This window comes from Flavobacterium adiutor (assembly GCF_048282555.1).
Classification (GTDB): Bacteria; Bacteroidota; Bacteroidia; order Flavobacteriales; family Flavobacteriaceae; genus Flavobacterium.
In genome coordinates this window covers 5,070,100-5,127,770 of sequence record NZ_CP182487.1, presented here as the reverse complement: position 1 = coordinate 5,127,770, position 57,671 = coordinate 5,070,100, and the positions used below count along the sequence as shown (strand labels likewise).

General features: G+C 31.6%; 56 protein-coding genes (2 of these 56 only partly in view). 33 read left to right on the top strand and 23 right to left on the bottom strand.

What is annotated here, in order from left to right:
- Positions 1–257 carry the final stretch of a Tex family protein gene (locus ACNC7R_RS21845; protein ID WP_417943109.1) on the top strand. It extends 1,867 nt beyond the left edge of the window, so only the last 257 of its 2,124 coding nucleotides appear in the window; the start codon falls outside the window, past its left edge; it ends in the stop codon at positions 255–257.
- A 79-nt stretch (positions 258–336) separates the two neighbouring features.
- On the opposite strand, the gene ACNC7R_RS21840 is transcribed toward ACNC7R_RS21845, so the two are convergent.
- The 4 genes from ACNC7R_RS21840 to ACNC7R_RS21825 all read right to left on the bottom strand — a co-directional run bounded on the left by ACNC7R_RS21840 (position 337) and on the right by ACNC7R_RS21825 (position 5,941).
- Positions 337–1,056, bottom strand: a complete 720-nt coding sequence (locus ACNC7R_RS21840) for a hypothetical protein (protein ID WP_417943108.1) — start codon at positions 1,054–1,056, stop codon at positions 337–339.
- Positions 1,056–4,058, bottom strand: coding sequence for an HsdM family class I SAM-dependent methyltransferase (locus tag ACNC7R_RS21835; RefSeq protein WP_417943107.1), 3,003 nt, complete (start codon positions 4,056–4,058; stop codon positions 1,056–1,058). The genes ACNC7R_RS21840 and ACNC7R_RS21835 overlap by 1 nt, the downstream gene beginning before the upstream one ends.
- 112 nt (positions 4,059–4,170) lie before the next feature.
- The gene (locus ACNC7R_RS21830) at positions 4,171–5,568 is read right to left on the bottom strand and encodes a glycosyl hydrolase family 8 (protein WP_417943106.1); all 1,398 of its coding nucleotides are present in this window, start codon (positions 5,566–5,568) and stop codon (positions 4,171–4,173) included.
- A 196-nt stretch (positions 5,569–5,764) separates the two neighbouring features.
- Positions 5,765–5,941, bottom strand: coding sequence for a Sec-independent protein translocase subunit TatA/TatB (locus ACNC7R_RS21825; protein WP_163396186.1), 177 nt, complete (start codon positions 5,939–5,941; stop codon positions 5,765–5,767).
- Between the two features lie 207 nt (positions 5,942–6,148).
- Here ACNC7R_RS21825 and ACNC7R_RS21820 point away from each other — a divergent pair, with 207 nt between their 5' ends.
- From ACNC7R_RS21820 to ACNC7R_RS21785, 8 genes are all read left to right on the top strand, one after another.
- A complete protein-coding gene (locus ACNC7R_RS21820) occupies positions 6,149–6,634 on the top strand; it encodes a peptidase (protein ID WP_417943105.1) in 486 nt (161 codons plus the stop codon).
- A gap of 11 nt (positions 6,635–6,645) precedes the next feature.
- On the top strand, positions 6,646–8,130 hold the full coding sequence (locus ACNC7R_RS21815) for a GH3 auxin-responsive promoter family protein (protein WP_417943104.1): 1,485 nt from the start codon (positions 6,646–6,648) through the stop codon (positions 8,128–8,130).
- 92 nt (positions 8,131–8,222) lie between these two features.
- Entirely contained in the window at positions 8,223–9,425 is a 1,203-nt protein-coding gene (locus ACNC7R_RS21810) for an AAA family ATPase (protein ID WP_417943103.1), read from the top strand.
- Between the two features lie 3 nt (positions 9,426–9,428).
- Positions 9,429–10,010, top strand: coding sequence for a DUF4276 family protein (locus tag ACNC7R_RS21805; RefSeq protein ID WP_417943102.1), 582 nt, complete (start codon positions 9,429–9,431; stop codon positions 10,008–10,010).
- Positions 10,011–10,015: 5 nt separating this feature from the next.
- Positions 10,016–11,740 carry a DUF6909 family protein gene (locus tag ACNC7R_RS21800; protein ID WP_417943101.1) on the top strand — a complete coding sequence of 575 codons (1,725 nt, stop codon included), beginning with the start codon at positions 10,016–10,018 and terminating at the stop codon, positions 11,738–11,740.
- Positions 11,741–11,792: 52 nt separating this feature from the next.
- On the top strand, positions 11,793–12,776 hold the full coding sequence (locus ACNC7R_RS21795; RefSeq protein ID WP_417943100.1) for a UDP-glucuronic acid decarboxylase family protein: 984 nt from the start codon (positions 11,793–11,795) through the stop codon (positions 12,774–12,776).
- Positions 12,777–14,129 (top strand): exopolysaccharide biosynthesis polyprenyl glycosylphosphotransferase, encoded by a 1,353-nt coding sequence (locus ACNC7R_RS21790; RefSeq protein WP_417943099.1) that lies wholly within the window; start codon positions 12,777–12,779, stop codon positions 14,127–14,129.
- The gene (locus tag ACNC7R_RS21785; RefSeq protein WP_417943098.1) at positions 14,129–14,896 is read left to right on the top strand and encodes a glycosyltransferase family 2 protein; all 768 of its coding nucleotides are present in this window, start codon (positions 14,129–14,131) and stop codon (positions 14,894–14,896) included. Before ACNC7R_RS21790 ends, ACNC7R_RS21785 begins: the two co-directional genes overlap by 1 nt.
- A 30-nt stretch (positions 14,897–14,926) precedes the next feature.
- On the opposite strand, the gene ACNC7R_RS21780 is transcribed toward ACNC7R_RS21785, so the two are convergent.
- Both ACNC7R_RS21780 and ACNC7R_RS21775 read right to left on the bottom strand, forming a co-directional pair.
- The gene (locus ACNC7R_RS21780; protein WP_417943097.1) at positions 14,927–15,457 is read right to left on the bottom strand and encodes an ORF6N domain-containing protein; all 531 of its coding nucleotides are present in this window, start codon (positions 15,455–15,457) and stop codon (positions 14,927–14,929) included.
- A gap of 41 nt (positions 15,458–15,498) precedes the next feature.
- Positions 15,499–16,809, bottom strand: a complete 1,311-nt coding sequence (locus tag ACNC7R_RS21775) for a phenylacetate--CoA ligase family protein (protein ID WP_417943096.1) — start codon at positions 16,807–16,809, stop codon at positions 15,499–15,501.
- Between the two features lie 135 nt (positions 16,810–16,944).
- Here ACNC7R_RS21775 and purD point away from each other — a divergent pair, with 135 nt between their 5' ends.
- Positions 16,945–18,219 carry a phosphoribosylamine--glycine ligase gene (gene purD, locus ACNC7R_RS21770; protein ID WP_417943095.1) on the top strand — a complete coding sequence of 425 codons (1,275 nt, stop codon included), beginning with the start codon at positions 16,945–16,947 and terminating at the stop codon, positions 18,217–18,219.
- 39 nt (positions 18,220–18,258) lie between these two features.
- Here the strand turns inward: purD and ACNC7R_RS21765 are convergent, their stop codons facing one another.
- A complete protein-coding gene (locus ACNC7R_RS21765) occupies positions 18,259–18,489 on the bottom strand; it encodes a DUF6341 family protein (RefSeq protein WP_029271378.1) in 231 nt (76 codons plus the stop codon).
- Positions 18,490–18,630: 141 nt separating this feature from the next.
- Here ACNC7R_RS21765 and ACNC7R_RS21760 point away from each other — a divergent pair, with 141 nt between their 5' ends.
- Positions 18,631–19,560, top strand: a complete 930-nt coding sequence (locus ACNC7R_RS21760) for a DUF6427 family protein (protein ID WP_417943094.1) — start codon at positions 18,631–18,633, stop codon at positions 19,558–19,560.
- Here ACNC7R_RS21760 and upp read toward each other — a convergent pair.
- Positions 19,555–20,208, bottom strand: a complete 654-nt coding sequence (upp, locus tag ACNC7R_RS21755) for a uracil phosphoribosyltransferase (protein WP_417943093.1) — start codon at positions 20,206–20,208, stop codon at positions 19,555–19,557. The two genes, ACNC7R_RS21760 and upp, sit on opposite strands and share 6 nt — an antisense overlap.
- A 110-nt stretch (positions 20,209–20,318) precedes the next feature.
- Between upp and ACNC7R_RS21750 the strand changes: the two genes are divergently transcribed.
- The 3 genes from ACNC7R_RS21750 (at position 20,319) to ACNC7R_RS21740 (ending at position 23,905) form a co-directional block, all read left to right on the top strand.
- Positions 20,319–20,924, top strand: a complete 606-nt coding sequence (locus ACNC7R_RS21750) for a DUF4254 domain-containing protein (RefSeq protein WP_417943092.1) — start codon at positions 20,319–20,321, stop codon at positions 20,922–20,924.
- 24 nt (positions 20,925–20,948) lie between these two features.
- The gene (locus ACNC7R_RS21745; protein WP_417943091.1) at positions 20,949–22,724 is read left to right on the top strand and encodes an ATP-binding protein; all 1,776 of its coding nucleotides are present in this window, start codon (positions 20,949–20,951) and stop codon (positions 22,722–22,724) included.
- A 179-nt stretch (positions 22,725–22,903) separates the two neighbouring features.
- Entirely contained in the window at positions 22,904–23,905 is a 1,002-nt protein-coding gene (locus tag ACNC7R_RS21740) for a glycosyltransferase family 9 protein (RefSeq protein WP_417943090.1), read from the top strand.
- 52 nt (positions 23,906–23,957) lie between these two features.
- On the opposite strand, the gene ACNC7R_RS21735 is transcribed toward ACNC7R_RS21740, so the two are convergent.
- Positions 23,958–24,353 carry a hypothetical protein gene (locus ACNC7R_RS21735; protein ID WP_417943089.1) on the bottom strand — a complete coding sequence of 132 codons (396 nt, stop codon included), beginning with the start codon at positions 24,351–24,353 and terminating at the stop codon, positions 23,958–23,960.
- Between the two features lie 280 nt (positions 24,354–24,633).
- Complete coding sequence (locus ACNC7R_RS21730; protein WP_417943088.1) at positions 24,634–25,686, bottom strand: 2Fe-2S iron-sulfur cluster-binding protein; 1,053 nt, start codon at positions 25,684–25,686, stop codon at positions 24,634–24,636.
- A gap of 128 nt (positions 25,687–25,814) precedes the next feature.
- On the opposite strand from ACNC7R_RS21730, the gene ACNC7R_RS21725 reads away from it, so the two are divergent.
- From ACNC7R_RS21725 to atpG, 11 genes are all read left to right on the top strand, one after another.
- Positions 25,815–27,275: a DUF5687 family protein gene (locus ACNC7R_RS21725; protein ID WP_417943087.1), complete on the top strand. Its 1,461-nt coding sequence runs from the start codon at positions 25,815–25,817 to the stop codon at positions 27,273–27,275.
- A gap of 82 nt (positions 27,276–27,357) precedes the next feature.
- Entirely contained in the window at positions 27,358–28,053 is a 696-nt protein-coding gene (locus ACNC7R_RS21720; RefSeq protein WP_417943086.1) for an ABC transporter ATP-binding protein, read from the top strand.
- An 87-nt stretch (positions 28,054–28,140) separates the two neighbouring features.
- Positions 28,141–30,762, top strand: coding sequence for a tetratricopeptide repeat protein (locus tag ACNC7R_RS21715; RefSeq protein ID WP_417943085.1), 2,622 nt, complete (start codon positions 28,141–28,143; stop codon positions 30,760–30,762).
- A 2-nt stretch (positions 30,763–30,764) separates the two neighbouring features.
- Positions 30,765–31,160 carry a bactofilin family protein gene (locus ACNC7R_RS21710; RefSeq protein WP_417943084.1) on the top strand — a complete coding sequence of 132 codons (396 nt, stop codon included), beginning with the start codon at positions 30,765–30,767 and terminating at the stop codon, positions 31,158–31,160.
- Entirely contained in the window at positions 31,144–31,371 is a 228-nt protein-coding gene (locus tag ACNC7R_RS21705; RefSeq protein WP_417943083.1) for an AtpZ/AtpI family protein, read from the top strand. The genes ACNC7R_RS21710 and ACNC7R_RS21705 overlap by 17 nt, the downstream gene beginning before the upstream one ends.
- A gap of 555 nt (positions 31,372–31,926) precedes the next feature.
- Positions 31,927–33,078 (top strand): F0F1 ATP synthase subunit A, encoded by a 1,152-nt coding sequence (gene atpB / locus ACNC7R_RS21700; protein WP_417943082.1) that lies wholly within the window; start codon positions 31,927–31,929, stop codon positions 33,076–33,078.
- A 101-nt stretch (positions 33,079–33,179) separates the two neighbouring features.
- Entirely contained in the window at positions 33,180–33,371 is a 192-nt protein-coding gene (gene atpE / locus ACNC7R_RS21695; RefSeq protein WP_163396160.1) for an ATP synthase F0 subunit C, read from the top strand.
- A 121-nt stretch (positions 33,372–33,492) separates the two neighbouring features.
- Positions 33,493–33,993, top strand: a complete 501-nt coding sequence (locus ACNC7R_RS21690) for a F0F1 ATP synthase subunit B (protein WP_417943081.1) — start codon at positions 33,493–33,495, stop codon at positions 33,991–33,993.
- A 4-nt stretch (positions 33,994–33,997) separates the two neighbouring features.
- Complete coding sequence (atpH, locus tag ACNC7R_RS21685; RefSeq protein ID WP_417943080.1) at positions 33,998–34,531, top strand: ATP synthase F1 subunit delta; 534 nt, start codon at positions 33,998–34,000, stop codon at positions 34,529–34,531.
- A 37-nt stretch (positions 34,532–34,568) separates the two neighbouring features.
- Complete coding sequence (gene atpA / locus ACNC7R_RS21680; protein ID WP_269234122.1) at positions 34,569–36,146, top strand: F0F1 ATP synthase subunit alpha; 1,578 nt, start codon at positions 34,569–34,571, stop codon at positions 36,144–36,146.
- Between the two features lie 90 nt (positions 36,147–36,236).
- On the top strand, positions 36,237–37,097 hold the full coding sequence (atpG, locus tag ACNC7R_RS21675) for an ATP synthase F1 subunit gamma (RefSeq protein WP_417943079.1): 861 nt from the start codon (positions 36,237–36,239) through the stop codon (positions 37,095–37,097).
- Positions 37,098–38,253: 1,156 nt separating this feature from the next.
- Here atpG and ACNC7R_RS21670 read toward each other — a convergent pair.
- Entirely contained in the window at positions 38,254–39,105 is an 852-nt protein-coding gene (locus ACNC7R_RS21670) for an IS3 family transposase (protein ID WP_417943078.1), read from the bottom strand.
- 14 nt (positions 39,106–39,119) lie between these two features.
- Positions 39,120–39,548, bottom strand: a complete 429-nt coding sequence (locus ACNC7R_RS21665) for a transposase (protein WP_417939275.1) — start codon at positions 39,546–39,548, stop codon at positions 39,120–39,122.
- Between the two features lie 843 nt (positions 39,549–40,391).
- Between ACNC7R_RS21665 and ACNC7R_RS21660 the strand changes: the two genes are divergently transcribed.
- From ACNC7R_RS21660 to ACNC7R_RS21635, 6 genes are all read left to right on the top strand, one after another.
- Complete coding sequence (locus tag ACNC7R_RS21660; protein ID WP_417943077.1) at positions 40,392–41,852, top strand: lipopolysaccharide biosynthesis protein; 1,461 nt, start codon at positions 40,392–40,394, stop codon at positions 41,850–41,852.
- Positions 41,853–41,875: 23 nt separating this feature from the next.
- Positions 41,876–42,310 (top strand): dUTP diphosphatase, encoded by a 435-nt coding sequence (gene dut, locus ACNC7R_RS21655; protein ID WP_417943076.1) that lies wholly within the window; start codon positions 41,876–41,878, stop codon positions 42,308–42,310.
- 132 nt (positions 42,311–42,442) lie between these two features.
- Complete coding sequence (locus tag ACNC7R_RS21650; protein WP_417943075.1) at positions 42,443–43,459, top strand: sugar phosphate nucleotidyltransferase; 1,017 nt, start codon at positions 42,443–42,445, stop codon at positions 43,457–43,459.
- Between the two features lie 31 nt (positions 43,460–43,490).
- On the top strand, positions 43,491–44,840 hold the full coding sequence (locus ACNC7R_RS21645) for a tetratricopeptide repeat protein (RefSeq protein ID WP_417943074.1): 1,350 nt from the start codon (positions 43,491–43,493) through the stop codon (positions 44,838–44,840).
- A gap of 2 nt (positions 44,841–44,842) precedes the next feature.
- Complete coding sequence (locus tag ACNC7R_RS21640) at positions 44,843–45,619, top strand: DUF4292 domain-containing protein (RefSeq protein ID WP_417943073.1); 777 nt, start codon at positions 44,843–44,845, stop codon at positions 45,617–45,619.
- Between the two features lie 22 nt (positions 45,620–45,641).
- The gene (locus ACNC7R_RS21635; protein ID WP_417943072.1) at positions 45,642–46,895 is read left to right on the top strand and encodes a murein hydrolase activator EnvC family protein; all 1,254 of its coding nucleotides are present in this window, start codon (positions 45,642–45,644) and stop codon (positions 46,893–46,895) included.
- Positions 46,896–46,972: 77 nt separating this feature from the next.
- On the opposite strand, the gene ACNC7R_RS21630 is transcribed toward ACNC7R_RS21635, so the two are convergent.
- From ACNC7R_RS21630 to ACNC7R_RS21620, 3 genes are read right to left on the bottom strand one after another with little or no spacing between them, the layout of a single operon-like run.
- Positions 46,973–47,917 (bottom strand): transglutaminase family protein, encoded by a 945-nt coding sequence (locus tag ACNC7R_RS21630; protein ID WP_110307777.1) that lies wholly within the window; start codon positions 47,915–47,917, stop codon positions 46,973–46,975.
- Positions 47,918–47,921: 4 nt separating this feature from the next.
- Positions 47,922–48,863 carry an alpha-E domain-containing protein gene (locus ACNC7R_RS21625; RefSeq protein ID WP_417943071.1) on the bottom strand — a complete coding sequence of 314 codons (942 nt, stop codon included), beginning with the start codon at positions 48,861–48,863 and terminating at the stop codon, positions 47,922–47,924.
- Positions 48,864–48,886: 23 nt separating this feature from the next.
- A complete protein-coding gene (locus tag ACNC7R_RS21620) occupies positions 48,887–50,323 on the bottom strand; it encodes a circularly permuted type 2 ATP-grasp protein (RefSeq protein ID WP_417943070.1) in 1,437 nt (478 codons plus the stop codon).
- 356 nt (positions 50,324–50,679) lie between these two features.
- Between ACNC7R_RS21620 and rbfA the strand changes: the two genes are divergently transcribed.
- Entirely contained in the window at positions 50,680–51,072 is a 393-nt protein-coding gene (gene rbfA, locus ACNC7R_RS21615; RefSeq protein WP_417943069.1) for a 30S ribosome-binding factor RbfA, read from the top strand.
- Between the two features lies 1 nt (position 51,073).
- A complete protein-coding gene (locus ACNC7R_RS21610; protein ID WP_417943068.1) occupies positions 51,074–52,273 on the top strand; it encodes an ABC transporter permease in 1,200 nt (399 codons plus the stop codon).
- 7 nt (positions 52,274–52,280) lie between these two features.
- Here ACNC7R_RS21610 and ACNC7R_RS21605 read toward each other — a convergent pair whose 3' ends face one another.
- From ACNC7R_RS21605 to ACNC7R_RS21570, 8 genes are all read right to left on the bottom strand, one after another.
- Entirely contained in the window at positions 52,281–53,807 is a 1,527-nt protein-coding gene (locus ACNC7R_RS21605; protein ID WP_417943067.1) for a transglutaminase domain-containing protein, read from the bottom strand.
- Positions 53,808–53,881: 74 nt separating this feature from the next.
- Positions 53,882–54,367, bottom strand: a complete 486-nt coding sequence (locus tag ACNC7R_RS21600; RefSeq protein ID WP_278011690.1) for a hypothetical protein — start codon at positions 54,365–54,367, stop codon at positions 53,882–53,884.
- A gap of 120 nt (positions 54,368–54,487) precedes the next feature.
- Positions 54,488–55,189, bottom strand: a complete 702-nt coding sequence (locus tag ACNC7R_RS21595; protein ID WP_417943066.1) for a hypothetical protein — start codon at positions 55,187–55,189, stop codon at positions 54,488–54,490.
- 9 nt (positions 55,190–55,198) lie between these two features.
- Positions 55,199–55,621 (bottom strand): hypothetical protein, encoded by a 423-nt coding sequence (locus ACNC7R_RS21590; protein WP_180909553.1) that lies wholly within the window; start codon positions 55,619–55,621, stop codon positions 55,199–55,201.
- Between the two features lie 295 nt (positions 55,622–55,916).
- Complete coding sequence (locus ACNC7R_RS21585) at positions 55,917–56,351, bottom strand: hypothetical protein (RefSeq protein ID WP_180909552.1); 435 nt, start codon at positions 56,349–56,351, stop codon at positions 55,917–55,919.
- Positions 56,352–56,732 carry a hypothetical protein gene (locus ACNC7R_RS21580; RefSeq protein ID WP_417943065.1) on the bottom strand — a complete coding sequence of 127 codons (381 nt, stop codon included), beginning with the start codon at positions 56,730–56,732 and terminating at the stop codon, positions 56,352–56,354. It lies immediately after the preceding gene.
- Entirely contained in the window at positions 56,698–57,186 is a 489-nt protein-coding gene (locus ACNC7R_RS21575; RefSeq protein ID WP_417943064.1) for a hypothetical protein, read from the bottom strand. Before ACNC7R_RS21575 ends, ACNC7R_RS21580 begins: the two co-directional genes overlap by 35 nt.
- A gap of 80 nt (positions 57,187–57,266) precedes the next feature.
- A protein-coding gene (locus ACNC7R_RS21570) for a hypothetical protein (RefSeq protein ID WP_417943063.1) crosses the window boundary here: on the bottom strand, positions 57,267–57,671 show its 3' portion. Its footprint extends 249 nt past the window's final position; 405 of the gene's 654 nt are visible here — the last part of the coding sequence; the start codon falls outside the window, past its right edge; the stop codon is at positions 57,267–57,269.

Below are 57,671 nucleotides of genomic sequence, written 5' to 3'. Positions count from 1 at the left end.
AGTTTGATGCGAATGTAAAATCAATCAAAGATTTGAAAACCGGAATGATTTTACCGGGAATTGTAAACAACATTACCAATTTTGGCTGTTTTGTGGATATCGGAATCAAGGAAAGCGGACTGGTCCATATTTCGCAATTGAAAGCCGGATTTGTGAGCGATGTAAATGAAGTTGTAAAATTACATCAGCATGTTGATGTGAAGGTTACTGAGGTTGATGAGGATAGAAAGAGGATTCAGTTAACGATGGTTTTGTAAAAATTACAATATTAAAATTCCAAATTCCAAAACTGGAATAATAAAAAACTCCCAAGTTAAATATTTTAATTTGGGAGTTTTAGTTTAGAACTATCCAATAGTGATTTAATTTAATTTTTTCTAGTTTAATTCTGGAATGAACTGAATTGTACTTTGTAATAATTTCATTAGAAGTAAAATTTGAATCTATAGTTAATTGATCTTCTTCTAACCAAGAAATATTAGGATTTGAACTTTTTACAATTTGTTCATTGACCCATTCATTAACTTTTTTATACCAGTGACTTGGATTTTGTCCTTGAATATATCCAACCATTATTGCTAGATTACTTGGAATTTCTTGAGAATGAACTTCTTTTTTAAATCTTTCTATACCACCTAAATTTCCTTGAACATATTCTTTTTCTCTAATATTGCCTGGTGTTGGAAGTCTTTTAGCTTCTATTACTAATATCTTTCCTAAGCTTCCTCTAGTATTAGCTAAGATAATACCACAGTCATTTGATCTATGTCCTATTCCTCTTGATTGATTTCTAAATTGAAAAAAATAATTATCTTGTTTTTCGAATTGATAAGTATAATTTTTTTCATGTGCAGTAAAAAAATCACATAAGTTTTCAGTGATTAAATCTTCTCCTTCAATTGTTTGAGATAAGTTTTGTAGACTAGAAGAATTTTTTAAAAATTGTGGAAAATGAGAAATTCTATTTTCGATAAATAAGATTACTTCATTGACATATGTATTAGTGTCAATGTTATTAAAAAATGGTTTATTATAACTATTAGAAGGTTTTTGCATTAATATCCATTTTTTATCATATCATCGAAAATGTCATCCGCATCTCTCAATGCTATAGATTTTAACCAGTATCTAAGATTTTTTGGTTTTATCAAAAAGATAGAATTTGGTCGATAAATACGCATTACTCTTTTAGTAATTGAATTAGTTGAAAATTCATTAATTATTAAACTATTGATATCAACCTCATTTTCAAAAACACCTTCATATTCAATGTTTTCGCCATATTCGAACTCTAAAGCATAGAATGTTTTTCCATGACGGATTTTCTTTAAAACTTGTTCTTTAGATTTTTTTTTATAAATGGAATTAAATGATTGATTCAAAATGCCGGCAAAAGCTAGCAAGTCATTATGGGATGCTTCATTTTTATTTATTACCGCTTTTTCTCCTTTATACCATGAAGGATAGATATAATCTAAAACATCATCCATTATAATTTTTTCTGAGAAAGAAAGATTAATTTCATCTCCTTCTAATGGAATTGTCCAATTATTTATATCAGCTTTTTGAATTGCAGTTTTTCCTCTAAAATAAAATTGAGGACTGGTTGATATTGAAAGAAGAGAATAAATTTCTTCATTCTTTTTAAGAATATTGAAAAGTTTTTTAAGCTCATTTTCTTTAGACGAAGGTGCACTAATACCAATAATTCTTGAGTCAAAAGGAGTATTTTCAGTTCTCAAAAACATTGGTATTTTATTTTTATCAATCTCTTCTTTTATTACAATTAATGGAGCAGAAAAAAGCTTTTCATTTCGAATTCTATCGAATTGAGCATTTTCATCAATTCTAAGTAGATTTATTTCATTATAATTAATTGATTTTGCCTCAATCCCAAATTGATTATTTAGAAAAGTGGCTTTTTGTGGTTTTTCAGTTGATTTACAAATTCTTTTATAACCCTCTCCAAATCTTTCTTTTTCTATTTTAAGATGCTTTTCTAAATAATTTATTAGACTAACTTGAGAATAATTCTCTTGCGCTAATTTATTAACTAAATGAGTTAATCTATTTCCAAACAACAAATAGCATCTCCACAAATTATTTTTTAAATCCTCCAAAATTATTTTTTTAGGGATCTCATGAAAATCATAATAATCAAATTCAAAGGATAATCCTTCTTTTGTGTTTTTTAATAGTCTGGAAACTATGTATAGAGTATTATAATCATCTATTTGTTTTTTAGTATAAAAAACAGCACAAGTTTCCACCGTTGCATTTTCAAATAAACAGTCTTTTAAAAGAGTAAAATCAATAATTTGTGATACATGAAATGTGCTAAAAAAATTATTTTTAAACTCAATTGCTTTAAATTCTTTATTGTATAGAAAAGATGTAGATTTTTGAATAAAACATATTTTACCATTTTCATTTAGTAAAATAGGACTTGTTTTTAGAAACATCAATGCTACTTGTTTTCTAGGAATTTCTATGCCAAATTCAAAATCAATGCTTTTAAGTTTTTTAATATATTCTTTATATTTTTTTTCTCCAATTCCTTGAAAAGGAGGATTTCCAATTATTAAATCTAGGCTATTATGAAAAGATTTATTTTCGACGAGAAAATCAAAAAAATCTTTGTTATGAATATTAATATTTTGTAAATCTTTAAAGATCTTATCTTCATTCCAAGTCCATAATTCTTTATTAGGAACTAATTGACATAAAGCTAATTGAAGACTGAATTTAGTTAGTTTAACTGAAGTAGGATGTAAGTCAACACCAAAAATATTATCAGATAAAATTTTCTTAACGATTTTTAAGTTAGGAGTTGCTAATTCTCCTGTTTTTTTATTTCTGTTTTTTACTCTCCAGCGTTGTACTAATCGTTTGAAAGCTGTTGTAATAAATATTCCACTTCCACAACTTACATCAGCCAATCTTACATTATATATTAAATCTTCTTCTTTGTTAGATAAAGGTAAACATTCATCAATTAGCAAATTAACTAAATGACTTGGAGTATAGACAGTCCCTGAATTTTCTTTATCTTTAGGAATAAATTCTTCATAAAAATTACTGATTAGTTCAATAGGAATATGTTTGAAAGAATACATTTTCCATAGATAGAGGTTTGAATTACTTCCAAATTTTCCTTCTAAACAACTTGCAAGAGATGTTAAATCTAATTCATTTAAAAGATTTTTTCTTTCATTTTCGATAAAAAATACATTTCCATTAAAATGAAAATCGAGTTTATCTAAAAGGATACTTAATTTATTAGCCTCTAAGATTTCATTTAATGAGTTAGGAAGATCATTTTTTTTATAAAATTCTTGCGCTTCTTCTAATCCATTTTCTTCGAGATATTTAATTAAGATGCATTTAAATAATATTTCATCTGCAAAGTCATTTGCATCTTTTGGATTATTTTTGAAATTATCAAAACTTTGAAAAACTTCATGAAAGCTTTTTCTAATAAAAGACAAAGATTTGACAAGTTCTTCATAAGCAGAAGTATTATTTCTAAAATGTATTGAAGTTTCATTTGACTCCCAAAAATCACCACTATTTAATTTTTTTGCATTAAAATAATTTGATAAAATATTTAATTCATTTTCTAATGAATATGGTCTTTGAATTACACATTCATCGTTAGTTATGGTATTTTCATTTTCTACATGGACTGGTTTTCGAGTATCGAAAAGAGTTATGCTAATTTTATCAATTATAGCTATTAATGCTACTTGACTACTGCTATAAACATTCCTGTGAATTTCGGCAATTTTACTTTTATCATATTTAGAATTTTGATTATCATAAAAATAAACTTGAGCTACACAATCTCTATTATCATCATAATATTTGAAATAGACTGCATCTGCTTCTAAAACCGAAGCAAATTCAAGGGCAATAGTATGTTTTGGTCGAAGATTAGATGGGGGATTTTTAGTAAAAATAATTTCTGGAAAATCATTTTCAACGGATAAATCAGAACTAAAAAAATCTAGTTCCTTAAGTACATCGATTAAAAATTCATTTTTTTGAACTTTACCCATTTTACAAAAATAATTTTTTGAAATGAGAAAATCTAGACTTAAATGTTATAATTCTTAACAAAATAAAACTCCCAAATTAAAATCTATAATTTGGGAGTTTCTATGTTCAAGATTATTTTAAAATCACTTTTTTAGTAACACTTTTAAAATCATCATTGGATATTTTTACAAAATAAACGCCAGACGCTTGATTGGCTAAATTGATTTCGGTGTTTTCTGAAGTTGTTTTTTGTTGGTGAATAACACTTCCAGAAGGAGAAATTACTGAAATAGTCGATTGCTGAGGTGCACTAATTGTGATCCGATCAGCGCTCGGATTTGGGTAAAGCGAGACTGTAGATTTTTCAACATCAAAATCATTATTGGATAAAGTTGCACTCGGAGGCAGATAAAAATTACCTGTTAATAAAAAAGAGTATAATGTTTTTAAGGTATGATTAAAATAGCTGTTCGGCTCGTTGAGGTTTTTTAAATCGGTATAAGAAGCATCTAAATGTGCTTGATTTTCACCTGCCATTGCAGCGCAGGCAAAAGCGCCTACGAATGTAGCATTGTGCCATTGACCACTTACGGTTCCGTTTTGATTGTAACCGTCTTTAATATTCGCAGTTCCGCCAAGATTAACACGAACAAAATCGGATGATTTTTTAGCATACGTTTTGGCTTCGGCAGTTCCGTACCAAACATAATCTACAGCAATTCGCCAAGGTGTTCTGGCTGCATCGTAAGTGTACAATTTTCCTGCATTAGCATAACCTCCGGCTTGAGAAGAATATGCTCCGGAAGCTTCGCACCAATCAGAAACTAGTCCGCCAACAGCATTATTTTGCGTTAAATTATTATTAATGATGGTATAAGATTTAGCTGCAACTGAATTCCAAAAAGAAGTATCATTGGTAAAAACACCAAAAGCCCTATAATAAGCCGGAGAGAAGTAAGATGGGTTTGTAATCTGGCTTCCGCCAAAAGCATCGCCTGGTTTTAGAACAAAAGTATTGGTTTCAACTTCGTGGGTTTTAATAGCAGCAATCAAAGTATTAGCATCGTTTTTATAATTGATGGTTCCGGTACTTCCCCATTGGTAATCAGCAATAATCAGGGCAAAAGCAGCATCAAGTTCGGCGTCGGTTGCTCCATTTTGTCCTATGATTCCGGAGCAGCCGTTAATTTTCCAGTTCATAACTTTATTGCTGTTTACATTGTCTTTGTAATACAACCAGAGTCCGTCAAAAAGAGTTTTATCGGCTTTGTAAACACTTAGCAACATTCCATATGCAATTCCTTCCGAAACGGTCTCCCAGGAATTATCAAATTTTACTCTGTATCTGCCATTACTACAGGCTTCTGTAAAATTGGTTTTCCATGTATCATAATTATTGGAGGCATCCAGACTATTTTTGTTCGTTGCCATTAAGCCATTATTAAAAACAATATTGGCAGGGAAGGGTTTTGTTTGTGAATAATTTTCATAACATAGAAAAATAATCACCAATAGAAATAGGTTTTTCATATTTATATAAATTTAGGGACTATAAAAGTAAGATTTTTTATATAAATAAAAAAAGAATCATAATTCCTATTTAGTTAGTATTCTAAAAAATTGAAATTTATGTTACCAAAGCAGTTATAATTTAAACACAAAAAATCCCAACTAAAACCATAGTAGTTTCAGTTGGGATTCTAAAAAAAGAACACTTTGCAGCGTCTTATTTAACTTCTTCTTCCTGTTTTTTAACAGCAGACTGATCGTCTTTGGCAGCGTTTTTAAATTCTTTAATACCGCTTCCTAAACCTTTCATTAATTCTGGAATTTTTTTACCTCCAAAAAGTAACAACACAATACCTACTATAACAAGGATTTCTGTAAGACCTAATCTTCCCATGATTGTATATTTAATGCCGAAGCAAATTGTTCTAATATTTGAGCAAAGGTATAGAAATATACGGAGAACAATAGTTTTTGTGCTAAAATATTTGTTTTGAGCAGCGTTAAATATTTTATAAAATACTAAATTAAATAGTTTTATGCAAATTTCTTCAGCAGGATTTAAAACCATTAATTGTTATATTTGCGAGTATAAATCACTGTAATGTCAAGGAAAAAACATAATTTAAGGAAAAAATTATTCACCAAAAACCGATTGGTTATTTTGAATGAAGATACATTTGAAGAAATTTTTTCGTTTAAACTTAACCTCATGAATGTTTTTGTTGTTTTTTCTTTAGGCGGAATATTCTTAATACTGATCACTACTTATATAATTGCTTTTACACCTTTGCGTGAATTTATTCCGGGATATTCTTCTTCTGAGTTAAAAAAGAATGCTTTGCAACTGGCTATAAAATCAGATTCACTGACGAATTCTCTTAAGAAAAATGAGGCTTATATCAAATCCATTCAAAAGGTATTAAACGGTGAATTAGAATATTCCAAATTCAATAAAGATTCTATTTTGGCTGATTCTGAGGAAATTTCTAAAACCAATATGAATGCCTCAGAACAAGAAATCAAACTCCGCGAAGAGGTTGCCAGGATAGAGAAGGAGTCAGGTGGAAAACCAAACAAAAAGAAATAATACCGCACAAAATGTCAATTAAGTCAATAGCAGCAAAAATTTTTGCCAGAAAAATATACAAACAAACACTTTCCTGGTCTGATAAACCGGTTGAAACTCAACTGAAAGTTTTTAAAGATCTGATCGAAAGTGCCAAAGCAACTGAATTTGGGAAAGACCATCATTTTGATGAAATAAAAACAATTGCAGACTTTCAAAAGAATGTTCCAATTCGGGATTATGAAGATTTAAAATCGTATATAGAAAAAGTAAAATCAGGTCAGGAAAATATTCTTTGGAAAGGCAAACCCATTTATTTTGCCAAAACTTCAGGGACAACATCCGGAGCCAAATATATTCCGCTTACCAAAGAATCAATGCCATCTCATATTAATGCGGCGCGGAATGCTATTTTGCATTATATTAACGAAACCGGAAATGCGAATTTTGTAGATGGAAAAATGATCTTTTTGCAAGGAAGTCCGATTTTGACTGAAAAACACGGAATAAATTTTGGAAGACTTTCCGGAATTGTGGCGCACTTTGTTCCGAAATATCTGCAGAGAAACAGAATGCCATCCTGGGAAACGAACTGCATCGAAGACTGGGAAACCAAAGTAAATGCTATTGTTGATGAAACGATTAAAGAAGATATGTCTGTAATTTCAGGAATTCCGTCTTGGGTACAGATGTATTTTGAAAAATTGCAGGAGAAAAGCGGTGGAAAAAAAATTAGCGAAATCTTCAAAAACTTTAATCTGTTCATTTATGGAGGCGTTAATTATGAACCTTACCGTGCAAAATTTGAGCAGATGATAGGCAAGAAGGTAGACAGCATTGAGCTATTTCCGGCTTCGGAAGGTTTTTTTGCTTATCAGGATTCACAAAAAGAAAAAGGAATGCTTTTGTTGCTGAACTCAGGTATTTTTTATGAGTTTATAAAAGCTGATGAATTTTTTACCCAAAACCCAAAAAGATATACCATTGGCGAAGTTGAAACTGGTGTAAATTATGTATTAATAGTTTCTACAAATGCCGGACTTTGGGGCTATAACATTGGCGATACCGTTCAGTTTACTTCTTTAGCGCCTTATCGCGTTATTGTTTCCGGACGCATCAAACATTATATTTCGGCTTTTGGAGAACACGTAATTGCCAATGAAGTCGAAAATGCAATGAAAGAAGCAACTGCAGGAACCAATATCGTAATAAACGAATTTACCGTTGCTCCGCAAATCACGCCAGCCAGCGGATTGCCTTATCACGAATGGTTGATTGAATTTGAAAAAGAACCTGAAAATATGCAGGCTTTCGCCGAAGCAATTGACGATTCAATGCGAAAACAAAACATTTACTACGATGATCTAATTACCGGAAATGTTCTTCAGAAGGTGGTTGTAACAAAAGTTTCAAAAAACGGATTTCAGGAATATATGAAATCACAAGGAAAATTAGGGGGACAAAATAAAATTCCGAGATTATCAAATGACAGAAAGATTGCGGATAATTTGAAATGAATAATAGGTTAAAATAAAATTAGATTTGTAATTAAACTCTTAAATATAATTCTTTATGAAATTTGAATTATATTTAAATAAAAGTTATAAAAATGAAAATCGAGAAAATAAGAATAAAAAATTTCAAAGTTTATCAAGATACCGAAATCAGAGATTTACCAAATATGTGTGTATTTCTTGGTGCGAATGGAGCTGGAAAATCTACACTTTTTGAAGTTTTTGGTTTTTTAAGCGATGCATTAAAAAGTAATGTAAAAACGGCACTTAATAAAAGAGGAGGATATAAAGAAGTTTATTCAAGGAATGGAACAGGAGATATTGAAATCGAAATTAAATTTAGAAACCCTGATATTGATGGTAAAAAACAACCATTAATTACCTATGAGCTTTCAGTTTGTTTAGGAGAAAGGAATATGCCTGTAGTTTCTAAAGAAGTACTAAGCTACAGAAGAGGAAATAGAGGGAGACCATATAGGTTTTTGGAATTTACTTATGGAAAAGGAAATGCAATTGTTAACGAGAGTGAATTTGAAAGCGCAAAACAAGAATTTAAAGAACAGAGAGAGGAACAAACTTTAGATTCTCCAGATATTTTAGCAATAAAGGGATTAGGACAATTTCAAAAGTTTAATGCGATCAGCTCCTTTCGAAGATTATTAGAAAATTGGTATGTATCTAATTTTCAAATTCAAGAGGCTCAAAATATAGAAGATACAGGTTTAAGTGAGCATTTATCAACTTCAGGAAATAATTTAGCTCAGGTAACCAAATTTATTTATGAAAATTACCCAGATACTTTTCAGAAAATTTTGAATAAAATGAAAGAAAGAGTACCAGGAATTGATAAAGTTGAAGCTACAGAAACCATTGATGGACGAATAGTTTTACAATTTAGCGATGGTAGCTTTAAGGATCCTTTTATTTCAAGATTTGTATCTGATGGAACTATTAAAATGTTTGCTTATTTAGTTTTACTTAATGATCCTAAACCACATCCTTTGTTATGTATAGAAGAACCTGAAAATTATTTACATCACGAACTTTTGGTTGAATTAGCAGAAGAATTTAGAGATTATGCAAATAGAGGAGGTCAAGTATTTATATCATCACATTCACCAGATTTTGTAAATGCTTTAGAATTAGAAGAGCTTTTTTGGTTAAATAAAGAAAAAGGATACACAAATATTAAAAGAGCATCAGATGATGAAGTAATTACTAATTTGTTTAATGATGGAGATAAACTGGGGTACTTATGGAAACAAGGTTACTTTATTGGTAGTGGTCCTAAAAATTAATATATGGCTAGAATAGAAATATTAGTTGAGGAACCATCAATGAAGGAATTTTTAACCATTTTATTGCCAAATATTCTTGATGAAAAATGGTGTTTAAATGAAAATTATTTTATAAGAAGTTTTGAAGGAAAAAGCGATTTGCAGAAAAATATTCCATCGAAAGTTAAGTTTTTAAGTAATTGGAAACATGAAACATCAGGAGTTATTATTATGCAAGATCAAGATAGTTCTGATTGTAAAGTTCTTAAAAAAAAGTTATTAAATCTTTGTACTGAAAATGGGGATTGTCCAAAATTAGTCAGGATAATTTGCAAGGAACTGGAATCCTGGTATATAGGTGATTTTTTAGCTGTTAATAAAGCTTACCCGAGTTTTAAATATCAAAACTATTTAAATAAATCTAAATTTAGAATTCCTGATAATTGCAATGCTTCAGATGAATTGAAAAAAATATTACCGGAGTTTCAAAAGGTAGGAGGTGCAAAAAAGATAGCGCCTTTTATAGATATTGATAATAATAAATCTGAAAGTTTTCATCAAACAATAAGTGGTTTGAAAAGATTTTTTGATTCAATGAAAGATTAAGAAAAATGAAAGAAACCAAACATATATCCAGATCAAGAGCTCAGGAATCATCTGCAGCTATAGAAAAAATGTACATCACTATGCGCCATTTATTCAACCGTGGTTTTTACAAACCAATGGGTGTTTCCGGCGATAGTTTAAGAGAATCATTACTGGCGTTACGTCCTGAAATTTATGGAAATATAGCCGAGGAAAAAGTTGAGTTAAATGGACTTTTGTACGTTATTGAACGACTTCCAATAGGAATCGAACAATGTCGGTTCATCAATTTAACTTCAGACGAAGGTTATTCAAAATCGCATTTTCAGCCAATTGTTCCTCCAAAAAGAAGAAGAAACTGTTACCGAATTGATGAGGAACAAATGAATGTTGAGATCACGCGCGGTCGTTCAGATATTTACGATATCCTGACACATTTGACTTTTATTTTCATCGAATCTCATAAAATCAAAAACAGGGTTTTAATAGATGACGGAGGAGAAGTTTCACGTGACTGGCTTAAACTGGAACAAGCCATACTTCAAACTAAAAAATTGTCTCAGACAGAAAAAGAAAAAGCAATTTCGCATGCCGCTAATATTTTAGCCAGGACATTCGAAGAAGTTTTGGATATTTATGATGCTTTTGGTTCAGAAAATGCACCAGATCGTTTTCTGCATGTCATCTACTGGCTTGGGAAATTAGCCATAGAAGAAGTGATCGATAACAATAAAAGAACTATAACTTTCAGTCCTGTTTTAAGAGAACGTTTAGGGCATCACATCCATGGTGAAATCTGGGCCACCAACATCAAGGAAGTTTTAAAGGAGAATAATCTTTTAAAAAGACCAATTCATGTAATTAGTGCGAATATGCATAGTGTTATGAATTCAATCTTTGCAACGCCGCTGTTGAAAACGAAATTTAAAGACAAATCGGATTTCTTTATTTATGAAGAATTGAGTAAATCTACAGCCAAAGATACCAGAAGTTTAGTGGAAGAATTAGCCTTGAAAAACGGAATGATTTCTTTGCCTGACACATCCGGGACAAATATCGATGTGCAGATTTTTGATACAGCCAAAATTGACTGGTCAAAAACGGCATTTTCGTATGCAAATGTAGGAGAGGAAAAGCCGGTTATAATCGTAATGGATTATGCTTTTGGCGAGCAGGCTTATGAAACCATAGACGAACTTTTGAAACCTTATAAAAAAGAAACGTTATTGAATGTAAAATCGGTTTCAATAATGGGTAAAGCCGGAATTCTCGAAGGCGGAAAGGGAGATATCATGATTCCGTCAGCGCATATAAACGAAGGAACTGCCGATAATTATTTCTTCGAAAACGAACTGACAGGCGCTATGTTTGAAGGAAATGATATTGCAGTTTATGAAGGCGCAATGGTAACAGTTTTAGGAACCTCATTGCAAAACAGGGATTTGTTGAAATTTTTTCACGAATCGACCTGGGGCGTGATTGGTCTTGAAATGGAAGGTTCTTATTATCAGAAAGCCATACAGTCGGCATCAAAAATCAGAAAAAGTGTGCCGCATGATATAAAGGTTAGATATGCATATTACGCATCGGATAATCCGTTGGAAACTGGGAGTACATTGGCTTCAGGCGGTTTAGGTACAACAGGAGTAAAGCCAACGTATTTAATTACAATTAAAATTCTGGAACAAATTTTAAATTTAAATAATCAGCTTGGAACAAATTCAATCAGCACAGAAAAACAAAAAAGTTAAATTTATCTTATAAAAAAGAAAAAAGTAAATTTGCTTCAGGAAACAAATTAATATGAAAAGAATACTTATTACAGGTGCAGCAGGATTTTTAGGATCACATTTATGCGACAGATTTATCAAGGAAGGTTATTATGTTATTGGAATGGATAATCTGATTACGGGCGATCTTAAAAATATTGAACATTTGTTCAAATTAGAGCACTTTGAATTTTATCATCATGACATTACAAAATTTGTTCACATTTCTGGCGAATTAGATTATATTTTACATTTTGCTTCACCGGCTAGCCCAATTGATTATTTAAAAATTCCAATTCAGACTTTAAAAGTAGGATCATTAGGAACCCATAATTTATTAGGATTGGCACGTGTAAAAAGGGCAAGAATTTTAATAGCTTCTACTTCAGAGGTATATGGAGATCCTCTGGTTCATCCGCAGACAGAAGAATATTATGGAAATGTAAATACGATTGGACCAAGAGGAGTTTATGATGAAGCCAAACGCTTTCAGGAATCTATAACCATGGCGTACCATACTTTTCATCGTGTAGAAACCAGAATTGTACGTATTTTTAATACGTACGGACCAAGAATGCGACTAAATGACGGACGTGTAATTCCTGCTTTTATAGGGCAGGCAATTCGCGGAGAAGATTTGACTATTTTTGGGGACGGAATGCAGACACGTTCTTTTTGTTATGTTGACGATCAGGTAGAAGGAATTTACAGATTGTTACATTCAGATTATGTGTATCCGGTTAATATTGGAAATCCCGATGAAATCACCATCAAAGATTTTGCGGAAGAAATTATTAAGCTTACCGGAACCAGCCAAAAAGTAGTGTATCATCCATTACCTATAAACGATCCTTTGCAGCGCCAGCCGGATACTTCAAAAGCAAAAGAATTATTAGGCTGGGAAGCTAAAGTAAGCCGAGCCGAAGGAATGAAAATTACGTATGATTATTTTAAATCACTTTCAAAAGAAGAACTTTTAAAAGAAGAGCATAAAGATTTTTCAAATTATATAAAATAAATGCGGACAAAAACAGGAAAATATTCAGGCTATATCCGTCCGTTCTCTTATTTGATTGATTTGATTATTATCAATTTTTTTGCAGCTTATATTGCGCATTTTCCTGTAGATCAGTTTTTATTTTTAGCCGTACTAAATATTGGCTGGATCGGTATTGCTTCGCAATTAGGGTTTTACGAAGTATATCGTTATACTAAAGTGATAACAATTTTAAATTGTGCTTTAAAGCAAGCCAGCTTATTCGGTTTTGTAGTTTTTGCCCTGGCCTTCTTTTATGCAAAACATACCAGTTTTAAAACCTTGTTGTTTTATTTATGGTTTATTTTTATTCTTATCTTATTCATCAAGTTTTCAATCTACTACTTTCTGCAGACTTACAGAGTTGTGTTTGGAGGAAATCATAGACGGGTTGTTCTTTTAGGAAACAAAAAAAGTATTTCTCCTTTAAAACATTTCTTTACTGAGAATCCGGATTATGGATATGAACTAATTCATGTTTTTGAATTTGAAAAAGTAAAAACGAATCATATTGAACAAATGTTCGAATTTGTCCTTAATAAAAACATGGATGAAATGTATTGTTCGATTATAGGTTTGTCACAAGATCAAATAAACGAAATTATAGACTTTGCAGACAGTAATCTGAAAACATTGAAATTTATTCCAGATGACAATCAGATATTTTTTAGAAATTTCATTTTAGAATATTACGATTACATACCTGTAATTGCTCTTAGAAGTATTAAACTGGATGAGCATTTGTACAAGATGATGAAACGAACTTTTGATGTTGTTTTTTCAATAATTATCATTATCGGATTTCTTTCCTGGGTGTTGCCAGTTTTAGGAATTTTAATAAAACTTGAGTCAAAAGGACCTGTTTTAATCAGACAAAAACGAAATGGACTTAACAACAAAGAATTTGATTGTTACAAGTTCCGTTCTATGAAAATGAGTAATAATGATTATTCAAATCAGGTTTCTAAAAACGATCCAAGAGTTACAAAAATTGGTAGGTTTATTCGAAAAACCAGTATTGATGAGCTGCCTCAGTTTTTTAATGTTTTGATTGGAGAAATGTCAGTAGTCGGACCAAGACCGCACATAGTAAGCTATAATAAGGAATATATACTTAAAGTAGATAAATTTATGGTACGCCATTTTATAAAACCGGGTATTACCGGTTTAGCTCAGGTAAAAGGTTTTCGTGGCGAAATTGAAACCGATTATGATATTATAAATCGTGTAAAATATGATATTTTTTATATCGAAAACTGGTCAATCTTATTAGATTTGAAAATTATTATAATTACGATTTACCATATTATTAAAGGTGATGAAAAAGCATATTGATGAGTGAGTTTGTTTCTATCATAACACCCACATATAATGCCGAAAAATACATTCGGGAAACCTTGCTGTCAGTTGTAAATCAAAGTTATCAAAACTGGGAAATGATTCTGGCAGATGACGCTTCAACAGATAATACGGTTGCCATAATTGAGGAATTTGCCAAGCAGGACAACCGGATAAAACTCTTCAAATTACCGGAAAATCGGGGAAACGGTTTTGCGAGAAATGCCGCTTTAGAAAAAGCAACCGGAAAATATATTGCTTATTTGGATGCCGATGATGTATGGTTTTCCAAGAAATTAGAAAAGCAGATTCAGTTTTTAAAAACGAATAATTTGCATTTTACTTTTAGTTTTTATGATTCTATAGACGAAGAAGGAAATGATTTGAAAAGAAGGGTAGAATCACCCAATCCGCTGACTTATAAACAATTATTTTTCTGCAATTATGTAGGTAATTTAACAGCCATTTACGATGCAGATTATTTCGGGAAAATTATTCTGGAAACTTCTCAAAAAAGACAAGACTGGAGAATTTGGCTGACCATTTTGAAAGAGATTCAAATAGCCAAACCAGTTCCGGAACCTTTGGCTTTTTACAGAATCAGAAAAGAATCTGTTTCTTCTTCTAAATTCAAACTCATTAAACACAATTTTGATGTTTACAGAGAATTTCACGGGCATAATTTTGTGTTTTCGGTTTTGCTAATGATTCGGTTTTTGTATACACAGTTGATTGTAAAACAACAATATATAAAGAAGATTTAAATCAACCTATCGCAAACTGACTTTGAAGTATTATTTTTTATATCCAATTTTTACTCTTTCCTTGTCATTTTCTTTTTTCTCAGTTAATTCATCCAAATAAGAAAATACCAATTCTATATTTTTATCATGATTCTCTAACTTCTTTTGAATCTGAAGTATATCGACTTTAATTTCAGTTGTATCCAAAAGCATTTGTCTAACTTTCGTAAATATCCTCATAATTTGGATATTGGTTTGGATTGCTTTGTCGCTTTTTAGGACGCTTGATAGCATTAAAACGCCATGTTCTGTAAAAGCATAAGGAAGATATTTTAAGTTAGAACCTCTTCCATTCTTCAAGGTCGCAAATTGCGACCTTGAAGAATTATATTCATTTTCAGTCAGTTGAAACATAAAATCTTCGGGAAATCGATTTAAATTCCTTTTTACTTGTTCATTTAATCTTTTGGTTTCAACTTCGTAGAGCAAAGCTAAATCAAAATCAAGCATCACTTTTTGTCCGCGAATAAAATATATTTTATTAGAAATTGTTTCCTCAGAAAGTACAGAATGATCGTTCATAAGTTTTTAATTAAAAAAACAAATGTAAGATTTTATTTATATTATAAAAAAGATTTAAACTGTTTTAGTTTACCGCGATTAGTTCTTTCTAAAACTGTTTTTCTTGTGAAAGTGAAATTTAGATTTGGTTCTAAATACAAATCAATTGCTTCTTTTATTTTTTGAATTTGTTCTGAAACTAATTCTTTTTCAGAAACATACTCTACTTCAAAGGTGTCTAATTTGGTTTGTTTGATAATGAATTCTTTAACATTTCCATCATCTTCAATAATGCTTTTGGTTACATAATAAAATGTCAGGCCAGGCGATTTTTTACCACTTGGCAAAATGGCAACATCATTGGTTCTTCCAATCAGTTTTTTCAGAATTGGTTTTTGTGGGGTGCTTTTTTCGTCCAGAATTCCAATATCACCAATTTCATATCGAATAAAAGGATTTGCTTTATTGAATAAAGAGGTAATTACAATTTTACCTTCTGTTCCATGTGGAACAGGATTATTGTTTTCGTCTAAGATTTCGACAAAAAGTGTTTCAGCATTTACCTGCCATTTTCCCTGCGGATTTTCAAAAGCAATCAAATCAAGTTCAGAAGCACCATATTCGCTGATAATCGGAATACCAAATTGTTTTTCCAATAACTTTTTATCCATTTCGAAAAGCATTTCAGAAGTAACAAAACAGGCTTTCAAAGTTGGACATATTTCATTTAAAACAATATTTTTTTGTTCTAAAAATTTGGCAAACAGTACAATAGAACTCGTATAACCGTTAATATAATCGAATTTTTTTCTTCTGAATTTTTTTAGAAATTTTTCCAAAACATTATCAGATAAATCAAAAACAGGAAAGCGATAACGGTGTGTTAAAAAATCTTTGAAACGTTCTTTGTGATATCCAATAAAATCCATCGGAATGCCATAAAAACGTGCCTGATACGAATGATTAAAATCGATACCGAACCAGCCGAAACGCATCATATTGGAAGCCCAGGTTAAGGCGTGGGAATATTTATCTTTGGCAAAAACAAAAGGAGTTCCGCTGGATCCAGACGTCTTATTGAGGTAAACGGATTTTTTAGAATAGCTTTTTGAAATTCTTTCTTCCAGAGGTTTTTGTAGATTTTGTTTGTTTAAAACAGGAAGATTTTCCCAGTTTTCAGCAGTTGTATTTCCAGCTAATTCCTTGTAAAAAGAGTTGTTTTTTAGATGAAAATCAACAATTTCTTTTTTTTTATTTTGAAGAAAAACGGCAAACTCCTCATCAGAAAAATGAACAATTTTATCCAATTCGGTTTTGGCTTCCTTTATCGGAAAACCATTTAACTGAAGTGAAATGTCAAAAAGGCGAATCATTTATCGGAATAATTTTCGTCAAAAATAATGTTTACGAATTACTAACAGTGCAGAACCAACAACTTTTTAAAGATTTAATTATTTTTTACGTTCAAAAGCAATTATTTTTGCACCACAACTAAATACAACTAGACCATGACAATTTTATTATTGGGATCAGGCGGAAGAGAGCATGCATTTGCATGGAAAATGACACAGAGTCCGCTTTGCGAAAAACTTTTTGTAGTACCTGGAAACGCAGGAACTGCTGCAATTGCTGAAAACGTAGCAATATCTGCAACAGATTTTGAAGCAGTAAAAGCCTTAGTACTTAAAGAAAATATAAGTTTAGTAGTTGTAGGACCTGAAGATCCATTGGTAAAAGGTATTTACGATTATTTTAAAAATGATGAAAGTTTAAGACATATTCCAGTTATTGGACCATCAAAACTTGGGGCACAATTAGAAGGAAGCAAAGAATTCGCAAAAGAATTCCTGATGAAACACAACATTCCAACTGCAGCTTATGACAGTTTTACAGCAGAAACGGTTGAAGAGGGATGTAAATTTCTGGAAACATTGCAGCCGCCTTACGTTTTGAAAGCAGACGGATTAGCAGCAGGAAAAGGCGTTTTGATTATTCAGAACCTTGAAGAAGCTAAGACTGAATTGAGAAACATGCTGGTTCATGCAAAATTCGGTACAGCAAGTTCGAAAGTAGTTATTGAAGAATTTTTGGACGGAATTGAATTAAGCTGTTTCGTTTTAACAGATGGAAAAAGCTATAAAATTCTTCCAACTGCAAAAGATTACAAAAGAATTGGAGAAGGAGATACCGGTTTAAACACAGGTGGAATGGGAGCAGTTTCTCCAGTTCCTTACGTAGATGCCGTTTTAATGGAAAAAATAGAAACTCGTATCGTAAAACCAACAATAGAAGGTTTCCAAAAAGACGGAATCGAATATAAAGGTTTTGTTTTCATTGGTTTAATTAACGTGAAAAACGAACCAATTGTTATTGAGTACAACGTTAGAATGGGAGATCCTGAAACTGAAGTTGTGGTTCCGAGATTAAAATCTGACTTAGTTGAATTATTTTTATCTGTTGCAGATCAGAAATTAGGAGACTTTAATTTAGAGGTTGATCCAAGAAGTGCCACAACTGTAATGGTAGTTTCTGGCGGATATCCTGAAGATTTCGAAAAAGGAAAAGTAATTTCCGGACTAGAGAGTATCCAAGATTCAATTGTTTTTCACGCAGGAACAAAATTAGATGGAGAAAATGTCGTTACTAATGGAGGACGTGTAATTGCAATAACATCTTACGGAGATAATTTTCAGGAGGCCATAAAAAAATCTTACCAAAACATAGATAAACTAAGCTTTGATAAGATGTATTTTAGAAAAGATATCGGTTTTGATTTAATCTAAAAATAATTAACAGACCCTTTTTAATTAAAGGGTTTGGTTTTATTTTAAAAATGAATGAGCTGTTGTATCCTGGTTTTCTGTTCCCGCATCATCAAAAATACGTAATTGTTTAATCCAATAAACGATTGCGCATGCACAGATGATCATAAAAATCCAGTTAATAGTGTTTGCACCAAACCATGTAATTAATTCCAAACGACGTAAAAAGTCAAGAGGAGCAAACAAAATGTTAACGAATAAGTATTGAATTCCTTCGAAAAAAGCTGTCATAATTTTAAAAATTATATGTTATTTATTGTTGTGTAATGTCTTGCAGATAAAATTAGATTTATTCAATCTTTTTTCCACTCGTTCGGTTTTTCATTTTAAACAAGTAGTATCTTTACAATCACAAAAGTATAAAATATCCTTATGATAACAAGTGTTTTTAAAAAATCTACACCATTAAATTATTCTTTGGTTGTAATTTTAATACTGGTTTTCTTTTTTATGTATCAAATTCAGGAACCATCATGGATGAGTTCTTATTTTTTAGTGTTTCAGAAAATAAGTTTATTCTGTTTTGTACTGGCTTCTTTTTTTCTGATAAATTTCATTGTTAAAAAAAATGGACTCAGTAAAGATAACGGATATGCGATATTATTCTATTTACTGCTGCTATTATTTTTCCCAACGATATTCCATAACGCAAATGTCATTTATGCTAATTTTTTTCTGTTGCTGGCACTTCGCAGATTAATTTCTTTACAATCTTTAAAGGCTTCAAAAGAAAAAATATTCGATGCTTCTTTTTGGATTTTAGTGGCTTCGTTATTTCAGTTTTGGTGTATTCTTTTCCTGATTTTGGTTTTTATATCCATTATTTTTCACGTTTCTAGGGATTATAGAAATTGGGTTTTACCTTTTATTGCCTTTTTTGCAGTTGCTTTATTGTTTTTAACGGTATCCTTGATTTTCAATTTTGATGCTATAAAATTTATTCAGGACAGGGCATTTATCGATTTAAGGATTGATTATTTTAAAAATAATTATGAAAATGGGGCATTCTCAATTTATGTTGCAGTAGTTTTATTTTTTGTGGTTTCAATACTATCAACCTTGTCAAACAGACCGCAGATTGTCCATACTTCATACAAAAAAGTGGTTGCCTGTTTTTTTATAGCGATATTTGTTTTCATTCTTTCGCCAGACAAAAGCAATGATTTATTGTTGTTTAGTATTACTCCTTTGACCATTATGGCATCGAGTAGTGTTGAATATATGCAGCAAAAACTAAATAGGGAAATTACATTCTATGTCCTTATCTGCTGCAGTTTGTTTACGTTTTTCTCTCAGCTATAATTTGTTTCCGTAAGCAAGATCACCGGCATCGCCAAGACCGGGAACAATATAATTTTTCTCGTTTAATTTTTCGTCCAGGGCAGCAATCCATAAATGACAGTTCTCAGGCAGATTTTTTTCAAGGTAGTCAACTCCTTCTGGTGCAGCAATAACAACTGCAATATGAATTTCCTTTGGAATAGCATTCTCAACTAATTTTTTATGAACTGCGACTATAGACTGGCCAGTTGCCAGCATTGGATCAAGAAGTAAAACTGTTTTATCGTTTAGGTTGGAAATTGCCTGATATTCAACTAAAATTTCAAACTCATCATCATTATTCGGGTGATGCCTGCTGGCCGAAACAAAGCTGTTTTCTGCATGGTCAAAATAATTTAAAAAACCGTTATGAAGCGGTAATCCGGCTCTTAAAATGGGACATAAAACCAAATCAGTTTCGATTTCAGTTGTTTTTTTTATACCAAGCGGAGTTTGAATTTCAACATTTTTATAAGGTAAAACTTTGCTCAGTTCATACGCCATAATTTCACCAATCCGTTCTATATTTCTTCGAAAACGCATACTATCATTCTGAATAGTTACGTTTCTGATTTGTCCTAAAAAGTGATTTAGTATGCTGTTATTTTCAGAGATATAATGGATTTTCATAATAAATTTTTAGAATTATCAATGCTTATGACTTGAAATGAAAAATTAAAGGTTTTTTATCTAACTATAAAAGTATAAAAAGTATCTTTGTAACTCTAAAAAATAAATACATGTTTTCAAAATTAGCATATTCAGTTTTCGAACAAAGCATCAAAGATTATCATGAGTTTGATAGTGTTGACCAACCAATAAACAATCCTTTTCCAAAGGATAAATTCGAGCATTTATTGTATTTGAAAAACTGGATTGATACTGTTCAATGGCATTATGAAGATATTATCCGTGATCCGCAAATTGATCCTGTAGCAGCTTTAACTTTAAAAAGAAAAATTGATGCTTCAAATCAGGAAAGAACTGATATGGTAGAATATATCGATAGTTACTTTTTACAGAAATACAGTCATATAAAAGCTAAAGATGGAGCAAAAATTAATTCTGAAAGCCCTGCCTGGGCATTTGACAGATTATCAATTTTGGCATTAAAAATTTATCACATGTATGAAGAAGCTACACGTGCTGAAGCTACTCAGGAGCACAGAGATAAATGTCAGGAAAAACTAAATATTCTTTTAGAGCAAAGAACAGATTTGTCTACAGCAATTGAAGAATTATTGACGGATATCGAAAATGGAGAAAAATTTATGAAAGTGTACAAACAAATGAAAATGTACAACGACGATGAACTAAATCCGGTTTTATATCAAAATAAAAAATAAAATTTTTAGATTATTATTTTGTCTATGATAACAATTGAAATATTAAAAAAACTCAAAGAGTCAGAAGACAAAGTTGAATTCAAAAAGGGAGAAGGAGGTAACATATCCTACGATGGTGGTTATAAACCTAAACCTAGTGATAGAAGAAGATGTATTTTAGGATATGTTACCGCTTTATGTAATGAAGGTGGAGGATATTTGGTTATTGGAATGACTGATAATTACCCCCATAAAGTAGTTGGTACTCAGCAGAGTTTGGGTTCAATAGGTGAACTTGAATCTAAAATATATACTGATACTGGAATTCGTCCAAAAATATATGAGCTTTATGAAGATTCTAAAAGAGTCTTAGTAATAGAAATTCCGTGTAGACCAGCAGGAAAGGTCTTTAAATTTGAAGATGTTGCTTTAATGAGAGTTGGCGAGGAATTGAAGCCAATGTCAGATGAGTTTTATTTAAAAATCATTCAAGAACAAGAACCTGATTTTTCCCAACAAATATGTGAAGGCTTACAAATTTCTGATTTAGATGAGAAGGCTATAAATTTATTGAAAGAAAAATATTCAATAAAACAAAACAATCCACAGTTTAAGTTATTACCCAACGAGCAGATTCTTTCTGATCTAGAACTTTTAAAAAATGGTAAATTAACCAATGCAGCTTTAATTCTTTTAGCAAAAAAAGAAATCCTTCAAGAAAGATTACCACAAACAAAAGTGATGTTGGAATATAGAAATTCCGAAAGCCAAATTCCTTTTGATAATAGGATAGAATTTGTAGATCCTTTTTTTATCTTAATAGATGAATTGTGGAAAACCATTAATTTAAGAAATGGAAGTTTTCCTATTCAAGATGGAGCTTATATTTTCAATATTCCTTATTTTAATGAAGAAGTAATTCGTGAATCTATTAATAATGCAATATCACATCGTGACTATAGGAGAACTTCTGAAATCGTAATTAAACAGTTTCCTCAAAGACTTGATGTAATCAATGCTGGAGGTTTTCCAGCTGGAGTAACTTTAGAAAATTTAATAAAGATTCCAAGCACTCCTAGAAATAGATTATTAGCTGATATTTTACAAAAAACAGGAATCGTTGAACGTTCAGGACAAGGTGTTGATAAAATATATTATAATACTCTTTCAGAGGGAAAAGCAGAACCAGATTATTCGAAATCAGATAATTTTCAAGTAAGTCTTAAATTATCTGCTATAATAGAAGATAGGGCATTTGCTTTATTTATTGATTCTATACAAAAAGAGCTCGCAGCAAATGATAAACTTTCAGTACTTGAAATAGTTACTTTAAATAAAATTAAAAACGGGATTCAGAAAAGTGAATTAGATTCGGAACAAGTAGATCAGCTTTTACAGAAAAAACTAATTGAAAAACGAGGAAAAACAAATGCAATCTTTTATATTTTATCTAAGGATTATTATGAGTTTACAGATGAGAAAGCTAAATATTATAATCTTCAAGAAATTGATGATGCTCAAGTATTAAATACAATTTTACAGTTTCTATCTAAGGAAGGTAAAGCAAAAATGAAAGATTTTGTAGGTCTTTTTGAAGATAAATTATCAAGAAAGCAAGTGAGATCTAGGGTGGATAAACTAGTTTTAAATCAAACACTTGAACAACAAGGAGAATCTGCTCCAACTTATAAACTGAGTGATGATTACATTAAAAGGATAGAAGTAATTTCAGAAGCTATTAATATTGGAATGAAAGAGATGATTAAAAAACAAAGCAAAGAAAATGAAATGGCCAAAAAAGGACCAAGAAAAAAGAGCTAAATTGTTAAAAACTACGCTTTTTTGTTAATAAACCTCCTCTAATAGGCTGATATTAAGGTTTTTTAAAAAAATGAAATGGCCAAAGAATGGCCAAAAAACCACACTTTTTTAGAATATTCCACCACTTTTTAATTTTAAACTAAGAAAAATTGTCCACCCAAATTAAACATATAGCCGTCATGAGACTATCCGCAATGGGAGATGTCGCCATGACGGTTCCTGTTTTACGCGCTTTTGTAAAACAATATCCTACGATAAAAGTAACCGTTGTTTCACGTCCCTTTTTTAAACCTTTTTTTGAAGGAATTCAGAATCTCGATTTTTTTCCTTTTGATGAAAAAGAGAGACACAAAGGATTTCCTGGACTTTTGAGATTATTCAGGGATTTGAAAAAACTTCAAATTGATGCCTTTGCAGATCTTCATAATGTTTTACGATCTAAGGTCGTGAGTTTACTTTTCGCTTTAAGCGGAAAAAAAAGAGCAACCGTTGATAAAGGCCGTGAAGGAAAAAAACAGTTAACCCGTGCTGAAAACAAGATCTTCAAACAATTGCCAACGATGTTTGAAAGGCACAAAAAAGTATTTGAAGAACTGGGTTTTCCCTTAGATTTATCAAATCCTGAGTTTCCTGAAAAGGCTATTTTAAGCGCTGAAATTACAGATTTAATTGGCGGGAATTATCAAAAATTAATAGGAATTGCTCCTTTTGCCCAATACGATTCTAAAGTTTATCCGCTGGATTTAATGCAGGAAGTAATTTCAAAATTAGCCGAAAATAAAGATCAGACCATATTACTTTTTGGAGGCGGAAAGAAGGAAATTGAGATTTTAGATTCACTTTCAAAACCATTTGAAAATGTGATAAACGTAGCAGGAAAAATTAAATTTCAACAGGAATTACAATTGATAAGTAATCTGAATGTCATGCTTTCTATGGATTCCGGAAATGCCCATATTGCTGCCATGCTGGGCGTAAAAGTAGTTACGCTATGGGGGGCAACACATCCGTACGCCGGATTTTTACCATTCAACCAAAGTTTAGATAACGCCTTAACTGCAGATCGAAAGCGGTATCCAAAATTGCCTACTTCGGTTTATGGAAACAAAATTGTAGAAGGTTATGAAAATGCAATGGGAACGATTTCTCCAGAAGAAGTGATTTCTCAACTAGATCTATGATTTCAAGTCCATAGTGGTTTAGTAGAATTTCAGCTTTAGCTAAAATTTTTCATTATAAACTTAGAAAAAGATATCCCAATACTTTCTTTTTGTTTTTATCGACAACAATTTCTACAAAATGATTTTCTTTTTCTGTAGCCAGTAAAATGTGCTCAAAATCTTCAGTTGAATTTCTGTAAACTTTATGCACCAGTTCAGATTCTTTTATCTTTTTAGATAAAATTTTAGCCGCTTTTAATTCACTTACATACGGCCAAATATTGAAAAAACTATCAGAAGCTGTTATTTCTTTCATTCCTCCAATAATTGAAGAATTATATTTTTCTGGTGAAAGTAGTTTAGGAGCTTTTTTTTCTTTCCTTTTTTTAATTATGAAGTAAATACAAACTAAAGAAGTTACAACAAAAAGTAAAATAAAAGTTAGTCGAAGATAATGATGCGTGGCCATGATATTTAATGTTATAAAAATGTGACAATTAAATGAAGGCTTACAAAATCTATCATCAAAGATAAAAAATGTATCAGTCTTGTAGATTCTACTAATTTACTAAATTCTAGGGATATATTTTAAAAATTTTCAAAAATATTAATGCCATTTTTGATATTTTTAAATTGAAATTCTACTTTAGAAAATAGAATCAAATAAAAATTCCAAATTCAAACGAACCATTGTAACGTTAGAATTTGGAATTTAATATTAAATTTTTTCCAGTTTGGAATTTTAACAATTATACATCATCAAAATCCACATAAATAGTTTCAGAAGTTGGATGTGCCTGACAGCTAAGTACCAAACCATCAGCAATTTCTTTATCCGTTAAGATTGAGTTTTTTGTCATTTCGGCACTACCCTGTGTTATACGGCAAAGACAGCTGCTGCAAATTCCGCCCTGGCAGGAATATGGAGCATCGATCCCCTGTTTTAAGGCCGCATCCAGAATGGTTTGTTTTTGAGACATTTCAAAAGTAACTTCGTCATCATCAACCAAAACAGTGATTTTCGTATGTCCTTCCAGAGAAGTTTTGATTTCATTTTCCTGCGAAGAAGAGGTAAAAAGTTCAAACTTAATAGCGGAGTCTTTTACGTTCTTTTCTTTTAAAATTCCGGAAACCGTATTGATCATTTCTTCCGGTCCGCACAAATAGAATTTATCAAATTGTAATTCCTTGTGCTTGTTGTTCAGCACAAAATTTACCGCCGATTTATCGATTCTTCCAAACAAAGCATTTTCGGCTTTAGCCTGGCTAAATACATAATGTACAAATAAGCGTCCTACGTATTGCAATTGTAAATCGTGAAGTTCCTGATGAAAAATAGTTTCTTCCGGAGTTTTATTTCCGTAAACTAAAACAAATGAACTTTTTGGTTCACTTTTTAAAACCGATTTTATGATAGAAAGTACAGGAGTAATTCCGCTTCCGGCAACAAAAGCTGCGTAGTTTTTTTGTCTTTCAGGATCTGGTTCAAACGTAAATTTTCCTTCTGGCTGTCCCACTTCAAGAACATCGCCTGCTTTTAATTTGGTGTTGGCAAATTGCGAGAAAACCCCATTTTTAACTGCCTTTACGGCAATTCTTAAATCACCACTGTCTGGTGCAGAACAGATAGAATAAGCACGACGAATTTCCTGATTGTCAAGGGTTAATTTTAGGTTTATATATTGTCCGGCAATAAATTGATAGTCCGGTTTTAGTTCTTCGGGAACATTAAAAAGGATGGAAACAGCATCTTTAGTTTCGCGTTTTACCTCTTTAATTATGAGTTTTAAGAATGAAGGCATGATATGATATTTTATGCAAAAGTAGCAAACAGCAGTTAATTCAAAGGTACTAAATTATTTTTTTTAACTTTTTTTGTAACGTTTCGCTAAATTTGATCTCTTACTACAAAACTGAAAACCAAACAACCATGATTAAAAAGTTTATTTATCTCGAATGGAAGGCCTTTACCAGATCAGCATCATTTGGTGCAAATCTGGCAATGAAAATTTTGATAGGTTTTTTAATGGTCTATTTTTCCATCATTTTTATCGGAATGGGAGTAGGGTCATTTTATATACTCAAAAAAATGAATCTTGAACCTTTGGTAACCATCAACAAATTTTTAATTTATTACTTTTTGTTCGATTTAGTTGTTCGTTTGCTGATGCAGGCCATTCCGGTTTTAAATATCAAACCATTACTGGTTCTGCCTTTTAATAAACCTACTATAGTCCATTTTTCTCTGGGTAAAACAGCAGTGTCATTTTTTAACTGGGCACATGCGCTCTTTTTTGTTCCTTTTTCTATAGTACTGATTATTGAAGGCTATGATGTTGTGAGCATTCTTTTTTGGCTTGTAGCTGCTTTTTCGATAGTTTACATCAATAATTTTTTGAATATTATTTTGAATAATATTGACAAATTATTTGTTGTTTTCCTAGCAATTACCTTGGCTTTAGGAGCAGCACAATATTATGAATTATTTGATATTACTATCTTTTCAGGACCTGTTTTTCAGGGATTTTATGAAACAAAAGTACTGTTTTTAATCCCAGTTTTGGTTTTAATTGGGTTGTATTTTTTTACATTCAGATACTTTCAGAATAATTTATTTCTGGATGCCGGACTTTCAAAAAAAGAAGATATTGCTACTACAGAAAATCTTGTCTGGTTAAATCAATTTGGAACTTTAGGGACATTTCTTAAAAATGATATCAAGCTCATCAAAAGAAACAAAAGATCAAAAACGACCATTTTCATGAGTATTCTCTTTTTGTTTTATGGTTTGATCTTTTTTGGAAATACACATCAGCCTGCTATTATGCACATTTTTGCCGGAATATTTGTTTCGGGTGGATTTTTATTTGTTTTTGGGCAGTTTGTACCAAGCTGGGATAGTTCTTATTACCAATTAATGATGACACAGAATATTCCATATCGAGGATACATTACCTCAAAATGGTGGCTCATTGTTATTGCAACGTTTATTTCTACTATTTTGGCATCATTCTATCTTTTTTACGGATTGGAAATTTATCTGACAATTGTAGCCGGTGCAGTTTACAATATTGGAGTCAACTCACATTTGGTACTTCTTGGAGGCGCATTTACCAAAACGCCAATCGATTTAAGCAATGCCGGTGGTGCCTTTGGTGATAAAAAAGCATTCAATATAAGTGCTATGTTGCTTACGCTGCCAAAATTATTGCTCCCATTGTTATTGTATTGGATCGGACTTCATTTCGGAGATAAAATATTAGGACTTGTCTTGGTTGCAGGAGCCGGAGTTTTAGGTTTTGTATTTAGAAATACCGTTTTTTCTATCATTGAAAAAAGATACAAAATCGAGAAATACAGCACGATTCAAGCTTACAAACAGAAGAACTAATTAGTCAATTTGAAAATCTGTCAATTAGATAATTAGCCTTAATTGACAATATAAAATCTTAATTCAAAAATCTAAAATTGCCATGATACAAGTAAATCAGCTTTCAAAAATATATAACGGAACAACAGTTTTAAACATACAAAATCTTGAAATTCCAAAAGGTCAAAGTTTTGGATTAGTGGGAAATAACGGAGCAGGAAAAACTACTTTTTTTAGTTTATTATTAGACCTCATTCAGCCTTCTACAGGGCACATTACAAGTAATAATATTCAGGTCAATACAAGCGAAAACTGGAAATCGTTTACAGGTTCCTTTTTAGATGAGAGTTTCCTGATTGGTTATTTAACTCCCGAAGAATATTTTTATTTTATCGGCGATTTGCGAAATCAGAATAAAGCTGATGTAGATGCTCTATTGGCACAGTACGAAGAATTTTTTAATGGAGAAATTCTTAAAAACAAAAAATACCTGCGTGATCTATCAAAAGGAAATCAAAAGAAAGTAGGCATTATAGCAACACTTATTGGTAATCCTGAAGTGATTATTCTGGACGAGCCTTTTGCCAATTTAGATCCGACAACTGTAAGCCGATTAAAAAAAATTATAAAAGAGCTGGCCGACAATCCAAATATTACCGTTCTCGTTTCCAGCCATGATTTACAACATACTGTTGAGGTTTGCGACAGAATTGTAGCGTTGAACAAAGGTGAAATTGTAAAAGATATTCAAACCTCAAAAGAGACGTTGCAGGAGCTGGAATCGTTTTTTGCCGTTTAAATTTCGATATTTCAAAAAGAAGCGTATTTTTACCAGTCTTATACTAAAATGCCTTTTTAGAAGTTAATTGATTTAAACTCTTTTCTATTGAAAAAGAATACCCTCAAATATAGTTTTCCTTTTGTTTTTATATTTTTTTTGATAGCCTGTTCTACCAAAAGAGACACTTTTTTGGCCAGGAATTCTCATGCTTTAAGTACAAAGTATAATATTTTGTATAATGGCGGAATCGCTTTAGACAAAGGACTGGCAACAATAAAAGGCAATGATCAGGATAATTTTTGGGAAATGCTTCCAATTGAAAAAATGCAAATCAATGATGATCTTTCTGAAAAAGAAAAAACCAAAAATCCGGATTTTGAATTAGCCGAAACTAAAGCAACAAAAGCGATTCAGAAACATTCAATGAATATTGGCGGGAGGGAGAAAAATACCCAGATTGATGAGGCCTATCTAATGCTCGGAAAAGCACGATATTATGACCAGCGCTTCATTCCTGCCCTTGAAGCATTTAATTATATTTTATACAAATATCCGAATAGCAGTAATATTTATACCGCTAAAATCTGGCGTGAAAAAACCAATATGCGTTTAGGAAATGACGCCATTGCGATAAAAAACATCAAACTTTTATTAAAAAATACAGATTTAAAAAAACAGACATTTTCAGATGCAAATGCTTTACTGGCGGAGGCTTTTTTAAATCTTGAACAAAAAGACAGTGCCGTTACCAGACTTAAGGTGGCTGAAAAATTTTCAAGAATAAACGAAGACAGAGCCCGTTATCGTTTTATTCTGGGTCAGATGTATCAGGAAGCAGAAAAAAGAGACAGTGCCATTTATTTTTATAACAGCGTAATCGACATGAACCGTAGGGCTGACCGAAAATATATGATGCAGGCTTATGCAAAAAAAGCACAAATGTTTGATTATGAAAGTGGTAATGATACCCTGTTTTTAAAGACCTATAATAAGCTGGTTAATGATCGGGAGAACAGACCTTATTATGACATCCTGTTTTTTGAAATGGGTGTTTTTTATGATAAAAAGAGACAGCAGGAAAATGCACTGGAATTTTATAATAAATCCTTGGCCAGAAAATCTAAAGATTCTTATTTGGTAGCTTCAACGTACAGAAATATAGGAAATATGTATTTTAAAGCTACAGATTATACAATGGCTGCCAAATATTATGATAGTACATTGGTAAAATTAAACCCGAAAACGAGAGAATTTGCTTTTATCGAAAAAAACCGAAAAAACTTAGATAACGTTATCAAATACGAAGGAATTGCAAAACGAAATGACAGTATCATTAAAGTCAAATCCTTACCGGATGACGAAAGAAGAACCTATTTCGAAAATTATATTGCAGAATTAAAAAAGAAAGATGAAGCAAAACGAATTTTAGAAGAAAAGGAAAAAGAACGATTAGCAAATATTGAACAAAATACAAATTCTAACAATACACCAGAAGCTGTAAATCATCAGTCAGCAGGAAATAATTCGCCTGTAGCTATGCCCGGAGCTTTCAATCCGCCATCCGAAAATGATGCTGCTAGTGCTTTTTATTTCTATAATCCATCAACAGTTGCTTACGGAAAATTACAGTTCAAAAAAATGTGGGGCAACAGGGCATTAAAAGGAAACTGGAGATTATCTGCTTCAAAGTCAAATGACAATACAGCGTTGACAGATTCGATAAGTATGAAATACGATTCTATAAATGCTTTGAAAGATTTAATAGTGATCGAAAAATACACAACAGATTTTTACGAAAAACAACTTCCCACAACTCAGGTTGCCATGGATAGTATTGGAAAAGAACGAAATTTTGCCTACTATCAGTTAGGATTAATTTACAAAGAAAAATTTAAGGAATACGATTTGGCCAGCAGTAAATTTGAGCAATTGCTTCGTAATAATCCGGAAGAAAAATGGATTTTACCATCGATGTACAATTTGTATAAAATTTACCAGATTACAAATCCTGCAAGAGCTGAAAGGATAAAGTCTGATATTACTGCGAATTACCCAAATTCGAGATATGCCCAAATTTTAAACAATACAAATCCTGAAAATGGCTCAAATTTATCACCTGAAAAGGAATATGAAAAATGGTATAAATTATTTCAACAGGAACAGTTTGATGAAGTGCTGGACAACATAGACAATTTAATAAATCAATATTCCGGAGATGAGATTGTTTCGAAATTTGAATTGTTAAAAGCCAATACATTAGGAAAAGTGAATGGTTTGGCGACCTATAAAAAAAGCATGGAAGAGGTAGCTGATAATTACCCGAATAGTGAAGAAGGCAAATCTGCACGTGAAATTTTAGAAAAGCAAATTCCAATACTTGAAAAACTTGATTTTACAACAGACGGGAAAAGCTGGAAGATTTTATATTTGGTAAATAAAAATGATACTAAAACAGCCAAAAAAATTGAAGAAGCGATTAAGGTTTTTTTATTAATTGAAAATTTTGAAAGATTAACCACTTCTTTTGATAAATATAACAGGACTGAAAGCTTTTTTGCAATTCACGGTATAAAATCTGAAGCTTATGCCAGAGATGTTGCAGGGGTTTTGAGAGATGATGAAAAATATAAAATTTCACATCCGTTCATTATTATTTCAAGTGAAAATTACAAAATAGTTCAGATGAAGAAAAACCTTCAGACTTACTTAGCGTCAAAAATTCCATAATTATGTTTGAAAAAGCAAAAAAAAGCGGCACAGAACTTTTAGGAAAAACCAACAGAATTGTTGAAGGAACTTCTATTATAGGTGATATAGTTTCTAAAGCAGATTTTCGACTGGATGGAGAATTAATTGGAAATTTTACCTCACAGGGAAAATTAGTTATTGGACCATCAGGTGTTATAAAAGGGGAAATCATTTGTCATAATGCAGACATCGAAGGAGAATTCCAGGGAAAACTAAAAGTCTTAGAAGTTCTTAATATAAAAGCCACTGCACGTATTCATGGAGAAGTAGCAGTTGGAAAATTGTCTATTGAACCCGGAGCTGACTTTACAGCAACTTGTACAATGCTTGCTCATTCAAATCAGGTAATAATGCTAGAAGATGGAAAAGGAACCTAATAACAATAAAAGAAACAAATGGCTGGCTCTTATGAATATTCCTTTTCAAATGGGGGTCATTATTTTTTTGTTTTCTTACTTAGGAACGTGGCTTGATGAAAACCATCCAAGTCCAAAAGTCTACTACAATAAGATATTAGTTATGGTTGGTGTGGGTATTGCATTATATAATGTTATTCGCCAGGTAAACGAAATCAATAAAACAAAGTAATTTCGCTATAAATAAATAGTGCATCTTTGCATAAAATTATTTTGAAATGCTTTTAAGAAATTACAGACCTCTTTTATATTTATTTTTTTTAACCTTCTTTACCTATATAATACATAAGGCGGTTTTTTATTTTTTAAAAGTTAACGATAATAATTTTCATTATACCTTGGAAATTTTGTATTTAATCTTTTCATTATTTGCGACGATATTACTAGTTATCATATTAAAGTTTAAAAAAGACAAATTTGACAGCATAGGAATGTTTTTTATGTTAGGAACTTTTATTCAAATGCTTTTGTCCTATTTAATATTGAAGCCGATTTTATCAGATAAAATTCATAACGTAACTGTTGAAAAAAGCAACTTTTTTATAACATTTATTTTGTTTTTGTTATTTCAGACGCTTTTAACTGTCGGATTATTAAATAAAAAGCTTTAAAACAGCAATTCTGTATAATAAGGTTCAAAAATAATTTTTTATATCCTTTTTAATATTAATAAAAAATGTACCTTTGCACCAAATTTTAGAAACGTAAAAATAAGATTTTCCACGATATGGTGATTTCAAACAAACCACTCAGATTTATTCTTGCAGCTTTAGTAGCTTGTCTTCCACTAATGGGCTTTTCAAATATTGAAAAAGACTCAGCGCATGTTCAAACTGAAGAAGCTCATGGAGCTGTTTCAGAAGAACATCACGCAGAACCGACAGATGTTAAATCTAAGATTAAAGCATTTATTGGTCACCACGTTTTAGACTCACATGATTTTACTTTAACTCAGGATGATGAAACGGGTAAATATTATGGTTTTCCATTACCTGTAATTATTTGGGATAATGGTCTTCAAGTTTTTTCTTCTTCAAAATTTAATCACGGACATTCAGTAGCAGAATCAAATGGTAACTATTATGTAATTAATCATCATGATGGTAAAATATACAAAACAGATGCTGAAGGAACAATTACTGAAGATGAGAAAACAGGTCATCCAACAAATGTTCGTCCTTTAGATTTTTCAATTACAAAAACAGTAGTTTCTATTTTTGCAGCAGCTTTATTGATGTTTTGGTTATTTTCAAGTTTAGCTAAATCATATGCTAAAAATGGAGGGATTGCTTCTGGTGTTGGAAGAATCTTCGAACCATTGGTAGTTTACATTCGTGACGAAGTCGCTATTCCAAACATTGGAGAGAAACACTATAAAAAATACATGAGTTATTTATTGACAATCTTTTTCTTTGTATTGTTTTTAAATATTTTCGGATTAACTCCACTAGGGATAAATGCTACCGGTAATTTGACAATTACTTTTTCTTTAGCAATCCTTACGTTTTTAATTACAAATCTTACAGCAAATAAAAATTATTGGGGTCATATTTTCTGGATGCCAGGAGTGCCAAAACCAATGAGAATTATTTTGGCACCAATTGAATTATTAGGTGTTTTTATCAAACCATTCTCGTTAATGATTCGTTTGTACGCTAATATCTTTGCTGGACATATCGTTTTAATGAGTATCATTGGATTAATGTTTATTTTTAAAAGCTGGATTGGAAGCAGTCTGTCTTTTGGATTGTCATTCGTACTTTCTATACTTGAAATTCTGGTAGCATTTTTACAAGCCTATATTTTTACCATGCTGTCTGCACTTTATTTTGGTTCAGCAGTAGAAGAGCATCATCACGAAGAGGAAGCTCATCACTAAATTTTAGATTTTATAATTTGAATTTCAGATTATCATCTAAAATCTAAACGCATCAGGATGTAAAAATCAAAATTGAATGTTTAATTTTTAATTTATATATTATGGAAATTCCAAATATCGTTGGAGCAGGATTAATCGTAATCGGAGCAGCATTAGGAATTGGTAGAATCGGTGGTTCAGCAATGGACGCTATCGCTCGTCAGCCAGAAGCTTCAGGAAAAATCCAAACAGCTATGCTTATCGCTGCTGCACTTATTGAAGGTATTGGTTTTGCTGCGTTATTCGCTGCTTAATTAAAACAAAAGCAATAGTTACAACGGTTGGTTGTAACTATTGTTTAAATTAAAACATTAAAAAATTGTTTTTAAGAAATGCAATTTTAGAGACATCAATTAAAATTTATAATCATATATAATGGAAAAGTTAATAAATCAGTTTGAGTTCGGTTTGTTTTTCTGGCAAATAATCATTTTTGTTGGATTAATTCTTTTGTTGAAAAAATTCGCATGGAAACCAATTCTTGATGCAGTAAATCAAAGAGAGCAAGGGATAAAAGATGCATTGCTTTCTGCTGAAAATGCAAGACAGGAAATGCAAAATTTACAAGCTGACAATCAAAGAATACTAAATGAAGCTCGTGCAGAACGTGATGCGATGCTAAAAGAAGCTCGCGAAATGAAAGAGAAAATGATTGCTGATTCTAAAAGCGAAGCACAAGAGGCTGGTCAAAAAATGATCGAGCAGGCTAAAGCGGCTATTGAAAGTGAAAAAAATGCTGCAATGGCAGAATTGAAATCTCAGGTTTCAACCTTATCATTAAGCATTGCTGAAAAATTATTGAAAGAAGAATTATCTAACAAAGAATCTCAAACTAAACTGGTTGAGAAAATGTTAGGTGACGTAAAGCTAAACTAATATTATGGCAAGTACAAGAGCAGCAATTCGTTATGCAAAAGCAATTCTGGACTTAGCAAACTCTAAAGGTGTTGCCGAAGCTGTTAATAACGATATGAAATTAATCGCCTCGACGATTGATACAAATTCAGAATTGAGTGATTTTATTCAAAACCCAACTACAAGGGTTGAAGTTAAAGAAAGTGCTCTTTTGGAAGTTTTTGCAAATGTAAATGATGTAACCAAAGGTTTATTTCGTTTATTATTCGAAAACAAAAGATTTGAAATTCTGGATGCAATTGCATTAGAATATACTAAATTATTTGATAAAGGCAACGGAATAGAAGTAGCAAAAGTTACGACAGCAATCCCAATGGACGCAGATTTAGAAGCTAAAGTTTTAGCTAAAATTGCAACTTTATCAGATAAAAAAATAACGATTGAAAATATAGTAGATCCGGCAATTATTGGAGGATTTATTTTAAGAATAGGTGATCAGCAGTACAACGCTTCTGTTGCAAACAGATTACAAGTTTTAAAGAGAGAGTTAAGTAATTAGTTTTATAACACAAAAAGTGTCTAAATTATAAATTAAGATGGCGGAAATCAAACCTGCTGAAATTTCAGCAATATTAAGAAAGCAAGTAGAAGGTTTTGAATCTGGTGCTACGCTAGAGGAAGTAGGAACAGTACTTCAGGTTGGGGATGGTATTGCTCGTGTTTACGGGTTATCTAATGTACAATATGGTGAGTTGGTTGAATTTGAAAACGGACTTGAAGCTATTGTATTGAACCTTGAAGAAGACAACGTAGGTGTGGTACTTTTAGGACCATCAACAGGTATTAAAGAAGGATCAACAGCAAAAAGAACCCAACGTATTGCTTCTCTTAAAGTAGGTGAGCAAATGGTAGGACGTGTAGTTAACACTCTTGGTTTTCCAATTGATGGAAAAGGGCCAATTGGTGGTGATTTATACGAAATGCCTTTGGAAAGAAAAGCACCTGGTGTAATTTTCCGTCAGCCGGTAACTGAGCCATTACAAACTGGAGTTAAGGCAGTAGATGCTATGATCCCGGTTGGACGTGGACAGCGTGAGCTTGTAATCGGTGACCGTCAAACAGGTAAATCAACCGTTTGTATCGATACCATCTTAAATCAAAAAGAATTTTACGATGCAGGAAAACCTGTATTTTGTATATATGTTGCAATTGGACAAAAAGCTTCAACTGTAGCAGGAATCGCTAAAATGTTAGAAGAAAAAGGAGCAATGGCTTATACAGTTATTGTTGCTGCAAATGCTTCTGATCCAGCTCCAATGCAAGTTTACGCTCCTTTCGCAGGTGCTGCAATTGGAGAGTACTTTAGAGATTCAGGTCGTCCTGCACTTATTGTGTATGATGATTTATCTAAACAAGCTGTTGCTTACCGTGAGGTTTCTCTTTTATTGAGAAGACCACCGGGACGTGAGGCTTACCCTGGAGACGTTTTCTACTTACACTCTCGTTTATTAGAGCGTGCTTGTAAAGTAATTGCTGACGATGGAATTGCTAAAAACATGAACGATTTACCAGATTCTATTAAACCTATTGTAAAAGGTGGTGGTTCTTTAACTGCTTTACCAATTATCGAAACTCAGGCTGGTGACGTTTCTGCATACATCCCAACAAACGTAATCTCGATTACAGATGGTCAGATTTTCCTTGATGGAGATTTGTTCAACTCAGGGGTTCGTCCTGCAATTAACGTAGGTATCTCTGTATCTCGTGTTGGAGGTAATGCTCAAATTAAATCAATGAAAAAAGTTTCTGGAACTTTAAAATTAGACCAGGCTCAATTCCGTGAATTAGAAGCTTTCGCTAAATTTGGTTCTGATCTTGATTCTGTTACTTTAAACGTAATTGAAAAAGGAAAAAGAAACGTTGAAATCTTAAAGCAAGGTTTGAATGATCCTTATCCTGTTGAAAACCAAGTAGCGATTATTTATGCAGGATCTAAAAACTTATTGAAAAACGTTCCTGTAAATAAAGTAAAAGAATTTGAAGCAGATTTCATCTCTTACTTAAACAGCAAACATAAAGATACGCTTAACGCATTGAAAGCTGGTAAATTAGATGATAACATTACTGATGTTATTGAAAAAGCAGCAAAAGAAGTTTCAGCAAAATATAACTAATAAGATAATTCGTAAATTAGATAATTAGAAAATGGCTTAACATTCTTCTAATTATCTAATTTTCAAATTGTCACATTTTCTAATTAATAGATGGCAAATTTAAAGGAAATCCGTAATAGAATTACTTCCGTTTCATCAACGATGCAGATTACATCGGCTATGAAAATGGTTTCTGCTGCAAAGCTCAAGAAAGCACAAGATGCAATCACGGCAATGCGCCCTTATGCCGAGAAATTAACAGAGTTACTGCAAAATCTTTCTGCTACACTTGATGGTGAAGTTGGAGGAGATTACACAACACAACGTGAAGTAAAAAAAGTATTGCTTGTAGCAATAACTTCTAATAGAGGTTTATGTGGTGCATTCAATTCAAATGTAATTAAAGAAATCAAAAACCGTACTGAATTTTACGCAGGGAAACAGGTTGATGTTTTTCCTATAGGTAAAAAAGGGAACGATGTTTTGGCTAAAACACATAAAGTTCATGGTCATCATAATGCAATTTTTGATCATTTAACTTTTGATAACGTTGCGTCAATTGCAGATAATTTGACTGAAAGATTCTTATCTGGAGAGTACGATAGAATTGAATTGGTTTATAATCAGTTTAAAAATGCTGCAACTCAAATTGTTCAGGTTGAACAGTTTTTGCCTCTAGCTCCAATTAAATCTGACGAATCAGTTTCTGCTGGAGATTATATTTTCGAGCCTTCAAAAGAAGAAATTGTTTTGACTTTGATTCCAAAATCATTAAAAACACAATTATACAAAGGTATTCGTGATTCTTTTGCTTCAGAACACGGAGCACGTATGACAGCAATGCACAAAGCAACTGACAACGCAACAGCATTAAGAAATCAATTAAAATTGACTTATAATAAAGCACGTCAGGCGGCTATTACTAATGAAATCTTAGAAATTGTTGGTGGTGCAGAAGCCTTGAATGGATAATAAATATTCAAAATTATATACAAAAAAGAGCCTGCAATCAAATGCAGGCTCTTTTTTTGTATTTAAGAATTCCCCACTATTCTTAAATTAGATTTTAAAATGGTGATTCTGGAGAATTCTTTTCCCCAAGAATCAGTACCATTTTAAAGAGTTCAAGTGGATTAACCCACTTTTGCTTTGTTTTTATGGGAACAAACTAGCTTTATTAATCCCAATGCTCACTTTTTAAAGGGTTATATTCAGCTCTTACAATCCCTGTGCTTTGTTTTTATGGGAACAAACTAGCTTTATCAACCCGATGCTTACTTTTTTTAGAGGGTTGTGTTTCAGCTCTTACAATCCCTGTGCTTTGTTTTTATGGGAACAAACTAGCTTTATCAACCCGATGCTTACTTTTTTTAGAGGGTTGTGTTTCAGCTCTTACAATCCCTGTGCTTTGTTTTTATGGGAACAAACTAGCTTTATCAACCCGATGCTTACTTTTTTAGAGGGTTGTGTTTCAGCTCTTACAATCCCTGTGCTTTGTTTTTATGGGAACAAACTAGCTTTATCAACCCGATGCTTACTTTTTTTAGAGGGTTGTGTTTCAGCTCTTACAATCCCTTTGCTTTGTTTTTTTAAGGGTTACCTATTAGCTTTAATCAATCCCGTGCTTTGTTTTTAGGGTACAAATAGCTAAATTATCCCAAGCTCTGTTTTTTTATAGGTTACATATCAGCTGTATCATTCCTACTATGCTTTGTTTTATGGTACAAAATAGCTTCATCAACCAAATGCTTTGTTTTTTTGAGGGTTACATATCAGCTGTATCAATCCCTTATTTTTTATAAAAAAGATTTACTTTTTTAGTATTACAAATATTTGATTATATTATCAAAACCACAATACCCACATTTAGTGATTTTTTCAATTTTGTTATTTATACTAATTATGAGGTATAAGTTATTGATTTTGTATGTTCTATGTTGGTTGAACTACTTAATAATTGTATTTGAGATACATTATATGGTAGAGATGAGTAGAAAGACTTTTTTAAAATTATAGTAAATTTTAATTATAAACAATACTATCCCAGGTTTGTTCTCATCTTTTTTATAGAACTTATGTCTAGTCCTGAAAAAGTGATACAGGATTAATAAAAAATAAAAGTACAATTTTAGACAGTAGCAAGCTCAGGTTTGCTACTGTTTTTTGTTTTATAGGTTCTCATTTTAATTTTGTTTTGGTTATGCATCTGATTTGGAGTAAGCATGTAATTAGAATAATGAGGTCTGATTTCATTATAGATATCAATAGCTTCTTTTACAATTTTTTGCATGATTTCTGCTTTTTGGTTGTATTTGTCAACCCTAAATTCCTGTTTTAAAATACCATTAATCCTTTCTGCCACTGCATTTTCATAAGGGTCAGAGTTTTTTGTCATACTACATAGAATTTTATTTTTATTAAGCTGCTTTTGATAGTCATTAGCACAATATTGAATCCCTCTGTCTGAGTGATGTATCAATGGTAAGTTTTTGTTGTTTCTGTGTTTAAGAGCCATTTTAAAAGCCTTCAAACTGCTTTCTGTGTTCATGTTATCGGCGACATAATATCCCATAATCTTTTTAGAATAAGCATCTGTGACTAAGCTTAAATAGCAAGGATTATCTCTTTTTCCTATATAGGTTATATCAGAGACCCAAACTTGCTCTGGTCTGTTAATTTCTAAATCTAGAATTCGATTTTGATGTTTATTAAATCGATGATGTGAGTTAGTCGTTACATGATAACTTCGTTTAGAATGTATCAATAAATGATTGGCTCTGAGTATATCAAAGAACTTATCTCTTCCAATTTTCATTAATTGAAGTTTATCCAACAAAAGATAATATAGTTTTCGAGCACCTATTCTAGGCATTGTCTTCCTGATATTATTCACCATCAAAATCACTTCTTTGGCTTTGTTTTGTTTGGATGCTATTCTTCTAGTCTTTCGATAATAAACCTGTCTGTCTATCCCGAACAAATAACAGGTAAACGCTACTGTTTTTTGTTCTTTTGCTTTAAAGCGGGCGATTGTTCGGGTGCAGAGTTTTTTCGGATATCGATATGATATTCTTTCTCAGCTAAATCAATCATCATGTCAAACAAGATTGCTTTTTTATCTGCAACGTAAGCTTGTCGTTCTAAAAAAGCCTTTTGTTTTTCTAATAGCTTGACTTGGGCTTCAAGTTCCATAATTTTTTGTTCGGGTGACTTTGCCATATTCAAAGGGGATTGGTTTTCCCAATCAAAGTTACCAAATTTTCGTAACCAGCCCAGAACTGTAGCATGGCTTTGAATACCATATTGTTTTCTAATTTGGGTAATTGATGAACTACCTTGCTCAACTTCTCTAACGATTTGAAGTTTTAAGGACATGCTGTAATCTCGCTGGGTGCGCTTTACATAATTGCTGTATTCTTCCATAACGATTGTTTTTGTGTATCGCTATTTCAGGACGGGACATTAAAATAAAAACAAAAGAGCCAACTTTCATTGTTGGCTCTTTTAATATATAGTTTTAATTTATTTTTATTAACTATAAAATGGTGATCCTCAACTTCCCCAAAAAATTGAGAATCAATACCATTTTATAACAATTGACAGATTATTCTCTGTAGTGCTTTGTCTTTTATGGGAACAAACTAGCTTTATTAGTCCCAGTGCTCTGTTTTTTTAAGGGTTACATTTCAGCAGAATCAATCCCAGTGCTTTGTCTTTTATGGGAACAAACTAGCTTTATTAGTCCCAGTGCTCTGTTTTTATAGGGTTACAATACAGCAGAATCAATCCCTTTTGCTTTGTCTTTTATGGGAACAAACAAGCTTTATCAGTCCCAGTGCTTCCTTTTTTATAAGGGTTGTATTTAGCTTTCTCAATCCCTATGAGACAAATTTATGATGATAAGTCAGGAAAAATGTTATATAATTTTCTTATCCTAGTTATATATTTCACATGTATAAGTTTTTTTAACCTGAATTATCTAGAAAAAAATTTGTTTAAGATTTTCTTACTAAATATCAGCTTATCAAAACAGAGCTTATTTTCTTAATGATTTCAGTTGTGTGTTCACAAATTTGATGCTTTCACAGTAAATTTTGGAAGCACATATAATTATTATGACTAAAAAGGTTTTCATTTAGTCTAAGCTTGAATGAGAAAAATTAATTCATTAAAATTGTTGTGAAGTTTTTTTATTGATTCGTTAAAAACACCAATAAAACCAAAGAATTGGTTATTTTTGTTTTTCGAACTTTATTACTAATTATTTTGGGATTATATAAAAATCTATTCAAACAAACTGCAATTTATGGATTAGCAACCGTTTTGCCACGAATGCTCAGTTTTTTATTAGTCAGATTATATACAGGTATTTTACCTACAGCTGAATATGGCGAAGTTTCGATTGTTTTGTCCTGGATGGTTTTCTTTAATGTGATTCTTTCCTATGGAATGGAAACTGCTTTTTTTAGATTTTACAGCGCCGAAGATGACAAGAAAAATGTAATTGCAACGGCAACGATATCAGTATTTTGGACTTCAATTGGGTTTTTATTCGGAGCGTTAATCTTTAGAAACACACTTGCAAACTGGGCAGAAGTTGATACGCAATATGTTACCTATTCTGTTTGGATTTTAGTTCTGGATGCTTTGGTTTTAATACCATTTTCTAAACTTAGAGCCAATCAGCGACCAATGGTTTACGCAGCTATTAAAATTGGAAATGTTGTTATAAATCTCTTGCTGAATATATTTTTCTTACTTTATTTACCAAAACTGGCAACAGATAATCCTAATTCTGTGTGGGATAATCTATATATTGAAAATTTTCAGATTGCCTATATTTTCATTGCAAATCTTTTAGCAAGTTTAGCCACATTTATTGTTCTTTCTCCAAATTATCTTTCACTAGGAAGAAGATTTGATCCTGCACTTTGGAAAAAAATGATGAAATATGGGTTGCCAATTCTTGTTGCCGGAATTGCATTTGCGGTTAATGAACATTTTGATAAAATTTTATTAGGCTATTTATTGCCGGAAAATTTAGCGAAGTCAGAAGTTGGAGCTTATTCGGCTTGTTATAAGTTAGGATTATTTATGGTTTTGTTTGCCACAGCATTCAGACTCGGAATAGAACCTTTCTTTTTTAGTCATGCAAAAAATGAAAATGCTCCTCAAACTTATGCAGTTATCACGAAATATTTTGTGATTTTAGGATCGCTCATTTTATTGGGAGTTATTGTTTTTGCAGATATTCTAAAACTTCTTTTGCTGGATAATAAATCGTATTGGGAAGCAATGAAAGTTGTTCCTCTAATTATTCTGGCCAATTTTTTTCTGGGAATATACAACAATTTATCTGTTTGGTATAAATTGACAGATAAAACAAGAATAGGGGCATACATTTCTATAGTTGGTGCCATTGTAACATTGTTTTTAAATTATTTATTAATTCCAAAATACAGTTATTACGGATCAGCAATTGCCACTATTTCAGCTTACGGAAGTATGATGCTTATTTCATATATCTTAGGAAACAAATATTATCCAATACCTTATGATATGAATAAAATTGGAGCTTATCTTGGAATTTCAATTGTATTTTCAGCTATTTCTTTTTACTGGTTTAGAGAAAATTATTTTGTAGGAATTCCGTTATTGCTTGGATTTATTTATTTTGTCTATCATAATGAAAAAGACACAATCAAAGGAATTATGAATAAAAAATGATGCCTTAAATTTTAAAATAAAAAATGAAAATACAAATTATTAATAAATCGCAACACGACTTACCAAATTATGAAACAATTGCTTCGGCAGGAATGGATTTACGTGCCAATTTAACTGAACCAATAATTTTAAAACCATTAGAAAGAACAATTGTAAAAACCGGTCTTTTTATTGAGTTGCCTATTGGTTACGAAGCCCAGGTCAGACCAAGAAGCGGTCTGGCGGCTAAAAAAGGGGTTACGGTTTTGAATTCTCCCGGAACTGTAGATGCTGATTACAGAGGTGAAATAGGCGTAATTTTAGTAAATTTATCAAACGAGGACTTTGTAATCGAAAACGGAGAACGAATTGCACAATTGATCATTGCCAAACATGAAAGGGCAGAGTGGATTGAAGTTGAGGAACTTTCTGAAACTTCAAGAGGAGCTGGTGGTTTCGGAAGTACAGGTGTGAAATAGTTTCAGTAAACTGTATTATTACTCTAAAAAACTGTATCATTTTCAACTAAATGACTTTGCAGCTTTACCTTTAAAATTTTCAACCAAACCAAGGAGATTTTTTAAGTCTCACCATAAAAATAAACACAAAAAATGAAAATAATCGTTCCAATGGCAGGTCGCGGATCGAGATTACGACCTCATACTTTAACTGTTCCAAAACCATTAATTCCTGTGGCAGGAAAATCAATTGTTCATCGTCTGGTTGAAGATATTGCCAAAATATTAAAACAACCCATTGAAGAAGTTGCCTTTATTTTAGGAGACGAAGCTTTTTTTGGTGATGATGTTGTGTCAAGTTTACAGGATTTAGCCAAAGGACTAGGGGCAAAAGCATCTATTTATCGTCAGGATTTACCATTAGGAACCGGTCATGCGATTATGTGTGCAAAGGATTCCTTATCAGGACCGGCTGTAATTGCTTATGCAGATACTTTAATCAGAGCAGATTTTGAACTGGATCCGGCTGCTGATTCCGTAATCTGGGTCAAACAAGTGGATCAGCCGGAAGCATTTGGTGTAGTAAAATTAAACGACAATAATGAAATTATAGAATTGGTAGAAAAGCCAAAAGAATTTGTTAGTGATTTGGCGGTTATCGGAATTTACTATTTCAAAGAAGTTGGCGATCTGAAAAAAGAACTTCAGGGCGTTTTGGATAATAATATTCAAAATGGCGGTGAATATCAGATCAACGATGGTATTAAAGCCATGATGGCAAACGGAAAAATTTTCAAAACAGGAAGCGTTGATGAATGGATGGATTGTGGTAATAAAGATGTGACGGTTGAAACAAATACCAGAATGCTTGGTTTTCTGCATAATGATGGGGAGCGTTTAGTCGATTATAATGTGACTTTAGAAAATTCAACTATTATTCCACCTTGTTACATTGGACAAAATGTAGTATTAAAAAATGCAACTGTGGGTCCAAATGTTTCGTTAGGAAAAGGATGTCATGTTACGGATAGCTCCATAAAAAACAGTTTGGTACAAACCTATTCCCAAATAAAAAATGCTGATTTGGATAATGCAATGATCGGAAATCATGTGAGTTATGATGGAAAATTTAAAAGTATCAGTATTGGTGATTATTCCGTTTTTGAATAAAATAGTAATTTAAAATAAAATTATGTAAATGATGAAAAAGAGAGTGTTAGTAATTTTATTTTTCGTTTTGCTTGGCAATTCTACTATGGTTATGGCGCAAACAGAACCTGAAGATATTGCTATGGCTACAGACGAATATGAGGACTCTTTTTATGAATCATTAAAACAGAAAGGAATTGAAAATTATGATAAGGCAATTATGTCTTTAGAAAAATGCATTAAGCTCAAACCAAATGATGCCGTTGCTTATTTTGAATTGGGTAAAAATTATTTAAAATTAAAAGATTATCAGAATGCTCAAAATGCATTTGAGAAAGCGATTCAGATTGACCCAAAGAACAAATGGTACTGGTTAGGTGTTTATGATGTAAGTTTCGAAACCAAAAATTATACTCTGGCAATTGAAACAATTCAGAAAATTATTCCGTTTGATGAAGAATATAAAGATGATCTGATTTCATTATATATGATTACCAACGAGTTTGAAAAAGCACTTTTGGCAATCAATGAGATGAATGACAAATATGGAAAATCGGAAGACAGAGAAAGATATAAACAACAGATTTTATCTCAGGGTAAATTTCAAAATACCGAAATAGATAATTTAATTAGTCAGATCAAACAACATCCTAAAGAAGAATCTAATTATGTTAACCTGATTTTATTATATTCTAAAACAGCAGAAACCGATAAAGCTTTGGATGTTTCAAAGCAGCTGGCCAGGGAAATTCCGAACTCAGAGTGGGCGCAGGTGAGTTTGTTTAAAGGATATTTAGATCAAAACCAGGCAGAAAAGGCGATAAAAGCAATGAATTTTATTTTATCGAGTCCAAAAATAGATTCTAAAATTAAGCACAGAACACTTAATGAATTTTTAATTTATGTGAATAAAAATCCGCAATATGCATCTGATTTAGAGATAGCGATTGGCTATTTTGACAACGATCCAAATGTAGATGTTGCTAAAGAAATTGGAAAATTTTATCACAGTAAAAACCAATTCGAGAACGCGATTAAATATTATGAAAAACATTTAAGTGCCAATTCAGATAAAGATCGTGATACAAATTTGCTTTTGCTTGAAGCGTATTTTCAGGCAAGGCAATTTGAGCCAATGACCCAAAGGGCGATGATGTTGATTGAAGTTTATCCAAGCCAGCCGCAATTTTATTATTATGCAGGATTAGGAAGTAATCAGTTAAAGCAATTTAAGAATGCAAAAACCGTTTTAGAAATGGGACTTGATTATGTAGTTGAGGACAAAAAGATGGAAGCAAATTTTAATATTCAGTTAGGCGAGGCATATAATGGATTGGGAGATGTTAAGAAAAAAGAGGAATACTTTTTGAAAGCAAATGAGTTATTAAAACAAAAAAAGTAAAGATGAAAAAATATATAGCAATACTATTCCTGACAGTTTTTATGATTTCCTGTAAATCAAAAGCGGTTGCGGTACAAAACAGTAATACGGAAACACCGATAAAAAAGGATAATAAAGCGGTAGAAAAACATTATGAAAATAAATTAGATTTCTCCACATTATACATAAAAGCGAGTGCGAAATATGTGGATGAAAAACAAAGTCAGAATGTTACAGCCGAAATTAAAATTGAAAAAGATAAGCAGATTTTAGTAAGTGTCCGTTTTCTTGGGATCACAATGGCAAAAGCTTTGATTACTCCAACTACAGTAAGTTATTACGAAAAAATAAACAGTACGTATTATGAAGGTGATTTTACAAGTTTAAGCAAATGGCTGGGAACCGAACTGGATTACAGTAAAGTTCAGAATTTATTAGTGGGGGAAACTCTGGATGACTTAAGAAAAGGAAAATATGTACAGACGATTGTAGAAAACCTAATTCGTTTAGAAGATGAAAAAAGCACAAATCTGAAAAAGACTTTCTTTTTGGAGCCTGAAAAATATTTGCTTCAAAAAGAACAAATTTCGCAATCTTCAGAAAATAGAATGTTAGAAATTAAATATTCTGATAACAAGGTTTTTAATCAGGGAACACTTCCAACCAGTATTGAAATTAATGCAATCCAGCCTAAAGGAAAGACCGATATTAATTTAAATTATAATACAATCTCGTTTAATGAAGAACTTTCTTTTCCATATAGTGTACCAAGTGGTTATAAAAAGGTTATAATTAACTAAATTTGCAAAAAGAACATTAAAAATGCCAAAATTTTTCCTAAGCCTAATTTTTATATGCACCACAGCTTTTGTGTGGGCACAGGACTCGCAACAAGAAAAACTGGAGCAGCGAAAAGCGCAGATTCAGCAGGAAATTCGTGATAATGAAAAAATGCTGCAGTCAGTTCGAAAAAAGGAGAAGTCTGCTGTAAATGAGTATCTGATTCAGGCTAATAAAATAAAACTGAAGGAGAAATTAATTAATACAACTTCTAAGCAGGAAAGACTTTTAGGAAATGATATGTACATAAATCAGCTAAAAGTTAATAAACTAAAAAGGGAATTAGCTGTGCTAAAAGAAGATTATGCTAAGATGATTTTGAAATCATATAAAAGCCGATCTGAGCAAAGCCGTGCTATGTTTATTTTGTCTTCGGATAGTTTTTTACAGGCCTATAAAAGAGCACAATATTTAAAGCAGTATACCAATTTTAGAAAAAATCAAGGTTTAGAAATTCAGTCTAAAACAGCAGAATTAGTCGAATATAATGCTAAACTTGACAGTCAGCGACAAACAAAGAAAAAAATTATTGCAGAAAATCAAAAGGAAAAGCAAAGTCTGGAAATTGAAAAGAAAGAACAGCAAAAGCTGGTAAATTCGATTAAAAAAGATAAAAATAAAATTATTGCTGATACCAAAAGCAAACAACAGGAATCGAAAAGAATTGACAGACAAATCGATCGTTTGATTCGCGAAGCAATTGCTGAAGCAAACAGAAAAGCTGCGTTAGAAAGAGCAAAGGAAAACCCGGGTTCAACTACATCAAAAGCTCCTGTTTCGTCATCAAAAATTGCATTGACACCTGAAGGTAAAATTCTGGCTGCTGATTTTAAGGCAAACCGAGGAAAATTACCATGGCCTGTAGAAAAAGGATTTATTTCGTTAGGATATGGAGATCAGCCGCACCCTCTTTATCCCTCTTTAACGGTTCATAATTCAGGAGTCGAAATTACAACTGAAGCCGGAGCTACTGCACGTGCCGTATTTGAAGGTGAAGTTTCAAGTATCATGGTATTATCGCCAATTAACAGGGCAGTTATGATTCAGCACGGAGATTACTTTACAGTTTATCAAAACCTGAGTCAGGTTTTTGTAAATAAAGGGGATAAGGTAAGTATTAAACAAAGTATTGGTAAAGTAAGAACCAGTGGTGATACGGGTAAAACGGTAATCAAGTTTTTGATTCTTCAAAACACATCAAATAACAATCCTGAAGGGTGGTTACAAAACAGATAAAAATAAAAGGAGCTCAATTGAAGCTCCTTTTTTTGTATTTACATTGCCATTCAATTTGAAGCTTGAAATCACAATTGTTATTGTTGTTGTTGCAATTGATCCATATAGTTTAATTGCTCTTCAACTTTTGAGGAAACTTCCTGTAGCTTTACATCATTTATTTCTTCAAATTGTCTTCCGTCTTCATAGCCTATAGATACACAAACAGAGAGCGTTTGTCTTGCAAGTCCTTTAAAAGTGCCTTTTACAGGTGTACAATCACCAAAATTCCGGCCTGTTGAAAGACGCACATGATTGTCCATTGTCCAGATATTATTGGTTGGGTCTAAGCCTAACCACCCCTGAGTTGGAGTATAAACTTCTACCCATGCATGGGTAGCACCTTCGCCTCTAAGGCCACTTTCATTGGGGCAAATATAACCGCTCACATATCGGGAAGGAATACCTGCTGTACGTAAAAGATGTAGCAGAATATGGGCAAAATCCTGACAAACCCCTTTTTTAAGCATTAAAATTTCATCAACTGTTGTTTCAATATTGGTAATTCCTTTCGTGTACGTAAAGTTTTCAAAAACATAGGCATTGCATTGTTGCGCAATTTCAATTATAGATTTATTTTCGGGGTCTATTTTTTCTAATATGCTTTCAATTTCTGCCTGTTTTTCGATTTTATCAATGTAGCAGAGGCGCAATAATAAGATGCTTTTTTCTTTTTCTGCCTGGATATCTTTTACGGAAGTGGAATCTATTTGCGGAATTTTAAGCGAATGATTTACCCGAACCAGCATTCTGGATTCAATAGTCATTTCGGTATGACTTTCTAAAACATTAAAATTTCCAACACGGTTTCCATAATAATCCTGAGAAATATCAACATTTGGTGCATGTGTTATTAAAAGCTGGTATTGTAATACTTCCTGATTATCAAAATGATGCGGGAACAAACGGATTTCGTTTATACTTTCTTTTATGGGATAATTATATTGGTATTTAGTAATGTGAACTATTTTGAAAAGTGCCATATAGTTAGGTGTAAGAAAAGAATAATTTTGAAAAATCGGTTGAAAACTGAATTAACTGGTTTTTGGTATTTCGCAAAACTTCCTCGAGTTCCTGATTGGTTAAATGTTGATAATCTGTAAATTCAATATAACTTTTTAAACGGCCAAACTGGTTCATTAATGTTCGTGCTTCGCTTAAATGAGTATTTTTAAATAAACAATCTAAGTAAGTATTAATGAAATCCAGGGTGTAGATAACAGAGTGCGCAAAATCCATATTAAAAATTACCTGATGCACCACTTTTCTGTTATGAGAAATATTACTGTAACTTTTTAGGTATAATTCATATCCGGAAAGGGACAGTAATAATCGTCGCCAATACATCAAATCTTCCTCGCCTTCAAGATTATAATGGATGGGAGCAAAGTAAGCCTGAGTCATTGATATGGTCTGCAGGCATCTTTCGATATGTTTGCCAATACTCGAAAAACACCAGCCTAAACCGCGCGGCATAGTAACCTGAAGGATTCCGTTGTAGAGCAGTAAGTCCTTATTGAGTTTTGTGATTACGCTTAAGGCATCAGAGGTTTCGAGTTTTTTTGGCAAATCAGGGGAGTTCATAAAATGATACATCGAATTAATGTGTTCCCACAATTCTTTGGTAATTTTATCCTGAGAGCCTCGGGCATTTTCTCTTGCTTTTATGACTAAGTTTTTTACAGAGTTGTCATTCTGGTTATCACAAATTATATATTTCAACACATGAGGAGTATCATATTGTATAGAATGAATTTTGGCTTGTGACAAGCTCGTATAATATTCCAGGAGAGGCTTATAGCCCTGGGAATCATTGATTTCTTTATCGAAGGATAAAATATAGGAAGTGTTTAAAGTAAGTAACATTCCGTCAGTTCTTTCCATGTATCGGTTGAGCCAAAACATTCCATCAGCAACTCTACTAAGCATATCTTTTATTTTGAATATTTATATTATTTAATAACCCAGGTGTCCTTGCTTCCGCCACCCTGAGATGAATTTACAACTAGAGAACCTTCTGTAAGGGCGACACGCGTTAGACCTCCAGGAACAATCTGAACTCCTTTAGGACCGCACAAGGCATATGGTCTTAAATCGACATGACGTAATTTAAGCTGTCCGTCAATCAGACACGGAACTGTGCTGAGCTGAATAATAGGCTGCGCTATAAAATTTCGCGGATTGCTGGTGATCGCAATTTTAGCTTCGTCCATTTCTTCCGGAGTTGCTTTGTTTCCCATGATCATTCCATAGCCGCCACTTTGGTTGGTTTCTTTTATAACCATACTTTCCATGTTGGCAAAAACATGTTCGCGTTCGTCTAAATTTTCCATACGATATGTCGGAACATTTTTCAAAATTGGTTCTTCGTTCATATAATATTTAATCATATCCGGAACATAAGCATAAATCGCTTTATCATCTGCGACTCCGTTTCCTACGGCATTAACCAACGCTACATTTCCCTGACGATAAGCACTAATTAAACCCGGAACACCAAGAGCACTGTCTGGTTTAAAAACCAAAGGATCCAGATATTCATCATCTAAACGTCTGTAAATGACATCAACCTGTTGTAAGCCCGAAGTGGTTTTCATGTACACTTTACTATTGTTAACTACTAAATCCCGGCCTTCAACAAGCGGAATTCCCATTTGGCGTGCCAGGTAACTATGTTCATAATAGGCAGAATTATAAACTCCGGGCGTTAGCAAAACGACATTTGGATTCGAAACATTTCGGGGTGAAAGTGAAACAAGAATACTGTGAAAAATCATCGGATAATTGCTTACCATACTCACATGATTTGACGAAAGCATATCCGGAAAAATACGTTTTGTAATTTCGCGGTTTTCCAGCATATAACTTACACCGCTTGGGCATCGTAAATTATCTTCAAGGACATAAAATTCTCCCTTTGCTCCCCTGATCAAATCGATTCCGGCAATGTGTACGTGGATATTATGGGGTACTTTTATACCCTGGACTTCCTGAATATAATGCGGGCATGAGGCAATTAATCCCGCTGGAATAATTCCATCTTTTATAATTTGCTGATCATTATAAATATCTTCCAAAAATAAGTTTAACGCCAATAAACGTTGTTTGATTCCTGATTCTATTTCTAGCCAGTCTTGTTGTGTGATGATTCTCGGAATAATATCAAACGGAAATATTCGTTCAATTCCATTCTCATCATCACTATAAACTGTAAAAGTAATTCCCTGATTCATGAATAAATCAGAAGCCTGTTTTTGTTTACTGGTCAAAGTTTTATGATTCAAACCTTGTAAAGTTTGAAAAACCTGACGGTAAGAATCCCGAATGCCTTTATTTGAAAACATTTCATCCCAACCGTTATGATTTAAATTAGGTGCTAATTTTGCCATGCTTTAATTATTAAATAAGTATAATTTTAATTGTTTTAATGAAAATTGTTTACTTTTTTAATCCAAAATACAACTTTTTTAGTCTTTTATTGCTGTTTTTAATAATAATTTTATAATTTATATCAGATTCTTTTTTTGAGGTTTTAATTTTGGAAATTTTCTTTTTTAAGGCTGTCTTTTTTTGAGATTTGATATTCGCTAAAAATATTTAGGATGATTTTTTAACTGAAAAAAAGATTTTTAACTTTAGTATCTAATGAATCAAATTTCATGGAAGAAGAATCAATCGTATAAAAATCATTTGAATGTTGAATATGAAATTATACGATTGAATTTAAAAATAGTATTTTTGCATTATGGAAACAAACAGACAGAAAAAAATAGGCGGTGTCATCCAAAAAGATTTGGTTGATATTTTGCAGGGTGAAGTGAGAAAAAACGGAATTAGTAATTTAGTAATTTCGGTATCCAAAGTAAGTGTTACAACAGATTTATCTGTGGCAACAGTATATTTGAGCATTTTTCCGCAGGAGAAAGCAAAAGAAACGCTAGAGGCCATAAAATCGAATACAACTTTAATAAAACATGATTTATCGCAACGTGTGCGTTTACAATTACGCCGTGTTCCTAATTTGGTCTTTTTTATTGATGATTCTTTAGATTATATCGAAAAAATTGACAATGCTCTAGCAGGCAAAGAGAACCCAATCGAAAACCGTGATCTTTTAGAAAAAAGAAGAAAATCCTAAGTTGAATTTCCCTCTCTACATAGCCAAACGTTATCTTTTTAGCATCAGTAAAAATAACGCTATCAATATCATCAATGCAATTGCCAGTCTCGGAATTATTGTTGGTACTATGGCTTTGTTTGTGGTTTTATCCGTTTTTAGCGGATTAAAAGTTTTCAGTCTTTCCTTTACCAATGAAATTGACCCTGATTTAAAATTGACCAGTACTTACGGTAAGTCATTTTTGATTACATCCGAAGATGAAAATCAAATCAGAAAAATAGAAGGAGTTGCTTCATACACCAAAATTATCGAAGAACGTGTTTTGTTTTTATTTAAAGACAAACAGCAGGTTACCTATTTAAAAGGGGTTGACAGCCTTTATCCGGTTGTAAACGATATCAAAAAAAAGCTTTTTAATGGGCAATGGCTAAAGCCTGACAGCTATCAGGTTGTAGTTGGATATGGAATTTCACAAGATTTTTCTATGGGGATTCTGGACTTCGAAAATCCGTTGCAGGTATTTGCGCCAAAACCAGGAAAAGGAGCAATCGAAAATCCAGAAGAGGCTTTCAATAAAACTGATGTCCTGCCTGTCGGAATTTATTCCATTAGTGAAGAACTCGATTCTAAATATATTTTTGCAGATTTAGGTCTGGCTCAGGAATTATTGATGTATAAGCCAAATCAGATTTCGGGGGTCGAATTGAAACTCAAACCAAATGCTGATGAGAAAGCGATACGTTCTCAGCTCCAGACCATTTTCAAAAATAAAATTACCATAAAAAACAGGGCACAACTTAATGAGTCTTTGTATAAAATGCTCAATACCGAAAATATTGTTGTTTATCTGATTTTTACGCTTGTCATCATTGTAGCACTTTTTAATTTGGTAGGGGCTTTAATTATGATGATTTTAGAAAAGAAAGGGAACTTAAAAACCCTTTTCAATTTAGGTACCGAAATTAATCATCTTCGAAAAATATTTTTGCTTCAGGGAACTTTGTTAAGCGTTTTTGCAGGTATAATCGGTCTTGTCCTGGGTATGATTTTAGTACTGCTACAGCAACAATATGAACTGATTATGATAACCCCAACTTTGGCTTATCCTGTTGTTTTCTCATTCGAAAATGTCCTTATCGTAATGGCAACTATTGTTATTCTTGGATTTGTAGCTTCCTTAATTGCCAGCAGCCGTGTAAGCAAAAAGTTGCTGGATTAATTATGTTCTAATACCAATCAACACTGCCATCATTTTTTAACATAAAGACTTTTTGTGTTTTAGTAGCATCATCTACAAGTAAATAAAGTGTATTCGTTTTCAGGCTTACTTCTGAAAAATTTTGCCATTCATCTTTTTTAACATCTTCTTCAACAACTTTACGACAAATTTTCTGCTGAGTATCAAAATCTAAGATCTCGGTATTATTTTTTGCTTTTTTCAATTCCTTATTTTGATATGAATTCAAAGAAATCTCTTTTTTTAATTCTGTTGAATTGCAATATTTAATTTCGCCAAATTTATTGACTATAAAAGGCTCATTTACTTGTTCAATTGTAGAAAAACGATACTTTGTGAGACAATATAAATTATCTTTAGAAACATTATTGAATCTAGCAATCAATTGATTTGGATCATAAAAATAAGCTATAGGTTTCCACCATCCTTTATGCCATATGCTTAAGTACAAAGGTTCCTGATATTTTTTTTCAAGAGGGATGGCGACATTTGTAGTTTCAAAATATTCTGTTGTTACATCCAGAAAATTGCTGTTAAAAAAATCAGGATAAATTGTAATTTCCTGATTTTGTATGGAATTATCAGTAACAATTGTAAATTGCTTACGAAGTACTTTCGGAGCATTTTTATAAGGTAAATTAAAAAAACCCGGACCATTATTAGACAAAGCATCAAAAGGATAGTTCTTGTCCGTCTTTATATCTTTTACAAAACACCATTCATGTCCAACATCATTAGATGCCCTTTTATATTTAATGCTATCAAAGCCACTTGGAATTCCGAGTGCCCGTAATGCTAAAACAACAAGATTGCACATGTCATTGCATTTACCTTCTTTGTCTTTTATCAATTCGGAATAAGACCTGACTTTCTTTTCCTTAAAATAACGTCTTTCTCCAAATTTAAAGCGTTTCTGGTATATTTTATCTACATAATTTGTGGCAGCCAAAACCGTTGAAAAGTTGTAAATCGAGTCTATTTGTTCTTTTGAAAAATCATTTAAAACAGAGTCTCTCCAGAATTCTAATTTTTCAGTATTAACTCTGTAAGGTAAAATATATTCATAAAAATCAGCATCAGATATACCTTTGCAAAAAGGACTTTTTTGTTTTACTTCAAATGCCCTGTCGATATTATTGATTAGAAATTGAGCACTAATATTTTTTACATCCGGTAAGAAATTTTCATATTCGTGAAGTTTTCCTCTGACGGATGTAACTGAATCTAACCATTTTTTCTCTTCGTTTTCATTTTTAAAATTCGAAATATTAAAGCCTACAGATATCCCATGACTGTCTACTAAGTCATTGATATAGGTTCCTTTATTCTTCATGTTTGAAATTAAGAAGTACGCTGATTTTAATTTTTCATCATCACCCTTTTTTTTAAAGTGTTTAATGACTTTTTCAAGCTCTTCTGAATTCTCTCCTGCTATGGAGAAACTTTTTGTTTGTGCAGTACAAGGTTCGAATGCTGAAATAAGAAGAACGACTAGAACTAAATTAGATATTTTCATAGTTTTTGCTATAAAATGACATAGACTGTTTAATTGTAAACAATCTATATTAAATACTATAATTTCTTTGAATTTTATTTTTTCCAATCGGTTTCTCCTGTAATCTTTTCAACAGAAGTTATTTGATTAGCATAATACAGGGCTTCATCAAAAAAGCCATCAGATTTTTTCATTCCTTTAAATATTACATTTATTTGTTGTTCATACTTATCAAAACCAGTTAATTTATTTTTTAGTTTTAAATATTCTGTTTCGTCAGTATAAACATTTACTATTTCACCAGAATTCATTTTTAATTTGAAATGAGGTTTTTTCAGTAATTTAGTTTGCAACAAAAATTTGTAGTGATTGGTTAATTTATTTTCTTCGTCTGATAATATTGTATTTGGGTTATCAATGTACTGATTGATTTGATTTAACTGTTCTTCTGACAATTCGTCAAATAGATTTTGAACATCAATTAACTTTATGTATAAACTCCCTTCGATAGTTTTATTTTGACTTATGGATCTATAGGAGAATGACGTTAATATTAGTAATGTTAAGAAAAATCGTTTCATAGTTTTTGATTTAAATTAGATAAAACTTTGAATTGAATTTGAGACGATAGTTATTGTTAATAGATAAAATTCTATAATTTTAAAAGTGCCAAACCTAAAATTTGGCACTCATTTTATTAATTATTTTAATTCATCAATTTTATATTTAATATCTCCAATTATATTAATAGAATCATTGTAAGAAGAATATTTTTGAAAGAACGCTCCAGCAATGGTTACTTCCTCTCCATCGGATTTATATGGTACATCCAAAAGGTTCACTTTATATAAATCAAAAATATAAGGCAGAAATTGTACATCTTTATATTTCTCAATAATAGATTGGTAAACTATACGAAAGAAAAATTCATATTTTCCAATTGGGGAAGTAATTATACTTTCGATAGCCCAAATTTTTCGATTACCAAAAATCGGATGAGAGATTTCCTTAGAATGGATATTTTCTAAAATTTCGATAGTAAAATAATTTCCTATTAAGCTTTTATAAAAATGTAATTCTGTTCTACTTTCTAAGGTTTTTTCTAAGGTAATACATCCTGAAAAATTAGGAACTAAACCTGCTGTTGTACCACGAATATCCTGAAAATTTAATTTTAATTTCAGTTCATTTATGAATCCTTCGTCCCATTCTTTCTTATAATAATCATCGTCTAGTATGTTTTTTTCAATAATTGCATTTAATTCTTTAATGCCAGAATAATCAAAATAATCTTTGTTTTCCCTTGTTATCCCTATGGGATAATACTTTTTTATACAATGGGAAACTTTAGGATATTCTGGCAAAAGATTATCGAAATCGATTTTTAGATTTTTTTCAAACATAATCATATATTATTGGCAATAAACAGCATTTGAATATGGAACACCATTACAGCCTCCTGTATTAATAGATACTCCTGAACCAAAACCTGAAACATAATTTAAATTATTAGTTAAAAATTCTTTTATAAGGCCCTTAAGAACTGTTGGAGTTGGATTAACAATTCCAGTAGTGTTATTTAAATAAGTCATTACTTCATTCATTGTACTAGTCCAGGCAGCATTAAACTTAGCTGAAGATTGTGCAATTGGGAAATTATATTTTGGAATGGTAACGCAAACTACTCCTAATTCTGCGATAACTCTATCGCCACTTGGGCTATTAGCAGTAAACCCTAAACCAGCTATGTTTACTACATATCCATTGCCAATAGTTTTGAATTTATATGTTCCACATAATTTGTTTTTGTTAATAAATGTGCAATTACCATCCACATCTTTACCATAATCCTCTGGATTCTGTTGAAGTTTTGATTGGATATATTTTATTATTATTATCTTTTTGTATAGAACAAGAAAATAATAAGGCAGATAAAAAGATATAAATTTTTTTATTCATGATATTAATAACAAGGTGTTGAAATTTGATATTGTGCTTAATAGGAAATCTATAATCTTTTTATGAATGATTAACGAATAAAAGCACCAAACCTAAGTTTGGACTTTCATCTTCTTTATATCTTAAGTATTATATTTAAAAAATTCTTCAAGTTTTATTTTATAATAATTTTTAATCAATAGAGTAAATCCACTCAACTTCATATTTAATAATTTTTTCTGAGGATACTTTTTCTATTATAAAAACTTTAGAGTTATAATGATTTAATGGAGCAGGAATTTTTAAGTTATTTTCTTTGGTTCTCTTTAAATGCTCCTTATATTCATCTTTAATTAATTGATCGATTGTTATTATTTTGATTTTTTTTAATGAAGAAAATGAGCAAGTATCTGTTTTGTGATAGTTTTTAATGTATTTAAATCTTTGATTTTTAATATTAAAAAAAATTATATTTCTATCTTGAATGATTTTATCGCCATTATTTAAAAATACATATCTAACTATTTTGGGATATTTATTCCCTTTTTTTTCGAGTGTATAATAGTCTTTGTTTTGTGAAAAAACAAAATTTGAAACCATTATCATTAATAAAAGTATTTTTCTCATTTAATTACAATTTGAAGTTCCATTGTGAAATATGTTTGTTAAATTTGATAATATTCTTTGTTGCTCAACAGTACTCAAATTATCCCATGCGACAGAGTTTACATTCCCTTCTAGTGTTCTCAAACCAGCCCAAGCTAAATCTTCGTAGACTTGTCTAGAAAAAGTACTATTATCAAATTCTTGGGCTATATCTGCAATAGTAGAACGATAATGCTGAGCCATTAAATCATGATTCCATGTTGGATGATATCTGTCATAATAATAATCATATAAGCCAGGAAAATTATTCCTTAAAGAGTTAACAAAATTAATGTTTTCTTGAGTTGTATGTTGGTTTGTATTTAAGTCACCTTTTTGCGCAGCAGAGTAAAATGTATTCATAAAAATCAGCATCGGTTATCCCTTTACAAAATGGACTTTTTTGTTTTACTTCAAATGCCCTGTCTATATTATTGATTAGGAATTGAGCACTAATATGTTTTAAATCAGGTATGAAATTTTCATACTCGTGAAGTTTTCCTTTGACATTTGTTACCGAATCCAACCATTTTTTTTCTTCATTTTCATTTTTAAAATTGGAAATATTAAAACCTACAGGAATTCCTTTATCATCTACTAAATCATTGATGTAGGTGCCTTTTTTATCCATGTTTGCAATTAAAAAATAGGCTGCTTTTAGTTTTTCATCATCATTTTGCTTCTTGTAATGTTTAATAACAGTTTCAATTTCCTGCGCATTATTTCCAGCCTTATTTAAAGAATTCTTTATCTGAGCAAAAGAATGATCGTAGCTTCTTACTATATAAAGAAGCAGAATTAAATGATGTAATTTCATATTCTAATATAAAGTGACATAGACTGTTTTTAATAAAAAACAATCTATGTCGAATAATATAATTTTGAATTTTATAAATTTTAATAGAAAACACCATCAAAATAATATCCGTTCTGTTCCCATTTGTTATTTACTTTTTTTACTAAAGCTGTAAAATGATTTATTCCACCATACCCAAATTGACTATTTCCAATATCGAAACTAATTAAAGCCTTATCAGTATCGATGATTAACGGTCTGGACAATTGTATTATTAATCTATAAGGAGGATTAGTATAGGAGCCGGAATTTATTATTTTTCTCAATTCTTCGGTTTTAAGTAATTTTACCTTTGTTTTTGTGAAGTCAGAAATTTTCCAATGATAAATGGGTTCATCTTTTAATTCTAGTTCCATTTTTTTTATTTGTAAACTGTCCAGAAAATAGATGCTTTCCATTTTACTGACTTTATTGTTTTTATTCATAGCTATTCTTTCATTATAGGA

What these genes read in the sequence shown, in the direction of transcription:
- ACNC7R_RS21840 (WP_417943108.1), bottom strand. Translation starts at nt 1,056, where the DNA reads ATGCAAAAACCTTCTAATAGTTATAATAAACCATTTTTTAATAACATT.
- ACNC7R_RS21835 (WP_417943107.1), bottom strand. Translation starts at nt 4,058, where the DNA reads ATGGGTAAAGTTCAAAAAAATGAATTTTTAATCGATGTACTTAAGGAA.
- ACNC7R_RS21830 (WP_417943106.1), bottom strand. Translation starts at nt 5,568, where the DNA reads ATGAAAAACCTATTTCTATTGGTGATTATTTTTCTATGTTATGAAAAT.
- ACNC7R_RS21825 (WP_163396186.1), bottom strand. Translation starts at nt 5,941, where the DNA reads ATGGGAAGATTAGGTCTTACAGAAATCCTTGTTATAGTAGGTATTGTG.
- ACNC7R_RS21820 (WP_417943105.1), top strand. Translation starts at nt 6,149, where the DNA reads ATGTCAAGGAAAAAACATAATTTAAGGAAAAAATTATTCACCAAAAAC.
- ACNC7R_RS21815 (WP_417943104.1), top strand. Translation starts at nt 6,646, where the DNA reads ATGTCAATTAAGTCAATAGCAGCAAAAATTTTTGCCAGAAAAATATAC.
- ACNC7R_RS21810 (WP_417943103.1), top strand. Translation starts at nt 8,223, where the DNA reads ATGAAAATCGAGAAAATAAGAATAAAAAATTTCAAAGTTTATCAAGAT.
- ACNC7R_RS21805 (WP_417943102.1), top strand. Translation starts at nt 9,429, where the DNA reads ATGGCTAGAATAGAAATATTAGTTGAGGAACCATCAATGAAGGAATTT.
- ACNC7R_RS21800 (WP_417943101.1), top strand. Translation starts at nt 10,016, where the DNA reads ATGAAAGAAACCAAACATATATCCAGATCAAGAGCTCAGGAATCATCT.
- ACNC7R_RS21795 (WP_417943100.1), top strand. Translation starts at nt 11,793, where the DNA reads ATGAAAAGAATACTTATTACAGGTGCAGCAGGATTTTTAGGATCACAT.
- ACNC7R_RS21790 (WP_417943099.1), top strand. Translation starts at nt 12,777, where the DNA reads ATGCGGACAAAAACAGGAAAATATTCAGGCTATATCCGTCCGTTCTCT.
- ACNC7R_RS21785 (WP_417943098.1), top strand. Translation starts at nt 14,129, where the DNA reads ATGAGTGAGTTTGTTTCTATCATAACACCCACATATAATGCCGAAAAA.
- ACNC7R_RS21780 (WP_417943097.1), bottom strand. Translation starts at nt 15,457, where the DNA reads ATGAACGATCATTCTGTACTTTCTGAGGAAACAATTTCTAATAAAATA.
- ACNC7R_RS21775 (WP_417943096.1), bottom strand. Translation starts at nt 16,809, where the DNA reads ATGATTCGCCTTTTTGACATTTCACTTCAGTTAAATGGTTTTCCGATA.
- purD (WP_417943095.1), top strand. Translation starts at nt 16,945, where the DNA reads ATGACAATTTTATTATTGGGATCAGGCGGAAGAGAGCATGCATTTGCA.
- ACNC7R_RS21765 (WP_029271378.1), bottom strand. Translation starts at nt 18,489, where the DNA reads ATGACAGCTTTTTTCGAAGGAATTCAATACTTATTCGTTAACATTTTG.
- ACNC7R_RS21760 (WP_417943094.1), top strand. Translation starts at nt 18,631, where the DNA reads ATGATAACAAGTGTTTTTAAAAAATCTACACCATTAAATTATTCTTTG.
- upp (WP_417943093.1), bottom strand. Translation starts at nt 20,208, where the DNA reads ATGAAAATCCATTATATCTCTGAAAATAACAGCATACTAAATCACTTT.
- ACNC7R_RS21750 (WP_417943092.1), top strand. Translation starts at nt 20,319, where the DNA reads ATGTTTTCAAAATTAGCATATTCAGTTTTCGAACAAAGCATCAAAGAT.
- ACNC7R_RS21745 (WP_417943091.1), top strand. Translation starts at nt 20,949, where the DNA reads ATGATAACAATTGAAATATTAAAAAAACTCAAAGAGTCAGAAGACAAA.
- ACNC7R_RS21740 (WP_417943090.1), top strand. Translation starts at nt 22,904, where the DNA reads ATGAGACTATCCGCAATGGGAGATGTCGCCATGACGGTTCCTGTTTTA.
- ACNC7R_RS21735 (WP_417943089.1), bottom strand. Translation starts at nt 24,353, where the DNA reads ATGGCCACGCATCATTATCTTCGACTAACTTTTATTTTACTTTTTGTT.
- ACNC7R_RS21730 (WP_417943088.1), bottom strand. Translation starts at nt 25,686, where the DNA reads ATGCCTTCATTCTTAAAACTCATAATTAAAGAGGTAAAACGCGAAACT.
- ACNC7R_RS21725 (WP_417943087.1), top strand. Translation starts at nt 25,815, where the DNA reads ATGATTAAAAAGTTTATTTATCTCGAATGGAAGGCCTTTACCAGATCA.
- ACNC7R_RS21720 (WP_417943086.1), top strand. Translation starts at nt 27,358, where the DNA reads ATGATACAAGTAAATCAGCTTTCAAAAATATATAACGGAACAACAGTT.
- ACNC7R_RS21710 (WP_417943084.1), top strand. Translation starts at nt 30,765, where the DNA reads ATGTTTGAAAAAGCAAAAAAAAGCGGCACAGAACTTTTAGGAAAAACC.
- ACNC7R_RS21705 (WP_417943083.1), top strand. Translation starts at nt 31,144, where the DNA reads ATGGAAAAGGAACCTAATAACAATAAAAGAAACAAATGGCTGGCTCTT.
- atpB (WP_417943082.1), top strand. Translation starts at nt 31,927, where the DNA reads ATGGTGATTTCAAACAAACCACTCAGATTTATTCTTGCAGCTTTAGTA.
- atpE (WP_163396160.1), top strand. Translation starts at nt 33,180, where the DNA reads ATGGAAATTCCAAATATCGTTGGAGCAGGATTAATCGTAATCGGAGCA.
- ACNC7R_RS21690 (WP_417943081.1), top strand. Translation starts at nt 33,493, where the DNA reads ATGGAAAAGTTAATAAATCAGTTTGAGTTCGGTTTGTTTTTCTGGCAA.
- atpH (WP_417943080.1), top strand. Translation starts at nt 33,998, where the DNA reads ATGGCAAGTACAAGAGCAGCAATTCGTTATGCAAAAGCAATTCTGGAC.
- atpA (WP_269234122.1), top strand. Translation starts at nt 34,569, where the DNA reads ATGGCGGAAATCAAACCTGCTGAAATTTCAGCAATATTAAGAAAGCAA.
- atpG (WP_417943079.1), top strand. Translation starts at nt 36,237, where the DNA reads ATGGCAAATTTAAAGGAAATCCGTAATAGAATTACTTCCGTTTCATCA.
- ACNC7R_RS21665 (WP_417939275.1), bottom strand. Translation starts at nt 39,548, where the DNA reads ATGGAAGAATACAGCAATTATGTAAAGCGCACCCAGCGAGATTACAGC.
- dut (WP_417943076.1), top strand. Translation starts at nt 41,876, where the DNA reads ATGAAAATACAAATTATTAATAAATCGCAACACGACTTACCAAATTAT.
- ACNC7R_RS21650 (WP_417943075.1), top strand. Translation starts at nt 42,443, where the DNA reads ATGAAAATAATCGTTCCAATGGCAGGTCGCGGATCGAGATTACGACCT.
- ACNC7R_RS21645 (WP_417943074.1), top strand. Translation starts at nt 43,491, where the DNA reads ATGAAAAAGAGAGTGTTAGTAATTTTATTTTTCGTTTTGCTTGGCAAT.
- ACNC7R_RS21640 (WP_417943073.1), top strand. Translation starts at nt 44,843, where the DNA reads ATGAAAAAATATATAGCAATACTATTCCTGACAGTTTTTATGATTTCC.
- ACNC7R_RS21635 (WP_417943072.1), top strand. Translation starts at nt 45,642, where the DNA reads ATGCCAAAATTTTTCCTAAGCCTAATTTTTATATGCACCACAGCTTTT.
- ACNC7R_RS21630 (WP_110307777.1), bottom strand. Translation starts at nt 47,917, where the DNA reads ATGGCACTTTTCAAAATAGTTCACATTACTAAATACCAATATAATTAT.
- ACNC7R_RS21625 (WP_417943071.1), bottom strand. Translation starts at nt 48,863, where the DNA reads ATGCTTAGTAGAGTTGCTGATGGAATGTTTTGGCTCAACCGATACATG.
- ACNC7R_RS21620 (WP_417943070.1), bottom strand. Translation starts at nt 50,323, where the DNA reads ATGGCAAAATTAGCACCTAATTTAAATCATAACGGTTGGGATGAAATG.
- rbfA (WP_417943069.1), top strand. Translation starts at nt 50,680, where the DNA reads ATGGAAACAAACAGACAGAAAAAAATAGGCGGTGTCATCCAAAAAGAT.
- ACNC7R_RS21605 (WP_417943067.1), bottom strand. Translation starts at nt 53,807, where the DNA reads ATGAAAATATCTAATTTAGTTCTAGTCGTTCTTCTTATTTCAGCATTC.
- ACNC7R_RS21600 (WP_278011690.1), bottom strand. Translation starts at nt 54,367, where the DNA reads ATGAAACGATTTTTCTTAACATTACTAATATTAACGTCATTCTCCTAT.
- ACNC7R_RS21595 (WP_417943066.1), bottom strand. Translation starts at nt 55,189, where the DNA reads ATGTTTGAAAAAAATCTAAAAATCGATTTCGATAATCTTTTGCCAGAA.
- ACNC7R_RS21585 (WP_180909552.1), bottom strand. Translation starts at nt 56,351, where the DNA reads ATGAGAAAAATACTTTTATTAATGATAATGGTTTCAAATTTTGTTTTT.
- ACNC7R_RS21580 (WP_417943065.1), bottom strand. Translation starts at nt 56,732, where the DNA reads ATGAATACATTTTACTCTGCTGCGCAAAAAGGTGACTTAAATACAAAC.
- ACNC7R_RS21575 (WP_417943064.1), bottom strand. Translation starts at nt 57,186, where the DNA reads ATGAAATTACATCATTTAATTCTGCTTCTTTATATAGTAAGAAGCTAC.